Source organism: Aquimarina rhabdastrellae (assembly GCA_947387485.1).
Lineage (GTDB): Bacteria > Bacteroidota > Bacteroidia > Flavobacteriales > Flavobacteriaceae > Aquimarina.
The window spans coordinates 1-57,671 of sequence record CANDNT010000013.1 but is presented as its reverse complement, the minus strand read 5'-3'; the positions used below and the strand labels follow the sequence as shown (position 1 = coordinate 57,671).

Genomic DNA, 57,671 nt, shown 5'->3' with positions numbered 1-57,671 from the left:
GCGATAACAAAAGGAATATGTAATCCATAAATATCGACTACAATACCTACAAATAATGAACTAAGAAGCACTCCCAAGTTTTGGAAAAAATGGACTTTACTATAATCTATGGCATAATCATCAGGAGTGCTAAGTTCAAATAAGAGGACATCAAATCGAACTACTCCTTGAAAAATTGCCCAACCATAAATACAACGCCCTATGATAAGTATCCACGGAATGGCAATTCCTTGTAAAGCTAGACCTAATAACCCCATACATAATATAGGAACTAGACCTGCATAAGGAGAGTTTTGTGCTGTTTTATTTTTTGAATTTATCCATAAGGCAATTAAGGCGATAATACCTGGGATGGCATAAATACTTCCTGATATGATTTTACTCTGTAATCCCGAAATGGTTTCCCAAAACATGGAAAAAAACGGGCGTGTGATAAAATCACTGAAATATAAGATGCAGGTAACTAAACCGAGTTTTAAGATCAATTGATTAGAAATAAAACTTTTTTTCTTTGTAGTAATAGTATTGTTTTCTTGATGTTGCAGCGATATCTTTTTGTTTTTTAAGAGATATAAACTCATAAACATTTGTATGAAATCTCCTAAAGCCATGATCAAAAAAATATAATTGGCATTGATAATATCGACAACTAATCCACCAATTATAGCACCTAGAATACCACCTAAATGTACTACTACAGAAAGAATACCTATGGTATGTGTATGCTCTTCTTTTTTAACTATTCTTAAAATATAAGGATAGACTAATAAATAACTAGCTTTGAATAGAATCATTGTTAACGAGATGATCCAGAAATACAAATAGTTATCTGTATAAAAACAATACAAAGCTAATATACCTGCAACAAGTTGAGTATAAACGAGAATCTTAAGTTCTGCAATTTTTTTGGCAACAAAAGCCCAAAATGGAAATGAAATCATGACCATAAAACAGATAGCTGCAAAATAATAACCTACAGCTTTGGGATCTGTGATACCAAACCTAAGCTCAAAATATTGAGGATAGAAAGGATGTAATAAATAGTCACTTATTACAGCTATCAAAGTCATGAGAATAAGAAAAAATCTAAGATTCACTAGAGTGTTTTTATAAAATTAAACGAGTGTTGATGTGTGTTCAAGAACAACCTCTTCGTCTTTTGTTACTTCAAATTGTTGAAAAGCAATTCTCTTTTCGATAGGATAATATTCTTTACCCGTCATTTCTTTAATGATGTAAGAATTGCGATAACAAGCCATACCTAAATCTGGAGTTACAAAACCATGAGTATGTAATTCTACGTTTTGAACAAAAATTTCGTTGTGATTTTGATCAATACTATAATTGCGTTGTACGTCAAAACGACTTTGTTCATCCCATAGAATTCTGTTTGAAATACCTTCTATAAACTGTGGCATTTGATACCCATAACCAGTAGCTAATACTAATGCTTCTGTAGTATGTTTATATGATTTATCCTGTTCGTTTTGATGGAAGTATAAATCAAAAGTTGCTTGCTCGTCATTATAATCTGCTTTAAGCAATTCTGAGTTTGTACGTAAATTAGCCTTAATTTCGTTGGTGATATTTTTTGCATATAATAAATCAAAAATGTCACCAATAAGATCTTGATTGATTCCTTTATAAAGGTGTTTTTGATTTTTAATTAAATGATCTCTCTTTCGAGAAGGTAGATTATAGAAATAATCAACATATTCTGGAGAAGTCATCTCTAATGTGAGTTTACTATATTCTAGAGGGAAGAAACGAGGAGAACGTGTTATCCAGTTAAGTTCATAACCTTTTGTTTCAATCTCTTGTAGTAAATCATAATAGATTTCGGCAGCACTTTGTCCACTACCAACAATAGTAATAGCCTTTTTTTGTTGTAATGCTTCTTTGTTATTTAGATAACTAGAAGAGTGAATAGCTTTTCCTTCAAGATGTTGACATTGTTTAGGTACATATGGAGAGGTTCCTGTTCCTAGAATAATCTTTTTAGCTTTATAAATAACAGTTTCGTTTGTAACGTGATTAGTTGTAGTGATGATATAACATTGTTCTTGATCACTATAATCAGTATGCGTTACCTCTGTGTTAAAGTGCAGATTATTTAATTGTTGAATAACCCATTGACAATATTGATTGTATTCATTTCTAAGTAACAAGAAGTTCTCTTTGATATAAAAAGAATACATACGACCTTGTTTTTTTATATAATTTAAAAAACTATAAGGACTAGTAGGATCAGCAAGAGTAACAAGATCTGCCATAAATGGGATTTGTAACGTAGTATCTTGTAAAAGCATACCAGGATGCCAATTAAAACCAGTGCTCTTGTCTAAGAAGATACCATCTAGATCTTCTATAGGAGCAGTTAAACAAGCTAAACCAAGATTGAAAGGACCAATTCCAACAGCTACAAAGTCATATATTTTTGTATTCATGATATGTGTTTTTTCTTAATTAATATTCTGGTAAGTCAAGCCTTTTTCTTTGATCCAACCAATGATATCCTGTAACTTATCTACGGTTATTGCAGGATTTAATAAAGTGAATTTGAGATAGACTTTACCATTGAGTTTGGTACTAGCAACAGAGGCTGTTCCAGAATTAAATAGGGAGTTTTTTATATATAAATTAATGGTATCATGTACCGATTCGTTGTCAATACCTAAAGCTTTAAATCTAAATACTATGGTACTCAAAGCGGGTTGATGTACAGTTTCAAAATAGATATCGTTTTTTAAAATATCATAAACATCAAGTGCTCTATAATGAACAGTTTCTAGATATTCGGCTAGTGTTTTTTCTCCAGCTACCTTTAATGTAAACCATAGTTTTAATGCATCAAATCTACGTGTAGTTTGTATAGATTTTACAATTAAATCGGGGAACTCATTATCCTTGTTTTCTATTGGATTTAGATAATCTGCATAATGCGAAACATATTTAAAATGATCATCATTTGCCAGTAAGAAAGCACTAGAACAAACAGGCTGGAATAAAGTTTTATGGAAATCTATAGTGATAGAATCTGCATATTGAGCATCTTTTAAAAGATGTTTATGAGTATCTGTAAGTACATAACATCCACCATAAGCACCATCAACATGTAACCAGATATCATATTCTTTTGCAATAGCATTAATTGTTTCTACAGGATCAAAACTACCATAATCAGTAGTTCCAGTAGTAGCTACAACAGCAATAGGAATATTGCCTTTTTGTTTTTCTTTTTCAATGGCTAGAACCAATGCTTCAGGCTCCATTTCAAAACGCTCATTTGTTGGAATAGGAATAACCGAATTGTATCCTAAACCTAATAAGGCGGCATTCTTTTTAATACTGAAATGTGATTTTTCTGAACAGAAAATTCTAAAACGTTTAACAATATCATTTAAGCCATTTTCTTTGATATTGATTCCGTAATGTTTGAAAGCATAATGATCTCTAGCAATCATCAATGCCATAAAATTGGATTGAGTTCCACCACTGGTAAATACACCATCTGCAGTTTTAGGTAAACCAAAAGCAGTAGTAATCCAGTTGATAACTTCTTGTTCGATTAATGTAGCAGAGGTACTTTGATCCCATGTTTCTACTGCGGTGTTAACCGAATTTGAAATTAATTCGGCTACTAAAGCAGGAATTAATACAGGGCAATTTAAATGAGCTACATAAGAAGTATTATGAAAAGAGATAGCATTGTCTAGATACAAATCTTTTATTTGAGCTAAGGCATGATCAAGAGATAGTGTTTGGTCATTTTGTACAGATAAAGCGTCAGTTTTCTGACGTAATTCATCAATAGAAATTCCGCTATAAAAAGAATCATTGTCTAAAAACGCTTTTACATATTCGATAGCTTTTTGAAGACTATCTTGATATAATTCCTTAGAATGACCATCAAATAATAGTGTTGTATCTACAACGGGGTCGAGTATAGTTGTGTGGGTTAACATTAAGTTTATTTTTACTTGGTCTAAATAAGATGTATGCAAAAATAGAAGCTACTCGATGAAGAAAATGACGTTTAAAGGATAAAAAAAGACGTGTTTAATGATTAACATGATTAAGAATGATTTAGATTTTTTATGATTACCTGAATGATTCTAAAATGCAAATGTTTTGGGTGACTTTAAATAAGAACAGGAGTAGGAGCATTAAAAAGAACGAATAAATCGCCTAAATCTTTTAGATCTTTATTATAGGGAATTAGTTTTATAGCACCTTCGCTAGAGGTTTCAGGTGGCGCCTGAAGACTTTTAAGCACAAAATAAGTGTTTCCATTAATTTCGGTAATACCATCTAGAAGTATACGATTAAGATCGTTCATAAAAACAGGACCTCTTACTGTTCTGGCTAGACCCGTAGTTTGCTGTTGCGCTTCTTGAAAAATGTGTAAAGCTTCAGCCAAAGGAATCCTAAAGCAATTCTCGCTATTGTGATTTGCTTCTATAAACATATAATAAGGAATCATACTTAATTGTATTTGTTTAGTCCATAACTGACTCCAGATAATAGGATCATCATTAATATCTTTAACTAGAGGTCCTTGACAACGGATAACAGTTCCCGTATTTTGTATGCGTTGTATGGCCTTTTTTACCTCTGGATGATCTAGTTCTCTAGGGTGTGTAAAATGTGCGCAAAAATTAAGGTGTTTGCCACTAGCAATAATATAATCAAAGAATGCTATAAGAGCATCAGCATCCTTATCTGTAGTAAAACGATAGGGCCACCAAGCTAAGGATTTTGAACTGATACGTATGACTTTTACGCTATCAATCGCTAAAATAGGATCGATATACTTTTTTAAGACCTCAGCTTTTAGTACCAGAGGATCAGCGCCTGTAAATAACACATCTGTGATCTGAGGGTTGTTTTTAAGGAAGGCTACTGGAGTTAGCGGATCTTTATAAGAGGCGTTGTGTTGTGCCTCAAAGTTATTAAATGCAACCCATCTAAAACAATAAGAACAATAAGAATGACAGGTTTTTACCATAGGATCTGGAAATAAACTCACTATGGTTTTAAAATTGCTATACAGGCCTTTAATTACTTGACCATTTTCTTTGGGTATACTAGTCGAATGATGTTTGACCTCTGGATGCATTTTTTGTTTTATATGCTGTACAAACGGAATAATGTCTTTTGATTTTAAGCCATTATGATATAAGGTTTTTAAATGGTTATAGTCTATAGGTGATAGCATTTCTTTTCTAGGAAAAACTAATTTATAGATAGGATCATTAGGAATCGTATCCCAATGGATTAAATGATCTAAAACATACGTATTCACTTTAAAATGAAAAATGCTTGTGAGTATATCAAAAACCTCTTTTTCGTTTGAAGGCAAACGATTGTAATAAGGCGTGTTTTTAAAAGAGAGTTGATTATAAGAAACAAATTTCATGATGATAGTGGATTAGATAAAAATACTTATAGGATTCAATTGTTCTTCGGTATACGGTTGTTGTAACCAACCTAATTTTACAGGAACGTCAAATAGCCTTCCTGGAGCTGTGCGCCTCCAGAAATGACGAAGGCCAGGTACAATGACTTTAACTACTGGCATACCAATATCTGGTTGAGTTAGATTAAATATCAATACATCTAGTCCTAGGTTTGCTAAATGTTTGATACTATAATTAATACTATCATAAATAGTAGTAGGAATGTCTTGTTTAACTGTAAAATCGATTATAGCTTCAGGTTGCAAAAATGAATGTTGTGTAATAATTTGAGTATCTAACCATTGTATAAATGTTTTATCTTTTGTTAAATAAGTTGAAGAAGAGGTAACTATAGGTAATAATTGATTAAGCTCAATAATAGCACGTTCAATAGCAATTGTAGGATCAATATGAGCCCCAAAAGCATATAGTATTTTCCGCTTGGTTTTTAAACAATAACTTATAGCTGCATAAACAGGTATTTGTGTATCAACGGTTAGTTCGAGAACATAAAGGCTACGATCCAGACTTTTATAATGAGCCTGCATTTGATCTATATACGAATTTTGAAGTGTATCAAGATTAATTGCTGGACGAGGAATACGATTATACCACCATATAGCAGCCGCATCTCGTTCTATTAATTCAAATAAGCCTTGTAGTATAGCTTCTTCTATGGTATTTCCGGCAGCAGCTCCATTTGAATCGGGATATGCATATATTTTTGATTTGGTAGCTGCTTCAGTTTGATATTGTGCATAACAAAAAGCTGTAGGTAAATAGTTAAAATGCTTTTTGGTAAGATTATAAACAGGAGACCAATCAAGAGCTTGGTCTTTTGATAAATAATCAGGAATTAAAGAATAAAATTTGGTGCTTGAAGCATTGATTTTTATACGATCATTATATTGTTGTTTACTAAAAAGCATACATGAATTAGGATGTATTGCACGATCGAGTGCACTAAAAGTATTAGATATAGTATATGTTGCACCAGGAAACATTAAACAATAGCGTTCAATAGCTTCGCATAAGGCACCTGTTTTTGCTTGAATATCAGTTTTTCCTTTACCACCGTTAGCGCTTCTTAAATGTAAATTAAGCCAAAACATAGAGGTACTTTGCATGGCAATATTTTTTCCAGAACCATAATTGAAAATAGGAATGTCTTTTGATTTGTGATATGGTTTTACATAGGGAACTAGTCCTGTAATAGAACTAATGTGATGTTTATAGTTATTATAAGTGGTTTCTGCATCATAAATGCGATAACCGCCATGATGAGTTGCTAAAGAAGTTTCTCGTTGTAAAGTAATAGGTTTTGGATGTTGTGTTAATATTTTGGGAGTACCACAATGAGAACATTGAGGACGTTTTATAACTTGATGTTTTGTGATTTCGCCTGTTTTTGTATTGATGGAGTGGATATGATTTTGTAAAACATGAGTATCATGAACTGTGTACAAAAATTCAACTAAAAGTAATAAAGCTCTTGAAATAACTATTTGTTGTGCTAATTGATGTGTAACTAAGGGTCTCTGAATATTTTTTAACGTTTTATGAAGTGTTTGATATAACGCATTTTCTCGATCGTGTAATAATAAACGATGTTGTAAACATGACCAACAAGGCATATTGGACACAGTGGGAGAAAACAAAGGACCGATATAAGGCGTAGCTCCGGTTAATTTTATGAGCAACCACTGTTGCTGTTTTTCTATAAAAGATTGATTAAGGGTTTCTAATTCTGGATGGATATAAGAATCGGTTAAAACAATATAAATGTCGGGTGTTTCAGAAAAAGATAATCCAGTTGTTTTACATAGAGAAGTGAATTCAGAAATATCAGTAGATCCTAAACTTATTATTTTTAACGTCTTTTGTTGAAATAGTTTGCTCAAACGTGATGTGTCATAACCTAACTCTTGCCAAAAGGCTTCTTGCTCTTTGGAGAATATCGAAGTTTTTTTTGTAATGATACCTTTTACTTCTAATTGTTTTAGTTGTAATAAGATTTCGTTAGTAGAAAAATCATCAAATATGGAGACCTCTTGATTAGCTGTAGTCAAATAATACAGGATTTTAATAGCGATAGGAGCAGTAATAATACGGCTATCGTGTTCTGCAACCAAAAGCGTATGCAATTCATTAATAGCATACCGAGTATATTTGGGTGCTAGCTGAAACTGATTGAGTATATCGTATAACATAAAGAATAGTAAAAGCCTACTTAAGTAGTATCGAGAATAATAAGTAGGCTAGTTTATGATTTAACAACAAGTTAAAATAATCTCAGATTGATCTTCAATCTCAACATTCATTAACATATCATTTGCAACCAAGAAAAAAGGAAAATCTAGATAAGCTTCAATATTATCATCCTTAAGTTTTTCTTGTATACGGATTTCTAGATCGGCATATTTTACAGTTTCATGCCTTAACCTTAAAGTGTAATCTTTCTTTTTAATTTCTTCATACACTTCTCTAGGGTTTTCTCTTATAACAGCAATGTTTTTATGATCTTTTTTATCCTTTAAATACAATATAGGCCATGCGATACGTGCATTTAGATTTACATAAGTATATTCAGGGATTTTTAATCCACATCCCATCCATACAATATCATCGTCTGTATAACCAGTGGTAAGAAATGCTACTTTATTTTCTAAAAATTTATTATAAAAGTCTAAAGAATATGTACAATTTAAGCAGAGATTAAAAAAGTTTGCATCAATTTGAGTGAGTAACTTTTTTCTTTCTTCAAGTGTAAGTTCTTGTGAAGCTGTGTGATGTTGTTCATAAGTGGTTTCCATAATGTAAAGTTTATTATTGTGATTTTTTAAGAATTGATAACATAGGGGTTAAAACTTTTTGATCATGTTGTAAGTTAAGTGTAGAAGAAAGCCATGTCATATCTTGTAGACATTGTTTTTTTAATTTGCGATCTGTAGTATGGAGGTAACAATCCACGAGGATTTTACTTAGATATAGAAGATTGATTCGATCTTTGGCATCATCAATAGCTTTTATAAAATACTCGTTTGCTATAGCGGACTTTCCTGTTTTGATGTAACACATAGCAAGAAGACGGTATAATTCTGGAAGTACAAAAAACTCTTGTTTCTCTAATGCATAAGCTATTTCTTTTTTGATTCGTTCTACAGCTAGTATATAATTGCCTAGGTCGTAATCTAATTGCGCAACAATTAAAGAATAATAAGTTAATGGTACATTACCTATAGTTAATAAAGCTTCTTGATGTGTTAACGCCATAGCTCTATTTTGAGTAAGATACCCTTCTAACAGGTCAAATAAATGTTGGAAAATTTCGAGAGAATGATCCTTAAAAAAAGATTGAGTTTCATCAATGATCTCTTGAATTTCTTGTGGTTGATTTTTATAATAACCTAACGAAATTCTAAGAACAAGTGTAAAAGCTTTAGTTAATGCACTATCTAAAGATGCTAAAGTATCCGAGGTTTTTTGTAAATATTGATTACTCTGATCAAAATTGCCAGTAAAAGCATATACGTTTGCCAAGGTAACATAACTATAAGCTTTAAAATCTAAACCAAACTTTTTTATGATTTGATTATCCGATATATAATTATAAGCTTCTATAGAAAGTAGTGCCTGCTGCTCTGCAGTGATAAAATCACCTGCTATCCAGTTTTTATATCCATTAAGACCATATAGCGCTGCCATAAAACTATAATCTTGTAAAGTATTAGCATCCTTGATCGCTTTTTTCCATAATTGATCAAATTTCTTAAAATCAGCAGACATTAAATGGTATTGAATGTGATTCCATAAAATTTGTAAAAGCCAGTCAGAACTATCCGGAAGCTGTAAACTCAATTCTTCTGATCGGTCGTTGGCTCGTTTTACTTCATAATGGCCAAAACCTTTTAAGGCAATCATCGCTTGAACCAAGTTTTGATTAATACGCAATTCACGTTCGATTTGTTGGAGTTGATGAGGTATTTTTTTACTCCACAAAATGGCTTGATTTGCTTGAGTTAAACAAGCTGCATAAGATGATTTTTTCAGGGAATCCTCTGTAGCCATTAAACCATAAAAAGACGCTTTGTCAAAAAGTTCGGCTTGAGCATAATGAAAAGAAAGGATATCGCTTTGTTGTTTATGAGTTAAATATTCTTGTTCTAATTGGTGAGCGATACGAGTATGCACTTCTTTTTGATAAGAAACAACCATACTGTCATAAGCAGCATCGCGTATTAGTGCATGTCGAAAAATATAACTGTTTTCATCTACTTTGCGCTGTTTGTAAATGATGTTAGAATTGATGAGCTGCTCCAGATCATTTTGAATTATAGCTTCATCTTTTAATGAAGAATGAACGAGTAAAGTATAATCAAATGCTCGTCCTATTGCAGCTGCAATTTGAGCTGTTTCTTTGGCAAATTCAAGTCGATCAAGTTTTGCTAGAAGTAATTCTTTTAGTGTTACCGGAATTTCTTTTTCGTCTAGTTCATCTATTAAATGATAGCAATTGTTTATTTGTGTTAAATATTTGTTTTCTAGTAACATCAATGTCAATTCCTCTATAAAAAGCGGAATACCATCTGTACGCTTAATTATATATTCAAGTGCATTAGGTTGTAATGGAATATTAGCTACAATATGATTGATAAATTGAGTACTATTATCTGTAGATAAGGTTTCTAAATTAAGGAGTTGATATTCTTTAAAAGGGATAGATGATAATGGTCTAGTTGTAGCAATACAATGAATAGTCGTTAAGGTATTTAAGAAATCGATACTTAAAGAATCAATCCAATGTATATCTTCTATTAATACTACTGTAGTAGTATGGTGTGATGTGAATAATACTGTTTTTAAAATATCAAAGATGATCTCTTTTTGCTGTTGAGCATTGAGATTATCTAAGGTATAGTCACTAGAAAAATCAATAGATAACCATGAACATAAAATAGGTATAGCTAAAGTACTATCAATAGTGTTGTAAGTTTTAAGATGTGTTTCAATTTGATTGAAAGCAACAGTAGTATTAAGTTCATCTTGAAGTTTGAATACTTTTTTTAATAAACGTATAAAAGGATATAATGCGTTGTTTTGATATTCTGGATTTCCAAAACACTCTATAAAATTTAAACTCTCGTTTGCATATCTTTTTTTATACTCATAAATGAGTTTTGATTTTCCAATTCCAGCTTGTCCTTGAATTAATAAAAGAGGAATCTTTTTTTGAGTAATAAAATTAGAAATTGTCTGAAGTTCTTTTTCACGTCCAATAATGGTTTGTGAAGAACTTCGTGAACGTAAAAATGAGAAAGCTTCAGAAGAGCGTTCACCTATTAGTTGAGCAACAATAATAGGTTCTGCAAGATTAGGAAGTGTAATAGTAGTTGCTTTTTCAAATTCTAAATACGAAATCAATAATTGCTGAGCTTCCTTACTTACAAGTATACTTTGTTTAGGAGTAACAGCAAGTAAATTTATAGCTGTATTAGGAACTATTCCTTCAGGAACATGATGTTCTGATGAGATGACTTTACCAGAATGTATACTAATTCTAATATCGAGTTCTATATGATGCTGTTTATATAATAAAGCGCTACGTTTTTGCACCTCATTAATGAGTTCTAATGCAGCTCTTCCTGCTCTTCGAGCATCAGTATCTTTAGTTTGTGGATAACCAAAATAGACCAAAATAGTATCGGCTAATTGCCCTCCTATATATCCACCATAACGTATAATGGTGTCTTTACATAGATTCAGTTGATCTTTTTGTATAGTATCTTGAGTCTCTAAATCTAATAAAGATTGTTTATGTAGTAAAAGATTAAGTTTAATACATAAAGCGGTGACTTGCCTTTTTTCGCCTTGAGCGGTATTCCAAACTAAATGATTAACTTGAGTGGTTTCGAGTACGTTTTGAGGAGCAAAACTTGAAGTAACTGGAGTATTAATAAGTGTATTGATATTGACCTCGTTTAATTCGTCATAAATGAATTGCGGATTAGCAATCCGATTCATAACTTTTTTTTGAAGTACACGAGATAAAATGGTAGCAAGAGGATGACCAGCTATAGCCGAAGGAATGGGGATATTACCACCATTTAACTGTTGCTGAAATATTGAAGCAAGAGTGTCTCCTTGAAATACAGGACAACCCGTTATGCATTCAATAAAAATAAGACCCCAAGCAAAAATATCTGATTTTACAGTAGCAGGTTCACCTCTTAATTGTTCTGGAGCACTATACATAGGAGTGCCTATAATTTCTTGAGTAAGCGTGATATTTACAGATTGCGGAGTATTATAATTATTAGTAAATGCTGCAATGCCAAAATCCAAAACTTTGGCGTAAGCTTTTGTACTAAAATTTGCAATCATAATATTTTGAGGTTTCAAATCGCGATGGATAATTCCCTTTTTATGAGCATAGATTAAAGCTTCGAGTACCTGACTCATCAGTGCTACAGTTTCTTGAATGGTTAAGCTACCGTGTTGTAAAATGTATTCTTTTAAAGTAATACCATCTACAAACTCAAAAGCAGCAAAAGGTTCTCGGTTTTGAGTAAAACCTTTGTCTATTAGTTTTACAATGTGAGGATGGTTTATTTGCGAACAAAGTCGCGTTTCACGTTCGAATCGAGCTACTTTTTTATCATAAACGGTATCTGAATTAGCTGATGTTTTTAAAATTTTAATAGCTACGATTTGTCCAGTACTTAATTGCTTTGCTTTATAAATAATACCATAACTACCTTCACCAATTTTTTCTAGTAAAGCATAATTAGGGTGTACTGGAGTAGCAACAATGGTTGTAGAATCTATCATCTGAATTATAAAAAAATCTAAGGGTAGCGTTTGTTGTTTTATAATTTTACGGGCAATTCGCCTATAACTTGAGTTTCTTTAATGATTTTAAAATACGGGTGAGCAAATCGTATAAATCCGTTTTTACGTTCAATAATGTTTATAAATAGATACCCATAAGGTTCTATTGCCGATAAGTTTTTTCTAATGCGATAAATTTGCAAATTGATATAATATGCATCAATATCTTTTACAAATTCTTTACTTAAATCCGAAATCAAATCTTCAATTGCAATCCATCCTTGATCTATGATGGAGTAGGAGGCATTAGCATCTAATAAACGTTTTCTGGCTAGAGTTAATAAAAGATAGTTATATACTCTTGATCCTAAGTCTAACATAAGTTTATTAGAAATGATCTTTAAATCTATATGTTCTTCATCTTGACTTAAAGTAAATTGATAGTATGCTTGTTTTAAAATCTGACCATGATCAATAGTCTCTTCAAAATTTTTATTTTCTATAAAAATCCAGGTATCATTATTGAAAGCTATAGTAGTACCATGGATCAGTGCTATGGTATTGTTTTTTATTTTGGCATTCCATCGTTGATCTACAGATTTATAAATATGAACATCTTGATATAGTGTATGTAACATATCTAAAGAAAAAGGAAGCGCATAAATTTTATGTTTGTGAGTTAATGATTGTAAATACGAAGAAGGGGCATTATTTTCGATTAATTGCCATTTTGTTGAGGTTGCTTGGCCAAATTGTATGGTGTCTTTATTTTGTAATTTATGAGTAGATTGACTTATAAATTTTCCGTTAACAAGAGTTCCATTTCTACTATGATCTTTAAGATACCAACAATCACATTTCCAAAAAATAGTAGCATGCGATTGAGAAATATCAGATTCAGAAATATGCGTGTTACTTAATTGCTGATTTCTACCAAAGAGATGCTGCGAATGCAAAACTATGATTTCGTCAGTGGAGGTGTTTTTAACAATCGCCATAAAACCTAATTTTTAAGTTTAACAATTTATATTGATAAACATGTTTAATTTAATCATAGATAAACTATACTATTAAAAAATAATTAAAGCTTTTAATAGATTACTATTCGATAATCAAATGATTATAAGGTGTTTTGAAGAGGAAAAGAAATATGCCTTAATTATGAGATGATACCGAACTTGATTAAAATTAGAAAATTATACGGAGTTTACAGTATTCTAAAAAAGCATACTTTTTGCGGTAAAAACATAGTGATATATGATAGAAAAAAAGTATATAATATATAAAAAATACAATCTTTTTTTGAGAAAAAAAAGGCTTGTTTTTATTTAAAAACAAGCCTTTAATAAAAAGATAAATAGATTAAAAAAACTCCTAATAAAAATCTATCGATCTTAACAACAACAAAATTTTATAACATAGATGTATTACTAAATAGTTTATGGTTTTTAATTATAAAATTTTGTTCTGATTATGAATAGTAAAAAAAATAGAACGCTATAGAATAAGATTAGAAATTGAGATCTCCTACATTAGGATTATACGTATAATTAAATGTATACTCTCTAGAATTTGAACCATCTGGTTGTGCAGGAGCATCTCTATAATAACTTAAGATTTCGACTTTTGCATAATTTCCACTAGAAGTCTTAAATACTAAGATTTTTCCAGGAATAGGTAAGATAAGATGACTTGGTGGCCCTGTATATGTATACCATCCATTACCACTTCCTGTAGTTATAGCAAAACCATTAGCCCCATCTTGATCATATCCAGAAGCTGGTGCAGTAGTTACACTAGCAAAAGTACCATCAACTATTTGTACACCTACATCACCACTACGATTAGGTTCGTCTGTAGTTCCAGTTGCATCACCACCATTAATAGCTATAGTTGTTCCTCTAAAAGCGATATCCCAATCATTACTATCTTCTGCTACTACAGTACCAGTTTCAAAACTAAACTTTGTAAATGGACCTCCAGCAGGTTGTCCGCCACCACCTGTTTGTGGAGCTGGAATATTTTCTGCTCTTGTAGATACTAGAGGTTGTGATATATCTCCTGCATCATCATCATCATTACTACACGATATTAATCCTAAAATTGCTATAAAGGCAACTAATGCATTACGGTAAATTACTTTTTTCATTTTTATTATATATAAGGGTTACTGTGTTTTTTAATAGTTTATTTTTAAGGTTCCGTAAATAAGGCTACCAGCGATATTGCTGATATTTTCGGTATCGGTAAAATCAAATACGTTATCGATACCAGCACCTATTTCAAAATGTTTGTATAGTTTTTTATTGATAGCAAAATCAATGATTGTATAGCCATCTACAAAGGAGTCAAACTTGTCTAGATAATCGTTTCCGTTTGAATCAAAGATTCCATATTTACTTCGGTATGTGGTTCTAATATTAGCATCTAATCCCCATTGTGGAATAGCATAATATATTTTTAGATTAGCCATATGACGAGAACGATTGTAAAGCCCGAAATAATCTTCTTTTTCAAGTTCGATAGTCTCTTGTGTATTAGGATCACGAGCAAAATTGTTGACGTTGTTTTCTAGGTTGTCAATAACATCTTTATCTTTTGCAAGTAAGTATTGATACCCTCCACTTATGCTAAGTGTATTGATAGGTTTCCAATTGGCATTAAATTCGATACCTTGAGTGAAAACTTTATTTACATTGTAATAACTAAAAACATTTTGACCGTTAGTTTTTCTAGCAATTACTCTTGTATCTATTAAGTTCTTTATGTCATTTCTAAAGAGATTAACTTCTAATTGTAAACGATTTAAAGGTTTGTATTGAAAACCTAAATTGTATCCTACAGAACTCTCTGGTTTTAATTCTGAATCAAAAGTTGAAAGCGGAACTGTTACTGCGGTAATTTGATTTAAATTATCTAATTCAGCGAGCCTTCTTGGTACTTCATTGTATCCTAGAACAGTATAGCCTACTGTAGAGTTTGTAAAATCAAAATATAATTGTCTGAAATCGGGTGCTTTAAATCCGTATCCTATAGATCCTTTTACCGCTACCTGATCATTGATTTTGTAACGTAAGGCTAATTTAGGACTGAATTGAGATTCGTATTCACTATGATTATCAAAGCGAGCTCCTAGAATAACATTTAGCTTATCAAAGTAATGACCATCGTATTGTAGGTATACATATTGAGAATTAAACTCAGGATTTGTAGAAAATGATGTACGTTCTAAACTCTCGTTAGTCCAACCTATACCACCTATAAAAGAATGATTTTCATTAGCTTCGTAAGTCGTTCTTAATTCAGGTCTTAATAAAAATTGATTAAAATAAGATTCGTCAAAAAGAGCTCCACTGTTAAGTTCAAATAAATCACTTTCAGCTTTGTAACGTGTAGCATAAAACTCTAGATAACTTTTCCATTTTGAATTAAATTGATGGTCTAATTTAAAATGAGTATTCCATTCTCTAAGCTTTGCATCACCACTTAAAATATTTCCTCCAGAAATAGCCACATTATCTTGATCTTGTAAATAATGGCGATATGATAACACAGCCGAAGTATTGTCATTAAAATCGTATTTGATCTTAGGGTTAAATGTATAGTTAACAAAAGGTTCTACAGTTTTAGGTTGGCTACTAAAAAGATTAGGAGTATTGATATTTTCTGAATCATCAATAAGATCATATCCATCGCTACTATATCTATTAACATGAGCACTAATGGCAAGCTTTTTTTTGCTATAAGAGGCATCAAGATTAACATCATGAGTATTAAAAGAACCAAATCTATAATCTAGATTCCCATTGAATCCTAATTCAGGTGTTTCTGTAATGATATTGATCACGCCACCAATAGCTTCAGATCCATAAAGACTAGAAGAAGGACCTTTTACAACTTCAATTTGTTTTATGTTCCCTACAGTAATTCTACTTAAGTCCAAAGTCCCAGCAGAACGACCTATAATAGGAACACCATCAATTAAAACTAAAGTATATTGAGAATCTAGTCCTTGTAATTGAACTCCTTCTCCACCACCAAAATCGCTCACAGTGATGATGCCTGTTTGCTCGTTTAAAATATCACTTAGGCGTAAAGAATTAGAACTTTTAAGTTCTTTTTTATTAATGATCTGTGCGGGTAGGGGTAAAGAAGATAATTGTCTTTTTGTACGAGTAGCACTAATAATAACTTCTTCTAAGATATTTGTTTGTGTAGAGTCATTGGCTACTTTGGATTCTTGTGCCCATAAAATTACATTAGATAGTAACAAGAAGGGGAATATAATATGTATTTTGTTTAGAATCATTCTTAATAAAAAGTATTGTGATGCAAATATATTATTTATTATTATTTAGACTTAATAAAAACAACATTTTTTTAATTTGATAATCAGATTTATATAGAGGTAAGATTTAAGAACTATATCCTATAAGTGGGATATAGGATATACATTAGTTTGACTAATGTAGTAGAGGATCGTTATGAGGTTAATCCCCTTAGTATAGTATATCAACTTAAACTAAGGGGATAACTAATTATATAATGAGAACGTTAATCTTCGTGTTCTTTTTTGCGCTTAATAACTCCCCAAGTGATTGCTCCACCTAGTAATAAAATGAGTAGAATAAGCGTAGAAAGGTTTTCTTTTATTAATTGAGTGATATTATCCAAGGTAATTTGTTCTTTTTCAAGTACCATACCTTCTTCAGTTTCTTGATTTTGAGCATCACCCTCTCTTACAGTAGCGATTTCTCTGGTATATATTTCTTGTAAACTTGAGCCAGCAAGTAACTCGGTAATCATTTCTTTTAATTTAGTATTATCACAAACAAACCCGCTACAACCAGCTTTATGATCCTTGATTAAAGAAGCATGCATTTGAGCGATGTCTTTAACTACAGTTTCATTAGGTTTCCAATATCCTTTTCTAATTGTTTCTAGCATTACAGCTGTCATTTCTTGTAAGGCATAAGGATTAGTGTTTTTAAAGAATTCTATGGTACCTAATTCCTGTTTATCCTTAACATAAATGTCATAATATCCTTCCCAGATTTCTTTATCAATCGCATCGGGTTTCATCACATTCCAACCATAAGTATCTCTAAAGTTTTCTGCAAAACCTTCAGCAGCACTTTCGCCTTCTTGCATTTGTGCTTTTATATATTTAGGATTAAAAAGATTGGTTCTGGTTTCTGTCCATATTGCTTCTTTTAATCCTTGTACTTTTGGATTGTATCGATTTCTATAGTCGTTAAAATATCCATCAGGATCTTTCCCAGTAGCCACTCGAATACTAGCTGTTAATCCACCCATAAACTCATATACGTGATCTAGAGAAATAGGTCCCGTCTCGTTTGATGAGCGAGGATGCATTACAATTTCGGTATTGGTCATCATGGTTTCAAATAAACCTTCTTTATACGAAGCCCAATTTCCATCTGCATACATAGCCCCCATGTTTTTGGTATAAGTAGCAGCGATTTCTTCTTCGGTTTCCCATTTATCACCTTGCTCTACTAATCCCATGATTGCTGTTCCATAGTTTCCGTTAAGCCCTCCGAAGACTCTGATTTTAGAGAATTTTTGAGCTTCTTCTGGAGAGAATCCTTTTTCTTTCATTTGACGTTCGGCAAGCGCAGATCCTTCTTTGACATAATTTTCGTAAGCACCATTATCCTCTGCATCTGCAGCAATTTGAATAGCTTTATGGATTAAGTTAATACGAGAAGCAGCTAAATCTCTAAACTGTCCAGAAGTTTGCACTAAAACATCTATACGCGGACGTTTAAGTTCTTCTATCGGAATTAATTTAACATCGTGTACACGTCCATAAGAATTGCGTACCGGTTCAACTCCAAGCATATAGAATATTTGTCCGATGTTTAATCCTTGATTACGAATAAACTCACCACCCCATAAAGAATAGGCTATTTTTTTAGGATATTGTCCATGTTTAGCAATATGTTTTTGTAAAACTTGTTGTGCTAGAATCTGTCCAGCTTCAAAAGCTTCTTTGGTAGGAGTTACTTGTTCGTTAATCGAATATAAATTCTTTCCAGTAGGTACAGCCAATGGATTAGAAACAGGATCACCACCAGATGAAGGAGCTATATAACCACCATTCATACCATTAACAAAAGCATCTAATTCTAGTGATGGAGAACTATTAATTCCTTCACGATAATTAGGAATATCTAGTAAATTCTCTCTTAGCTGTAATAAAGCTGCAAGTATTTGTTTTTCTTTAGTTTGAATACGAACCCATTGTTTTGCGATTAGCTGTTTTTTACGTTGAAGAATTTCGGTTCCTTTAGTACTTTTTAGTATAGCTTGAACAGCGAATAAGTCATTTTGACCTTCTAGTGTAGTTTCAGTAATAGCGTCGATGTTTTCTAAATAAAAATCTAATGTTTTTTGTTGTGCTAAAACAGTTGCTTTTTCATCTAATTTAAGTTGTTTAGATAAGGCTTCTTCTGAGATTTTATAAAGGTTAAGGAAACTTTGTAGACGATCATTTTCGTTAGCCTTTTTTATAATCCCTTGATCAATTTTTGAATGATAAGATTCAATTCTTTTTTGGATAGCGTTATCATTAGCTAGTGCTAAAACGGTAACTTTTTGTGTGCTATCTTGTATGAATTCTAATAATTGTTTAAAATATTTATCTTTTAAAACCTGTACTTTCCATGCTACGTCTTTGTTAAAGTTAGCAGTAGTCTCAAATTGTTTGAAGCTTTTATTATCAAGTAAACCAGAGAGTTCATTAAAACCTTCGGGAGACATAAGGTGATTAATTCCTTTGGCTGTTTTGCGATTAGCCGAAAGGTGAACAAATAAACCTTCAGCTTTTTTAAGTGTCATTTCTTCTTTTTGCAAACTAGATTTCGGAACCATTTTATGCGTTTTAATATCATAAACCAGTTCTTCTTTTGAATCCTTAGCTTTTTTCTTTTTTTCTTTCTTCTTTCTAGCATAACTCCCACCATAATATGCGGAAATAGGACTTTCTTCTAGAGATCCATATGTTTTTTCTAGTTCTTGTAATAGTTGCTCTCTTTCTTGACCAAAGAAATGCAACGGCTCTTCATTTTCTAATAGAATTTTTTTAATCATAAAACTAGCTTGAGCTTCATAATCATCTGAGGCGATTTCGTCTAGCGAATGATATGTTTTTTCATGTACTTTATGTTTATGATCATGACTGTGCTTATGATGATGCTTTTTCTTTTTGGGCTTGATTACTTTATGTTGTAAAGTAGCTAATTCTTCTAGACTAGAAGCAATAGGATCAATGGCCATCATTCTTACCGTTTCATTACGCTCTTCTGGAGTTTGAGAAACACCATAGGTATGTAATCCCATGATAATTTTTTCACGTTCTACCTCATGCAGGTAATGATGAATATCGGCTATGGTTTCTTTATCCAAAGCAGTTATTTGCTCTTTACTTAGTTCTAAATCTTTGTCTAGAGATAAAGAGTCTATAACGGTAAGAATTTGTTTTTTGAGTTGCGCTTTAATTGCTGGATTTTGAACTTCGCCATACTTATGTAATACTTCAGAAATGTTTTTTAAATCTCCATAAAGCTGTGCATCAGAATAAGGAGGCGTAAGATGAGATAACATTGTAGCATAAGTTCTACGTTTTGCCATCATAGCTTCACCTATGTTGTCAATAGAATAAACATACAAATGAGGAACAGGAGCGATTAATGCTTCTGGCCAATCTTTTAGCGAAAGCAATAACTGCTTCCAAGGGGTAAACTCGACACTACCGTGCGCTCCAAAATGTGCAACAACATCTGCATTAAATCCTTTGCGAGCCCATAAATAAGATGCGATATAGGCATGAGGAGGTGCTTTAGGAACACCGTGAGCTAGTTTAAATTCATTTTCGCCTAGAGCGGCAGCAAGAACAGGCATTAATACCACATTACCAAATTGAACTCGAGGAATAACAAGATGGGGAGTATTGTTTTTTTGAGTGACCATATAGGTACCTGGAGCTTTACCATAACTATCTACCACTTGTTTATAACTATCAGGATGCAACTCTGAAGATAACCAAGACTCATATGTTGCAGTAGGGATTAACTCTGGAGATCCAGTTTTAACAAAATTGTTTAGAGTTCCCAATGCATAATCCCCAAGTAGAGGACCTTCTGTATGGATACGATTCATGAAATGATCAAAATCATCTGACAAATCTCCCAAATTATACCCTTCTTTTTTAAGATGATGTAATACGCTAAAAATAGAATTACCAACTTCAAGTCCACCAGCAACAAGTGCATTTTTACCATTTCCTTTGTAGTAATAAATGACTAATTTTTTATCGGCATTTTGCTTTGCTCTTAAATTTAACCAACGTTCTGCTGTTTCGCAAAAACGTTCTATTCTACCAGGAATAGGTTGATAAGAGTGATAACCACTTTCGTTAATATACTCGGCAGCTACAGCAAAAGGATGAATTGCTCCATCAAGTTCTGGAACAACAATATTTTGTCCCATGATTCCGCCCGAAATACCCTGTTGGTCATTTTTCCAAGCTTCTTCTTTTTGATAAACTAATTGAGGGGTTAGATATAGGATATTTTCTTGTTTTAACCAATCAACGGCTTCTTCTCCAAAAGAAATTCTTCCGTGAGGGAAGTTAATGACCATATCTGGTTGTAACTTTTTTAAGTTAGCAAGTTTCTTTTTAAATCCTTCGAGAGCTACTACGTTAAACCCACGTTGTTCAAGATTGAGAATCATCTTGTCCATATATGAGCGGAATTGAGATTGTGATCCGCTATTTGCACTCATGATAACAATCTTAGGTTTACCTTCTTTATAAAGACCTTGTTTTTTGTAATAATCCCAATATGCTTCGGGAGTTTCAAAGTAATCTGCAGTACCTATTCTAAAAAATAGATCTTTAGGAAAAACTTTTGGAGGTGTTATATCTTCTACAAATAAAGAACGATTATCAAAAACTTTACGAGAGTAATTTAAAAAGCGTTTAATATTAGCTACACCTTCGTTGTCAAAACAATCTTTGATATATTTTAAATCATCTCCAGTAATATTACTAAAGTCATTCTCTTTACTGGTAGCTAATAATACATGAACTTTACTACCATTATCCATTGCTTTTTTTAGATTGTTTCGCTGTTCTTCTGTTAGAATGCTAATGTGAAACAAATAGATTACAGGATAAGAGGTGAGCTCAGAAAAGTCGTTAGTTTTAGGATCAATTTGTACAGTTTTGATAAAGCGATTGTTGTTTGCTTTAACAATTTCTGCCATTTGAGAATCCCTAAAATTGATTAATCCTATGGTTGTAATTTGTGATTGATACCAGAAATATCCTCCTAGAACAATAAGGAGTAGTGCTAGTATTATTTTTATGAAGGTATTTTTTTTCATGAGAACTATATTTAATTGAGCAAAGGATTATTCTTCTGGGATATAGATGATTTCACCATTTTCAAGTTGATAAGCAGTACCTACTTTTTTACCTTTACCTTTAGAAGATTTTCCTTGAGTTCCTTTATATTTTTCAATAGTTTTTCCTTTTTTCTTAATGATTTCCATATTGGCTTTACCTGGATTTTTTACTACCGTAAAATCCTCATCGGCTATCATTTCGGTCATCTGGAAACGAGTAACTAATGCTACCATTAGTGCAACGGCAAAAACCATAGCTAGGTCAAACAAATTGGCCATTCCAGACATGGGATCATCATCGTGATCTGACTTTAAAAAATGACCTCTACGCATGTTGTTGTTTTTTGTGTTGAATACACTTAGCAATGAATTCAAGTTTATTAAGATCGGCAATGTACCAGCGTTGTTTAACCAGTTGAGTAACATATCCAATAGCCCCAGCAAATAATCCTACTACTGTAGTAGAAAAGGCAACTTGCATGTTTTGAGCCATAGAAGCGATATCACCTTGAGCTAAACCTACCAGAGCAGGTCCCATAGGAATTAGCGTTCCCATTAATCCGATCATAGGTCCTAGTTTTGCCAAAGATTTAGAATTACTTAAGTCTTTTTCTGAAGCCAATTCAAAGTCGGATAAGATATGATCTATAATATGATCTTCTTTTGTAACCAAAAGACGTTTCACATGCGTGTTAAAAAGTTTATTACCTTTTAATTGTTGATGTACATCCGTAACGATATCTGTATGCTCTATTTGAGCAATGAATTCTTGTTGTTTGTTTTCGTATTTTAAACGATTGATATACATTCCAAAAAAACCTCCTAGAAGCATTAATGATCGTATAAAACCGAATAACAAAAGGGCAATTACAGGAATGAGTAAACCTGTAGAAATCCAGTATAAAATATTAGTTACACTATTCATAAAATCGAATTGTTTTTACGTTTATATATTAGATAACCTATACCAGCCAAAGCAGAAATCACTATGACTGTAAATAGGATGGGGGTTAATTCTATTGTAATTTGAGTAAAAGTTACTTTGTGCCCTTTGGCAATAAGCGGAAGAAACATAGCCGCTAGGAGTTGAAAAACTGCAATTAAAGCTTTGATTTCTGCTCTAATTCCCCAGTCTTTAAACAGTTTTTTGATAAAAAAACTAGATAAAAAGAGGAGTATACCTATACCAATAGCTAATGAAAAAGCTAATATGATATAGTTGATATTATCTATAGCTAAGAATAAATAAGTTTGTAAAAAGAAAATTCCTATTAAGAATATACCTGAAGGAATATTTGCTATCCATGTAGTCCAAACTTTTGGTTTTGTGGTATAATGCGCTTTTAATTGAATCACAGTAAAGAAAAGCATTAAAAAACTTTCAAATACTTGAAGCATAGCAATGCCTGAAACTAAATTAGGCTGATTGCTAATCCATTCTAATGTTTGATTAGTTTGTTGAGCCGAAAGTTGATATAGACTGAAAGGAATTAATAATGTTATGGCTAAAGCAATACCATATACTTTTTTTGAGGTAACCAAAGAAAGATTAAGAACAGTATAGCAAAACGTTATGCTAAAGAAAAATAATACAAATATCCACATGATGTTTTGTTTATGTAGACTAAATCTAAATAAAGTGCAAATATAGAAGTGAAGAAGGATAAAACAAATTTTATTTAGATTAATTTTAAATAAAAGAAATGTAGAAAAAAGAAAATTGATTTATGGGATTTTGTAATTAGTATAGAATGAGGTGGTTATATAAAAAATAAGAGATCGTTTAATTACTAAACGATCTCTTTATTAAATGACTCAGGATTTTATAACACTTATTTCTGATGAGCACATATAGGATCTACTCAATTGTCATTTAACTAAAATATAGATAATGCAGACCAATATTTCATTAGATCGTAATGATAAAATGGACTCACTTGTATTTTATTAATAAGAATTTAAGATAATAACGGGATATTCAAGTAAAAGTTGCAATAGCTATGTAAAAATAGAAAGAAGGAATACTATTTGGTAAGCTATTTCGAGTTTTGAATTATGACTTTTAAATATTAAAAAAGAGCTATTTATCTAATAGCTCTTTTCTGTATTATTTCGTTTCTAAAATTTTTTCTAATTTGGATAGTCTCTCAACTAAGGATTTTAATTGTAAATTCTCGGTTTTTATTTTATCGATTTCTTTTTGTTGCTGAATAGTATATAAAGTTAATTCTTCTATTTTTTGTAATAACTTAGCATCCATTTGGCCTAGATAAATACCATTTTTTTCAACTTCTTTAGCTTTAGGAATACCTTTTAGGTGACCATTTAATTTAATGTGATTTTCTACTTCTTTAAGAGTGGAAAGCTTATAATCTTTATTAAAAACGTAATCGGGCCAATTTGATTGTAGTGCAACTTTTATTTCTTCAACAACAGCTTTACCAGCTACTGCTAGTTTATATCCTTGAGTATTATTAACTCCTATACCTATTCCAATGTTATTAATAGTTACTCTAGTTGTGTAATCGGGGCCAAATCTAAAACGAATAGCGCCATGATCTTTTTTATTAATGAAGGAATCACCATTTGAAGGGGTTGAAAAATTTAAAGAATTGCTATCAAAAAAAGTATTATACTCATTATTAGTTGTTGGATTTTTTCCATAGATATGCAATCTAGTTATAGGATTTTCTGTACCTATTCCAACAAAACCTGTTCGATTAACTGTTAATAATTTTTTATCTGTTTCTAAATGGAAGTCACCTTGGTTAGAGAGTTTCCAATTTCCACTAGAAGTAGCTAGTTTTATAGAAGCAGAGTGTGTAGTACTTTCATTATCTTGTATTAATACTTCTGGATCATTATCTGAAATAGCTAATTTATGATTTAGAGATTTAGTTCCAATACCTACATTATTTTTGAAATAAGCATCTTCACTAAAAGGAGGAAGTGTACTACAAACAATCCACCATTCAGTTCCAGTATTTTTATGTAAATCAAAAGATTCTTGGCTTACTAATACAGAGCTATATTTGGTGAAATCTGCTCCATCAAAAGCTTGACTAAAGTAATTACCTTTAATTACTGCTTGAGCATGCCAATTAACATTAATTTGAGTTTGAGCGTTCTCTTCTAAGGAATTAACACCATCCCATTTAATCATATAGATAGAAAAATTTACATTGGGATTTTTTGCAGCTACAATAGCATATCCTGTAGCTCTTGCATTTTGCATTTGTTTTTCTGATAATGATTGAGCAATGCTAGTAAAGCTAAGCATGAAAATGCCTAGAGAAAAAAGTATATTCTTCATTTTTTGATTGAATTTATATTATTAAGCAAAGATAATAGAATGCTTTTAGATTTAAATAATAGAATGACATTTATAAATTAAAGTTTTTCGATTTTCTCTTTAAGAAATGCTTTTTCAATTTTTGATTGTGTTAAGCTTAATGCTTTTTGATAAGCCGTTGAAGCTTTGGCTTGTTGTTGTAATCGATGGTAGATTTCACCTAGAATAGCATGATATAGATAATAAGCTTTTATTTGCTTTGAAGAAGATAATTTTTGTACGGTTTTTAACGCTATTAAAGGACCTTGCAATTCTAAAATAACCAAACAGCGATTTAAAAAAATAATAGGATCCTGTTGTTGCTGATACAATAAATCATAATATGTAAGAATCATAGCCCAATTAGTTTCTTGATAAGATTTTGCTATACAATGTTGATAAGCGATGGCTGCTTCAAGATGATATGAGCTTAGGTGACTCCCAAAAGCAGCTTTATTGAGATAATAATTAGCTGTAGCGATTAATTCTTGATCCCATTTTTCTCGTTGTTGATCTTTGAGTAAAATAAGATTACCATGAATAGAAATTCTGCTTTCTAATCTAGCAGTATGAAAACACATGAGTGCCATTAAAGCATAAACTTGAGGTAATTGTGTTTGTTTGTGTTGTACCAAACAATGACATAAATATAATGCTTGATCGACAACGTCTTTTCTAATTAATTCGTCTGTATGAGTGGCGTTATATCCTTCATTAAACAATAAATAAATGGTATATAAAATTGTGTCAAGGTGAGATTGTAGTTGATGCTTTTCGGGTATTTTAGGTTTAATTTTTTGAGTTCTAAAAAACTCTTTGGTACGGTAAATTCTCTTAGAAATGGTATCTTGAGAAGTCAGAAAAGCACGCGCAATTTCTTTGGTACTAAAACCGCATAAAGTTTTAAGAATAAAAGTAATTTGATGTTCTTGATTGATTTTAGGATGACAACAAGCAAACATCATAGCCAAAAAATCGTCATTGATGTGTTGATCTTCCCAATAGGTATCCATAGTAGTAGTCAAGGTATATTCAGATGTTAATAAAACGCGATTACTATTAGTATCAGAAAAATCAATGTGTTGAGTGTGTTTATTTTTTCTAATGATATCTATAGCTTTATTACGAGCTACGCGATAAAGCCAAGCTTTGGGATTATCAGGAATCCCTTTAAACTTCCATGTTTCAAGAGCACTTATTAAAGTATCTTGAAGTACATCTTCTGCTATGGTAATATGTGCTGTTCCAAAAATTTTAATCAAAACAGCAATCATCTTTCCAGATTCTTGTCTGAAAAGATGATTTAAAGTATCCTGTATAAGATGATGATTATTCAATGATATTAATCCATTAATCTAATTTCACGTACTTCTATAGTACAATCATGTTCAAAACCAGGACAACCTTTGGCTAAAGCTGTAGCTTCATCAAGAGAATTAGCTTTTACAATGATATAACCACCTACTAATTCTTTTCCTTCGGCTAGAGGTCTATCAGTGATATGTTGTCCTTTTTGAGTAAGTGACCTAGCTTCATTCATTAAAGGTTCACCACCAATTAATTGATCTTTTTGAGCCAAATCACCCATCCATTCTTGCCACTTTTCCATGTGTTCTTGCATTTCTTCAGGAGAGGCATTGTTTTCCATTTCTTCACCACCTCTAATAATATACATATATTGTTTCATGAGTTAAAAGGTATTATTGTTATTAAAGTTATTTATAATTTTTACTTCCATAAGGCGCACCTAAATCATATTGGCAGTGTTGACGTAAACTTTCCATATAACGACCCCATGAAAAATTACAAATAGCATAAAAATCATCTTGAGTATCCCAACCTTCGTGAGTGAAACGCAAGCGTATTTTATCATCATTTTCATCAAGTAAAAAAGTAAGTTTATGTCCTACCCAACCATGAGCACTTTCAATACATTCCCAAGTAACTTTTTGATCAGGAATGAGTTCTACTATTTTCATAGTAGGCCCCTGTATAGTCCCAAAATTGAAAGAAACTGTATTATCAACAAGAGAAGGATTACCGTTTGTCTCTACAGTCCACCAACTAGATAAGCCCTCAAGAGTAGTGAGTGCTTTATAAACATACGTTTTTGAGGTATCTATATGAAAAAGGTGTTTTATGGTATAAGTCATAATATCGTTTTTATAATGATATGACGTTTGTGTTTGAGAAATTTGGACAAACAACTATAACTTTTTTTAAAAATACTAAATATTGGATGTTTAAAATTGAATATAAAAGAATGACTGAAGCATAAAAAAAGCTTAAAACAATAAAGAATGAATAGTAAATTGAGATTAAAAATTATATTTGACACCTTATAAAATCAAGTGAGAATTATTGATGTTAGAGATTATAGTTTCCTTATTGTATTTCACTAATAAAATTTTTCTAAGTATAGAAAAACGTACAGGATGGATTATTGGGGCATTAGCTTCGGCTACTGCTATGCTTTATTTTATCTCCATTAAAGTATATTTATTATTAATACTAGAAGCAGGTTTTTTTGCATTGATGTTATATGGATTAAAAAACCATAAAGCATCTCAAAAGAATAATATTTTTATTTATGCAATAATGATTCTTACCATGTTAGGAATGCTGTTTACTATGGATGAGGTTCACATATTAGAATTTATAGTGTCTATTGGTTTTATATTAGCAATTCATTCGCTTGCAGTGCATCGATGGAAATTAGGATGGATTATAATGGGAATATCACATGCATTTATGGCTGTATTTGCATATCAAAAAGAACAACACTTTTTTATGACGATGCAGCTTATTTCTATTATTGTAGCTATATATGCTTTGTTAAAGAAAAGAACATCAATACCAATGACTACATAAAACGTTATCAAATTGTTAAATGATACTAAAAAGGTCATTTTACTCCAAAAATGTCAATAAACTACTTAAGGTTAATGTAAAAACGATTATATTTGCGTGCAATTAAATCACTAATTGCAATGACAGCACACGACGCAAAAATCGTTGGAGAGGGACTTACCTACGACGATGTACTTTTAGTACCAGCCTATTCAGAAGTACTTCCTAGAGAAGTAAATATTCAAACTCAATTTACTAGAAACATTAAACTCAATGTACCTGTGATATCTGCAGCTATGGATACAGTTACAGAGAGTAGAATGGCTATAGCAATGGCACAAGAAGGAGGAATAGGAGTGCTGCACAAGAATATGACAATAGAAGAGCAAGCGCTTAAAGTACGTAAAGTAAAACGTGCAGAAAGCGGAATGATTATCGATCCAGTTACGTTGCCTTTAAATTCTACAGTTAGAGATGCTAAGAATAATATGAAAGAATACAGCATAGGTGGTATTCCTATTGTTGATGATGAAGGTAAATTATTAGGTATAGTAACAAACCGTGATTTGCGTTTTGAGAAAAATGATGATCGTCCTATTGCAGAAGTAATGACGAGCGAAAAGCTGGTTACTGTAAGCGAAGGAACCTCATTGGCAGATGCCGAAGAGATTTTACAAGAAAACAAGATAGAAAAATTACCTGTAGTAAATGAAGCTTATGTCTTGGTAGGATTAATCACGTTTAGAGACATTACTAAATTAACTTTAAAACCTATAGCAAACAAAGATGAGTATGGTAGACTACGTGTAGCAGCAGCTGTAGGAGTAACAGGAGATGCTGTAGATCGTGCTGCCGCATTAGTAAATGCAGGTGTTGATGCAATAATTATTGATACAGCTCATGGTCATACTCAAGGAGTGGTAAAAGTATTAAAAGAAGTGAAATCACAATTTCCACAATTAGATGTTGTGGTAGGAAATATAGCAACAGCCGAAGCCGCTAAATATCTTGTCGAAGCTGGAGCAGATGCGGTTAAAGTAGGAATTGGGCCAGGTTCTATCTGTACGACTAGAGTAGTCGCAGGAGTAGGATTCCCTCAATTCTCTGCAGTATTAGAAGTTGCAGCAGCAATAAAAGGAAGCGGAGTACCAGTAATTGCAGATGGAGGTATACGATATACAGGTGATATTCCTAAAGCTATTGCTGCTGGAGCAGATTCTGTAATGTTAGGATCATTACTGGCAGGTACAAAAGAATCTCCAGGAGAAACTATTATTTACGAAGGAAGAAAGTTTAAATCATATAGAGGAATGGGATCTGTAGAAGCTATGAAAAAAGGTTCTAAAGATCGTTATTTCCAAGATGTAGAAGATGACATTAAAAAATTAGTACCAGAAGGTATTGTAGGTCGTGTAGCCTATAAAGGAGAGTTGTATGAAAGTATTCATCAATTTGTAGGGGGATTAAGAGCAGGTATGGGGTACTGTGGAGCTAAGGATATAACTACATTAAAAGAAACTGGGCGTTTTGTTAAAATAACAGCAAGTGGAATAAATGAAAGTCATCCACATGATGTTACAATTACAAAAGAAGCACCTAATTATTCGAGATAAAAAGAAGATTAATAAGTTATAAATAAAGGATGTTGTAGCTTTCAACATCCTTTATTTTTTTATGAATAGCATTGAATTATGAGTAAAGAGAAAATGAAAGCACTGATGTTCTCTGAGTTTGGTAACTCAGATGTTTTAGTATATGGAGATTTACCTAAACCTGATATAAAAGAAGGTGAGGTATTATTAAAAATGGAAGCAATAGGATTAAACTATGCCGATATTTACAGACGTAAAGGGAATTATCATTTAAAAGGAGAACCACCATTTATAGCCGGTTACGAAGGTTCTGGTGTAGTGGTTGAATCTAAAACTAAGAATATTCAAATAGGAGAAAGGATAGCATTTGCAGACGTACCTTATGCTAATGCTGCATATGTTGTTGTACCAGAAACACATGCAATACCTATTCCTGAGCATACAGATTTTACATTAGGAGCTTCGGTTTTATTACAAGGATTGACAGCACAATATTTGGCAGAAGATAGTCATAAGGTCAAAGCAGGAGAAGTGGTTTTAATTCATGCAGCATCTGGTGGAGTAGGACAAATCTTAACCCAAATATGTAAAGCAAAAGGAGCAATAGTTATAGGATTAACAAGAAATAACTCCAAATTAGAAACAATAAAAGGTTGTAAAGCAGATTATGCTGTTTTATTAGATGATAATTGGAAAGAAAAAGTTCTAGAGATAACACAACAAAGAGGTGTAGATATTGTATATGACAGTGTAGGTAGTACTTTGATGGATAGTTTTGAAGTAACCAAAGAAAGAGGTCATGTAGTATTTTATGGAATGAGCGGAGGAGATCCTGTTCATGTAGATCCTAGAATGTTAATGGATACAAGTAAAACATTAACTGGAGGAGATTTATGGAGTTATCTAACTTCGAAAGAAGAAAGAAGGACAAGAGCACAACGACTTTTTGATTGGATAGCAGAAGGAAAAGTGAAAATAAAAACACCAGTTCAATTTAAATTAGAAGAAGGTAAAAAAGCACACGATTTCTTAGAGAGCGGTAAAAGTTCGAGTAAAGTATTATTAATTCCGTAATGGTGATAATATCAAAAAGAGAGCAGTTCTTGTATTAAATAGAAAGATATAGTAGCTACAGCCATTTTTTTGAGCTTTTTCATCCTTTTTTAAAAACCTATTTTCAAAGAACCTTCTTCCTTCTAAATCTACATATTTGGCACATTTTGACTTAGAAGGTTTTTAAGTTTATTTTCAGGTTTACTTCAATTTCTTATGCACTCCTCTGTTTTTCGTATCTTTGTTTATGTAATTCGCAAATACTATGGGAACATTAGACTTGAGAAATAAACTAATTGACATCATTAACTCCTCTGACGAACGTTTTTTACGTATGGTTAATGCGCTACATAAAAGTTACTACGAGAAGCAAGAAGGTGATTTTTTTACAGAATCTCCTTCTGAAATTCAAGAAATACTTTTGGAGAGCAGAGCTCAAGCTCAAATGGGAAATGTTCGTTCTCACAAAGAAGTTATGGCAGAGTTTAGGCAAAAGTATAATATATCTAATCCTACTTAATGAAAGTAGTTTGGACACCTAACGCTGAATTATCTTACGCAAAAGAACTCGAAAACATTAACGAAAATTGGTCTATTAATGAAGTTATAGAGTTTATGGATTTAGTTGATGATTTTGTTAAAAATCTCGAAAATGGACTTATCCAAGGAAACATATCAACAAAAAATAACATGAGATCTTTTGTTATCTCTAGACAAACTACTTTATATTTTGATGTTCATGAAGATCTTAAAATTATAGAACTTTTACTTTTCTGGAATAACAAGGAAAATCCTAAGAAATTAAAGAAGTTTTTAAAGATCTAAATAAGACATTAAAATAAAAAAGAAATCCTTCAGAAGGTTTCTTTATAAGGCAGTATCTCATAAACTGTGTAAGTTTTAAATAAAATTCAACCCCGTCTCCACCATGACTATCATCAATCGATGTTAATTGACCTTTTGATGAATATTCTTCAAAAACTAACTGATAACATAACTCCTCAAAACTTTTATTTTGATTACTCATGTATGGTTTTAGCTTCTCTCAGTTAATTAAACTTTCCATTTTTAAATTTTAACATAAAAAAGCCCGAAAATGTTAACATTGTAAAAGCATTTTTAATTCTTTTACCCAATCAGATGCAAATTTTCTATCATGTAATGGAGGGTTTCTAGGTTTTCATGTAGGTATCGTTCTGTTGAGGAGATATAGCGATGTCCTATCATATACATCACTTCTCGGATGTTGTAGTACGAGAGCAAAGAATATTAATTTTTTTTTACCTTTTTGTTTTGCCTCGTTTTGAGATAAAATAATATGTTTTTGATTAAGAAAATACCACTTGTAAGAAAGATTTCAAATTATTGAATTATATTAGAACATAATCATAAAAGAAATCAAAATAAAATATGTATCGACACATAGAAGAATCACAAACTTTATTAATCAATACACAATCACAAGTTTTAGAAGCTCAAAAAAAAGAAATCATCAAGTTTGGATTTGGGCAATCCCCTTTTTTACCACCAGAATTTGTTATAGATAGTTTAACTAAAGCTACATATCATAAAGAATATTCATCTGTACAAGGTGATGCACAATTAAGAGAAAACATTTCAAAGTTTCATGAGAAACATAATGGATTAGTAATTAAACCAGAGAATATATTAATAGCTCCAGGATCTAAAATATTACTTTTTTCGATTTTAATGGCTTTTGAAAAAGCAGATGTTTTGATACCAGCTCCAGCCTGGGTTTCTTATGAACCTCAAACAAAATTAGCAGGACATAACAGTATACATTTAGCAACAAAATATGAAGAAAGATGGAGAGTAACATCAGCTACTATAAGAGAAGCTACTAAGAGAAAAGAACATAAAACTACCATAATGATTCTCAATTACCCAGGGAATCCAGATGGACTTACATATACAGAACAAGAGTTAATAGAGATCGCTAAGGTTGCAAGAGAAATGGATATTTTAGTCATATCAGACGAGATATATGGTTTATTAACCTATAGCGGTGATCATCATTCTTTTGCAAAATATTATCCAGAAAAAACAATCACAACAACAGGGCTTTCAAAATGGTGTGGAGCAGGTGGTTGGCGTTTAGGAGTGGCCATGCTGTATGATACAGTAGCTCCTGAGTTTAAAAAAGCATTGATAGGGATTGCTTCAGAGACGTATTCATGTGCACCAACTCCGGTTCAAATAGCAGCAAGAACGGCATATAAAGATTTTGAATTGATAAAATCGTATTTAACATATCAAAACGAGATATTATATAAGATAGGGATATTTTGTACAGAAAAATTAAATGCTTCTAATATAAAAGTACATGAACCACAGGGAGGATTTTACATTTTTCCTGATTTCTCTACACATAAAGAAGCCTTAGCTAAAAAAGGAATACTAACATCTATACAGTTGTGTGAGCAACTATTAAAAGATACAGGTGTTGCTATATTACCAGCCACTGCATTTGGTTTTGAAGAAAAATATCTTGCAGCTAGATTAGCTTTTGTAGATTTTGAAACTCCAGGAATAGGAAAAGAATTTGACCTAAATAGAGATTGTCCAAAAGTTGTATCAGGAATACAGAAAATATGTGACTGGATTACAGCGATGTGATGAATTTCACTTTTAGTATATTAGAAAAATGAAACCAGAAGAAAATTATTTATCAATTAATAAAGCCTCGTGGAATAATAAAGTCGATGCACATTTAACATCTACATTTTATGATGTAGAAGGTTTTTTAAAAGGAAAAACATCTCTTAATAGTATTGAACTTGAGTTATTGGGTGATATAAAAGATAAAAAAATACTGCATTTGCAATGTCATTTTGGTCAAGATACTATTTCGCTAGCACGAATGGGAGCAGAAGTGACAGGAGTAGATTTATCTGATAAAGCTATTGCTACCGCAAAAGAATTAGTACAAAAAACTAAAACCGAAGCAAAATTTATATGTTGTGATATCTATGATTTGCCGCAATATCTAGAAGAAAGTTTTGATATTGTTTATACCAGTTACGGTACGATAGGATGGTTACCCAATCTAGATAAATGGGCACAAATAATAAGTGAATATTTAAAGCCTAACGGGAAATTTGTTTTTGTAGAATTCCATCCTGTGGTGTGGATGTTTGATGATGATTTTAAATCTATTGCATATAATTATTTTAATGTAGAAGCTATAGTAGAAACAGAACAAGGAACCTATGCAGATAAAGAAGCAGCTATAACGCAAGAATATGTAATGTGGAATCATGGCTTGAGCGAAGTTATAAATGCGTTAATTGAAAATGGTTTACAAATAAAACTTATGAATGAATATGATTATTCACCATATGACTGTTTTGATAATACAGTTGAGTTTGAAACTGGTAAATATAGAATAGCGCATTTAGGAAATAAAATTCCGATGGTATATGCTATTGAGGCTTTAAAAAATGGAATATAAATTTAGTATCAAAATAACATTATTGTGAAAATCTACTATATAAGTTTCTTCTTAGGATTATTACTCTTGATAAGGTGTCAAGGTTCGTATAAAGAGCTTAACCAAGAAGAGCTTGAAGGAGCATGGTTAATTGCTGGAGTAGAAATGGATATAGATTTTTATAAACCTTCTGCTCTAATTTTAAGATTTAAGAAAGACAGCGTTTATTATGAAAGTATGAAAGGAGATATTTTAAAAAAAAGTAGACTTCTTTTCCAAAAAGATGCTGTAGTAATTGATTCTTTTAAGTATGATAAACGTAAAGTGAAACTTAATGAAAATCAGCTAGACTTTATACAGTTTAAAGCACATCGTATAGTAGAAACAAAACCACTAGATACAATTAAACTTAGAGAGGTTTTACTTAACAATGATTGGAAAGATAATGAAGGTGTTTTTCAATTTACTACTGATAATAAATTTAAATTGTATAATGAAGTAAACGAAAGCTATAAACAATATTGTTATGAGTTTAAATCATATCACCAAGCATATTTTTTAATAAAAAAAGGAAATCAGTTAGCGTGTAATAGAGATTATCAATTTGCAGAACAAATACTTTCGTTTACTGGAGATACTCTGAAAGTATTTAGATTTGAAAACGGAAAATTTACAACACATAGTTATACAGCAAAACCCAAAGAAAGACATATTGCAAAGCGAGAAACATTTCAATTGTGTAATAAGTATATCAATAAAAATAATAGATACGATCGATATTATTATAAAGGAACGAGATTTAAAGGAGGATTATATCATATAAGAAAAATAGTCAAAGAACATTATATCGCTCCAGAGCAAAGCACAGCAACAGGGATTTTTCAAGTACGATTTGTGGTTAATTGTGAAGGAAAAGCAGGAATGTTTGAAACACAGGCATTTGATTATGATTATAACTTAATTGATTTTGATGCAGAGATAAGCAAGCAATTGCTTACAATTGTAAAAGGATTACAAGATTGGATTCCTGGGAAAAATCAACAAACACAATTACCTATTGATACCTATATCTATATAAATTTTAGAATAAAAGATGGAAAGATTATACGTATATCTCCTTAATGTATTTGTAATAAGTATCTTGATTTCGTGTAAAGAACAACCTAAAGATTTTAGTAAGCTTACTGCTAAAGAAAAAGAGAAGTTAACAAATCATTATGCGATAGAAAGAGGAATGTCTTTACAAGGATCACTTAAAGAGCAAAAATATGCAGATTCTTTAATTCTGTTACATCCAGAAGTAGCAAAATATTATCATGGAAAATCAATAGGATTAAGTAAAATAGGAGATTATCACAAAGCATTTCCGTTATTAGAAAAAGCCTTAGCGTTAAATCCAGATGAGACCTTATATTATCTATCATGGCTAATGACCGATTTATATAAGGATTATGATCGAGCCTTAAAATACTTAGAACAATATGATACGATGACCCCTGATAAAGCAGATTATGCTTGGGGAAATAATGTCAACTTTTTAAAAGGAGAAATATTACAAGCAACAGAAAAGCATCATGAAGCTATAGTAGAATTTAGCAAAGCTATAACAGAAGAAGGAATTGCTTATGTAGATGTATATGCAATTGTGTATAGAGGTATTAGTTATGCTGCTATAGGAGAATATAAAAAGGCTATAGCAGATTATGACCAATCATTAAAACTATATGATAAAGGTTCGATGGCATATTATTACAAAGGATTATCGCTATGGGGATTAGGAGAAAAAGAAAAAGCTATAGTATGTATAGAAGAAGCTAGAAAACTTATTTTGCAAGGATATAAAAAGAAAGATCCTTATAAAGAAGCTTATAATGAGATTTATTTAATGCAAGTAGAAGATAAGTTAGAAGAATTAAAAGAGATCAATCCTAAAAGTTGAGTGCGAATTATATTTATTGATATCGAATAATGATTGTTGATTTTTGTACTCAAAAACTAACAAACTAAAACCTCTTAACGTTTTTCATTTTGGATTATGATGTCGTTAAAAACAACAATTATTAAATATATAGAAAATACATAATAACTATAGTATACGTAGCGGTAAGCATAAAAAAAAAGCTGTTTTGATATCAAAACAGCTTTTTTAATTAAATCGATAAAGATTTATTTTTTTTCTAATTTGATACCTAATTTAGTAAGTACTGCTTCTGTAAGATCAAACTTAGGGTCAATATATGCTAGGTTATTTCCGATAGTAAATACTTGAGAATACCCTTGAGCTTTGGCAATTTCATTTAAAGCCGCACCAATTTTTTGATATAAAGGGCGTAATAATTCTTCTTGTTTTAATTGTACAAGACCAGCACCGTTTTGTCTAAACTTAGCAATATCGCTCTCTGCTGTTAAAATTTCTTGTTGTTTTGTTTTTTTATCAGCATCATTTAGCGTAGCTTCTTTAGCTTGGTACTCTTTTATTAGCGCTTGATATGCATCAACTTTAGCTTTAAGATCGGCCTCAAGTGTAGTGTTATATGCTTTTAAATCTTCTTGAACTTTTGCTAACTCAGGCATTTTTGATAATACAAAGTCAGTATCAAATGTTCCTGTTTTAGTTTGAGCAAAAGAAAGAATACTAATGCATACAAACGCGATAGATAATACAATTTTTTTCATGAATGTAAAATTAAATGGAAGGTACGTTTTATAAAACTACCTTAGTGATTCGTATTTTATGTTTGTATAACGAAAATAAATTTCGAACGTTGCAAATATAGAATATCCATTACAATATCTATACCATAGCTTTAAAAGTTATTCTTGGTAGAGTTGTCCGCGATGCGGTTTCAAAGCATCTCTTATAGGTTTCATAGTTTCTTCGGTAACTACCATATACGCAATGCTATGCATGTCATTAAGTACTTGATGACCGGTAATGTCTAAGGTTATTTTTTCTGCAACTATAAACTCTTTAAGGTGAATGACATGATGTATGGCAGTTTTTTCTGCAGCAGGACCTCTAAAATCCCAAATCAACTTAATCTTTCTTCCCATAATGATTATTTAAAAGAGTTTCAAAACTATAAAAAGAAATTAAAGTGAAAACAATACTAATAAAGAAGATTCAAAAAAATGTATAAGATTTAGCAAGATGCATTAGTGTCTTGAACACTAATACCATCTTCTATATAAGTTTTAAAAGCGCTCATATAAGCATAGGATTGTTTTTTAAAAGCATTGGGAAATAAGAATCCAATAATTTTCATAAAACCACCAAATTTGAATTCATTTTTAGCAATCCATTTGGTATGACCATTAGGGAGTACTTTAAAGAAGTTCTGCTGTATATTATAAACATTTTTTGTGTCGAAAGTAAAGTGAATTTCGTCTGGCAAATTTTCGTGAGTAATCGTCTCAACCATATCCACAACACGTTTACCCATTTTGTATTGTAAAGTACTAACAGCACCAGTTTTTCCTTTATTGCCAGAGATATGAGTGATACTAATGAAACCTTTCTGCCAATGTTTCATTGTGTTTTCGTCTTCAAATTTTTGTAAAACTTGATCTCTAGAAAGTTCAAGTTCGATTGCATGAGTATATTTCATGAGATAAATTATTTGAATACAATAAGCCCTTAAATGATACTATTAAAGATACTAAATAAAATGCAGGGGAAGAAAAAAGTATATAAAGAAATGGTTTTATATACGAACTATAGTCCAAGTTTCGTTGATATAAGCACTTGCGAAAAGTGTTAATATTATTATTTTTGTCCAAATACACAGATATCATCAACATAACTATGGGTAAGAGATTTTTTATAGCAATTTTAATGTGCACTGTAATGCTTCAGGCACAACAAAAAGATAAAGTATTACTAACAATAGCTGATAGACCAGTATACACATCAGAATTTAAGCGTGTATATTTAAAAAATATAGATTTAGTCAAAGATGACACCCAAAAAGACATAGATGAATACCTAGACTTGTTTATCAATTATAAATTAAAATTGCAAGAAGCGATAGCAGTAGGTTTGGATCAAAAAGAAAGCCATAAAAATGAATTAGCTGGATATAAAAAGCAATTGGCAGCAAATTATTTAACAGATACTCAAGCTACAGAAGCTTTGATTAAAGAGGCTTATGATCGTTCTCAAGCACGAGTAAATGCAAGTCATATATTAATAAAAGTAAATAAAAATGCTGCTCCAGAGGATACCTTAAAAGCGTATCAAAAAATCATAGATCTTAGAACCAAGATTATTAATGGAGCAAATTTTAAAACAATAGCAAAGCAATTTAGCGAAGACCCATCAGCAAAGAGAAATAACGGAGATTTGGGTTGGTTTTCGGCTTTTAGAATGGTATACCCATTTGAAGATGCAGCGTTTAAAACTGCTGTAGGTGAAGTGACAATGCCATTTAGAACTCAGTTTGGATATCATATTTTAAAAGTTAATGCCAAAGAAAAACTTGAAGGAGAAGTAACTGTAGCTCATATCATGGTATCAAAAAATGATAAGAGAACCTTTAAGGAAGCAGAAGATAAGATTAAAGAAATAGAAACACAGTTAGCTCAAGGAGCATCTTTTGAAGCTCTAGCAAAACAATTTAGTGATGATCGTAATACTGCTGTAAATGGAGGAAAAATTAATCGATTTGGAAAAGGAGCTTTAAACTCGGTTGATTTTGAGAAAGCAGCTTTTTCGCTTAAAGCGAAAGGAGAAGTATCAAAGCCAATAAGAACTACCTATGGATGGCATATCATAAAACTATTAGAAAAACATCCATTACCATCTTTTGAAAGTCAGAAAAGCGAATTGGCAAAAAAAGTAAAAAGAGATAGTAGATCACAATTAGTAACAACATCGTTTATTAATGGTTTAAAAAAGAAATACCAGATAGTATCTAATACTGAGGCAATCAAAGAGTTTAAAGAAAAAACACCAGAAACATTGTTGTCAGGTAAAAAAGAAATGTCAAAAGAATTACTAGTTGAAAAGGAATTTTTAAGAATTGATAAAAAACAATATACCTATAAAGATTTTGCAACATTCCTTCAGGACAGAAGTCTTAGAAGAAACAGGTTTAAAGATATTAATACTTTAGTAGCAGAAACATTTAAAATATTTGAAAGAAATAAAATACTTGAGTATTATGAAGCGCATCTAGAAGATGATAACGAAGAATTTGCTCAAGTTTACAATGAATATAGAGATGGGTTATTGCTGTTTGATTTAATGGAAACTCAGATATGGAATAAAGCAAAAGAAGACTCTTTAGGATTAAAACAATATTTTGAATCTCATAAAACCAATTATAAAGAAAAAGAGAGTTATGAGATCATCAAAGTTTCATCTACAGATAGAGTGGCTATTCAAGAAGTAAAAACATTACTGAGTGAAGGGAAAAATATAGAAGAAATAAAAACAGCTATTAATAAAGAAAACGCTAATAAAATAATAGTAACCTCAGAGAAGATTAGTAAAGATAATGCAATCTTACCAGAGGGTTTTAAAGGAGAAAAGGGAATAGTTGAATTAATAGAAGATAACAGTTATTATACACTGATTAAAATAGAAGAAGTATATAAATCGAGAAACAAAACACTTGATGAGGTTAAAGGAAAAGTTTTAAATGATTATCAAGTGAAGATAGAAGAGAACTGGTTAAAAGGATTACATAAAAAATATCCAGTGACCATTCATAAGCGAGTGTTAAAAAAGATAAAGAAAGAGTTACAAGGCTAAATGCACAAAAGATTCATTATATATATAGTAGTAATATGTTTGGGGATTTGGGGATGTAATACATTTTCAGAAAAGGAATCACGAGAAGTGGTGGCCAGAGTAAATACATCGTATTTATATAAGGATGAAATAGTAAAAAAAATACCTAAAAACGTCACTAAAGAAGACAGTATTACGCTAGTACAAAATTATATTAATAGGTGGGCAACAAAGCAGTTATTTCTAGATAGAGCAAAATTGAATTTGAGTCAGGACGAGATGGATCAATACGATAATTTAGTCAAAGACTATAAAAACACCTTATATACCAATGGATATAAAAATGCAGTAATCTCAAAGGCAATAAGTAAAAAGGTTTCGCCAGAAGAGTTGCTAGCATACTATATTGCACAACGAGAGAATTTTAAACTTAAAGATACTATAGTACAGTTAAGATATGTACAATTACCCACAGATCATGTAAATGTGGATAGTGTAAAAGAGCAATTAGAGCGATTTAATGAAGAAGATAAAATGCAATTGTCAGAAAATAAGTTGCAATACATTAGCCACACATTAGCAGATTCGTTATGGGTAAAATGGGATCAAATGGTAACTAAGATTCCTAAACTAAAAACCTTTAAGAAACGAGAAATATTAAAAAAACAAAAAACAATACAAATAGATGACACCTTAGGTGTATATTTGGTCAAAATTAATAAAGTTCTTTATCGTAACGATATAGCGCCTTTAGAGTACATAAAACCTACTATAGAGGAGATTATAATCAATAAACGAAAGCAAGAATTAGTAAGAAAATTAGAAAAGGATATAACAAAAGATGCAATTAAAAACAAACAATTTGAAATCTATAACTAAATATAAAATATGTAGTTTGATCGTATTATTGTGTTCAATAATACCAATGACAGCACAAGAATCACCAGCTATAGAAGATGTAAATGAAAAAGCAGTTGCAACTCAAGATTCCATTACACCACAAGAACCAGTAGTTCAAGAAGTAAAACCTTTTGAGCGAAAAAAAATAGACGGAGTAGCGGCAGTAATAGGAGAACACGTTTTGTTAGACAGTGATATAGATATCGCTTATGAGCAATTAAAGAGCGAAGGAGTTTCTGTAGAAAGTGTATCAAGATGTCAATTAGCAGGAAGTCTTTTTGAAAATAAATTATATGCGCACCATGCCGTTCAAGATAGTATCATTATAGCAGATGCCGAAATTGATGCAAGAGTAGATCAGCAAATCTCTGTAATGACACAACAATTAGGAACAACAGAAAAAGTTTTAAAATTCTACAAAAAAGATAATATGGTAGAATTTAGAAGAGAACTTTTTGATATCAATAAATCAAATGTATTATCTGATAGAATGCGTTCTAAAATTGTAGAAAGTGTAGAAATTACACCAGAAGAAGTACGTCAATATTTTGATAATATTCCTAAAGATTCATTACCACAATTCGGAACAGAATTAGAGTTAGCTCAAATTGTAATAGAACCAGAAGTTCCAGAAGAAAATGTACAAGAAGTATTAGATAGATTGAATCAATACAGAACAGATGTACTAGAAAACGGAAGTAGTTTTGCTACAAAGGCAGTATTGTATACTCAAGATTATGGATCAAGACCTAATGGAGGGAAATATACTTTAAAACGTACAGATCCCTTTGTAAAAGAATTTAAAGATGCAGCATTTAGTCTACAAGAAGGAGAAATAAGTGAGCCTTTTAAAACTACTTTTGGATATCACATCTTAATGGTAGAAAAGATTAGAGGACAAGAAGTAGATGTAAGACATATCTTATTAAAGCCAGAACCTACAACAAAAAGTATAGGAGAAGCAAAGAAAATGATTGACTCGATTAGAGCAAGAATAGTTGCAAACGAATTAGATTTTAAAGAAGCAGCTAGAGAGTTTAGTGACGAAAAAGAAACTAAAGAAGATGGAGGTCAATTAATTAACCCTACAACAGGAGATACACGTTTTGAACTTACCAAAATAGACCCTATATTGTATGATCAAGTATCAAAGTTGAAAAAAGGTGAAGTGTCATTAGTGATCACTGATGAAGATCGTCAAGGACAGCAAAAGTTTAAAATCATTACTGTTTTAGATCGTCATGATGAGCATATAGCAGATTACGTTAAAGATTATACTAAGATTCAAGAATTAGCATTGCGTAAGAAGCAGATTGATGCCATAACAAAATGGCAAGAAGAAAAAATTAATGAAACATATATCAAAGTCAACGGAGAATACAGAAATTGCGATTACAATGGAAATTGGTTAAAAAAAGAAAAATAAAAATATGTCAGACGTTGCAGCAGTAGAAAATCTGGTAAGTAAACATCAAAAACTTAAAAAAGAAATAGCAAAAATCATTATTGGTCAAGAAGCAGTTGTAGATCAAATTTTATTATCTATATTTTCTGGAGGACATGCCTTATTAGTAGGAGTTCCTGGATTAGCCAAGACCTTAATGGTAAATACAATTTCTAAAGCATTAGGTTTAAACTTTAAAAGAATTCAATTTACACCAGACTTAATGCCTAGTGATATATTAGGAAGTGAAATACTGGATGAAACGAGACATTTTAAATTTATAAAAGGGCCTGTATTTTCAAATATCATTTTGGCAGATGAGATTAACCGTACACCACCTAAAACTCAAGCGGCTTTGCTTGAAGCAATGCAAGAACGTTCGGTTACTGTAGCAGGGAATCACTATAAATTAGATTTACCATATTTTGTATTAGCAACACAAAACCCTATTGAGCAAGAAGGAACGTATCCTTTACCAGAAGCACAATTAGACCGTTTTATGTTCTCTATAGAGTTAAAATACCCTACTTTTAAAGAAGAAGTAGAAGTAGTAAAAAGCACAACAGGAGATAAAACAGAAGAGGTTAATCCATTATTTACAGGAGAAGAAATTATAGCATTTCAGCAATTGATAAGAAGAATCCCTGTAGCAGATAATGTGATTGAATATGCTGTAGGTTTAGTAGGAAAAACAAGACCAAAAGAAGATACAGCAGGAGAACAAGTAAAGAAATATATAGATTGGGGAGCTGGGCCTAGAGCTTCGCAAAATTTAATTTTAGCAGCCAAAGCACATGCAGCAATTAAAGGCAAATTTTCTCCAGATATAGAAGATGTTCAAGCGGTAAGTATAGGAATATTAAGACATAGAATGATTAAAAACTATAAAGCCGAAGCAGAAGGAATAAGTATAGAAGATATAATAAAAAGCTTATTCTAGATAAAAGAAATACAAGAAATAAAAAAAGCTCCAACTTAATTAAGTTGGAGCTTTTTTTATTTCTTAATTAGATTATGACCTTTAAAAATATACTTTTTTTAAAAACAGATTAAACCTTTTTAAAAAAGAATAGTCTTAGAAAAGAACGTTCATAATAACAAGACAAGATAAAAACAGAAAAAAATATAATATGAAGAATACAATGAAAAAAATAATAGTGATGGTTGTAATGGTCTTAATAAGTACAACCTATGCAACAGCGCAAAAAGGAAAAGCATATCACAAACGCAAAGTACATAAAGAATTTTATCAAAGTTTAAACGAAGATCAGCAAGCAGTACTTAAAGAGAATAGAGAATTTAGAAAAGAGCATAGAAAAGCATTTAAAGCAACTTTGAGTGTTGAGCAAAAAGCAATCATGAAGAATGAAGACCTTTCAAGAACAGGAAAGAAAAAAGCATTAAAAGCTTCGTATACTTCAGAGCAGAAGGCTATGGTTGATGCGCATAAAAAAGAAATGAAAGCTAGATCAGAAAAATTCGAAAGTACATTAACAGAAGAACAATTAAAACAGTATAAGAAGATTAAAGAGCATAAACAATACTCAAAAAGAAAGCATAAGAAAAATAAAGAATAATAGTGTGTTGGGGAATCATTATTGAAGGTGGAATCAAGCGATTGGTTCCACTTTTTTTATAAAAAATGTTAAAATTTGAATGGATTTTTAGGAAAATGATAATGAAGAAGGTAAAGAGAGACGAATGAATTTTATCAAAATGATATTTTAGGATAGGTTAAAATGCATTATTCAAAAAATAAGGAGGGTGTTTTTTTCAATGAAATAAAAAAATGTAGACTCATTACAAACTAGCTACACATTTAATATAATAGTCAAAAATTCGTATTTTCGCAAAACTTTCAATACTAAAAAAAATAGTTTATGGCATTTGATATCGATATGATAAAAAAGGTCTATAGTCAGATGAAAGAACGTGTTGATGTAGCACGTGAAATCACTGGAAGACCTTTAACATTAGCAGAAAAGATTTTATACGCTCATTTGTGGGAAGGTAAAGCCGACAAAGCATTCAAAAGAGGAAAAGATTATGTAGATTTTGCACCAGACCGTATCGCATGTCAGGACGCCACAGCACAAATGGCTTTATTGCAATTTATGCAAGCTGGAAAAAATAAAGTAGCAGTACCAACAACAGTACACTGTGATCACTTAATTCAAGCAAAAGTAGGTGCAGATAAAGATTTACAATCAGCATTAAATACAAGTAACGAAGTATTTAATTTCTTAGAATCTGTATCTAATAAATACGGAATCGGATTCTGGAAACCAGGAGCAGGAATTATTCACCAGGTTGTATTAGAAAACTATGCTTTCCCAGGAGGGATGATGATTGGTACTGATTCTCATACAGTAAATGCAGGAGGATTAGGAATGGTAGCTGTAGGAGTAGGTGGAGCAGATGCTGTTGATGTAATGGCTGGAATGCCGTGGGAGCTTAAATTCCCTAAATTAATAGGAGTTAAGCTTACAGGAAAATTATCTGGATGGACAGCACCTAAAGATGTTATTCTTAAAGTAGCTGGAATCGTTTCTGCAAAAGGAGGAACAGGAGCTATCGTAGAATATTTTGGACCAGGAGCTACTTCTATGTCATGTACAGGTAAAGGAACTATCTGTAACATGGGAGCAGAAATAGGAGCAACAACATCTACTTTTGGATATGATGAGTCTATGGAACGTTATTTACGTGCTACAGGACGTGATGGAGTAGCTGATGCAGCAAACGAAATCAAAGAATACTTAACAGGAGATGATGAAGTATATGCTAATCCAGAGCAATATTTTGATCAAGTAATCGAAATTAACTTATCAGAATTATTACCACACTTAAACGGACCATTTACACCAGATTTAGCTACTCCTGTAGGAACAATGACAGAAAAAGCTAAAGCAAACGATTGGCCATTAAAAGTAGAGTGGGGATTAATTGGATCTTGTACAAACTCTTCTTATGAAGATTTATCTCGTGCAGCTTCAATTGCTCAACAAGCGATAGACAAAGGATTGAAAACAAAAGCAGAATTTGGAATCAACCCTGGGTCTGAGCAAGTACGCTATACAGCAGAAAGAGATGGAATCTTAAATATCTTCGAAAAATTAGATGCAAAAATCTTTACAAATGCTTGTGGACCATGTATTGGTCAATGGGCTAGAGAAGGAGCAGATAAAGAAGAGAAGAACTCTATCATTCACTCATTCAACCGTAACTTTGCTAAGCGTGCAGATGGTAACCCTAATACGCATGCCTTTGTAGCTTCTCCAGAAATGGTAGCAGCTGTAGCAATCTCAGGACGTTTAGACTTTAACCCGTTAACAGATAAGTTAATTAACGAAAACGGAGAAGAAGTAATGCTTGATGAGCCTACAGGATGGGAATTACCATCAAAAGGTTTTGCGGTAGAAGATGCTGGATATATTGCACCAGAAGAAGACGGTTCTGGAGTAGAGGTAAAAGTAGCGTCAGATTCAGAACGTTTAGAATTATTAACTCCGTTTGAGCCATGGAATGGTGAGAACATTACTGGAGCAAAATTATTAATAAAAGCTCATGGAAAATGTACTACCGATCATATCTCTATGGCTGGACCTTGGTTACGTTACCGTGGACATTTAGATAATATTTCTAATAACTGTTTAATTGGTGCTGTAAATGCATATAACATGAAGACTAACTTCGTGAAAAATCAATTAACAGGGGATTATGATGGAGTACCTACAGTACAAAGACAGTACAAAGCAGAGGGAATTCCTACTGTAGTAGTTGGAGATCATAACTATGGAGAAGGATCTTCTCGTGAGCATGCTGCAATGGAGCCTCGTCACTTAGGGGTAAGAGCTGTAATCGTTAAATCTTTTGCACGTATCCATGAAACTAACCTTAAGAAACAAGGGATGTTAGGATTAACATTTGCAAACGAAAATGATTATGACTTAATCCAAGAAGATGATACATTTAACTTTGTAGATCTTAACGAGTTTGCACCAGAAAAGCAATTAACACTAGAAATAGTTCATGCTGATGGTGCTACAGATACAATCAAATTAAACCATACGTATAATGCACCGCAAATCGAATGGTTTAAAGAAGGATCTGCATTAAACTTAATAAAGAAGCAAAATGCTTAATCATAACAATTTGAGATAATACTTATTATTTTAAATAAAAAAATAAAACCTCTTTTGGCTATGCTAAAAGAGGTTTTTGTTATGCAATATAATAGACTAAGAAATAGAGAAACAATTCATTCTATTTTTTAATTTTGCAATAATGATACAACAACAAATTAAAGTTGCGGTAGACGCAGTAGTTTTTGGATATAAAGACAAACAATTGAATGTGTTACTGATTAAAAGAAAAGTAGCACCATTTAAGAATTCATGGGCATTACCAGGAGGATTAGTCTTAGAGCATGAAAGCCTAGAAGAAGCTGTAGTACGAGAATTGCATGAAGAGACTAATGTAAAAGTTAATTATCTAGAGCAGTTATATTCGTTTGGTAAACCAGATAGAGATCCCCGTAATAGAGTAGTCAGTATTACTTATTTTGCTCTGGTTAAACCAGAAAATTACGAGATAAAAGCAGATACTGATGCAGAAGATGTAGCCTGGTTTACTATAGATAGATTACCAGAATTAGCTTTTGACCATTTACATATATTAGAAATTGCCAAAAAGAGATTAAAAAATAAATTAACATATGAGCCTATAGGTTTTGATTTGTTGGCAGATAAATTTTTATTCTCAGATTTAGAAAAACTATATACGACTATATTAGAAAAAAGTATAGATCGACGTAACTTTAGAAAGAAAATATTAAGTTTCAATATACTAAAAGAATTAGAAGAAAAAGTATCAGAAGGAAGAGGTAGACCAGCTAATTTGTTTCAATTTAAAAAGAAAGAGTATTTTAAATTAAAAGAAGAAGGATTTCTTTTTGATATTAAATAAAAATACGTCAATTATAAAACATAAGAGCTATACATAATTTGTATAGCTTTTTTTATGGTTTTAATAATTAATGTAAAAAAGACGCAAAATATTTTGTAGATAGAAATAATCATTATAGTTTTGCGTATAAATAACACAATTATGCAATACCTACATTTAGATTCAGATTTTACGCCATTTAAAACTTCAATAAATTTTGAACATTTTGTTTTTAATGGAGGAGAACCGCATATCAAAATTTTAGAAGAAGTATTAAGTGATCATATATGTATTACACATAGAATACAATCATTTAATGATGTAGGATTAATTTTAATAGCTACAGATGCTTTGCAAAGAATGGGAGTAAAGAAAATTGAGTTATTCATTCCATATTTTCCAGCAGCTAGACAAGATAGGATAATGACTAAAGGAGAAGCATTAAGTGTTAAAGTATATGCAGATATAATAAATGCACAAGGATATGATTGTGTAACGATTTTTGATCCGCATAGCGAAGTAACTCCTGCTTTATTAAATAATGTAAAAGTTATAGACAATCATGAGTTTGTAAAACAAGCAATAAAGCAACTTGATGGAAACCGAGTTTTGATTTCACCAGATGGTGGAGCTTTAAAAAAGATATACAAAGTAGCTCAGAGTATCGGCGAAATAGAAGTAATAGAATGCTCTAAACAAAGAGATGTAAAAACAGGTGAATTGTCAGGGTTTAAAGTATATGAAGATAGCCTAGAAGGAAAACATTGTGTAATTGTAGATGATATCTGTGATGGAGGAGGAACTTTTTTGGGATTAGCAAAAGAATTAAAAAAGAAAGGAGCAAAAGAGATTAGTTTAATTGTTAGTCACGGAATTTTTAGTAGAGGATATGAAGCATTGAGTGAACATTTTGGCCATATCATCACAACAAATTCCTTTAGGGATATAGAAGACCAAAAAATACAACAAATCAAATTATAAAAACGAACAGTTATGTTAGAAAAAGTAAAAAGTGGAATTTTAGGCTTGATTGTAGGAGATGCATTAGGTGTACCTGTTGAGTTTAAGTATAGAACCGAATTAGATAAAAATCCGATTACTGATATGATTGGATTTGGAACACATAATCAACCTCCAGGAACATGGTCAGATGATAGTTCGATGACTTTATGTACAATGGATAGTTTATGTAAAGGATTTAATTTACTAGATATAGCTGAAAAATTTAAGGATTGGTATGATAAAGGACTATGGACACCAAGAGGACATGTTTTTGATATAGGAATAACCACAAGAAAATCTATTGAGTTACTAAAACAAGGAGAAAGCCCAGAGGTCACGGGTGGTTTTGATGAATATTCTAATGGAAATGGATCACTAATGAGAATTTTACCATTAGCATATTATTTATACAAAGAAGATGATATTGATAAAAGATATACGATAATAAAAGAAGTATCAACTATAACTCATGCACATTTTAGAGCTGTTTTTGCTTGTTTTATATATGTTGAATATGCTAGACTTTTGATTACTGGTTTTGATAAGTTTGAGGTATTAGATAAAATTAAAATGCTGATGATAGAGTATGCTTATAATCAAGGTTTTAATCCTGAAGAAATTACATTATTTAGTAAAGTTTTAAAAAGTAATATTCAGGGTTTTAAAAGAGAAGATATAAAAAGTAGTGGTTATGTACTTGATACTTTAGAAGCTTCATTATGGTGTTTTTTAACATCAAACAGTTATGAAGAAACAGTGTTAAAAGCAGCTAATTTAGGAGATGATACTGATACTATAGCTGCAATTGCCGGAGGATTAGCTGGATTATATTATGGAAATGATCAGATTCCAGAAAAATGGAAATCTCAATTGTTGAGAAATGAAGATATAGAACAGTTGATAGAGCGGTTTTCAAAAAGTTTAGAACATAAAAAATGAAATATACTTTAGATAAGATACAAAATCAATTTCAAGAAGATAAAAAATTAAAATACCTCTTTTTTTGGGGACATACTCCCAAAGTAAAAGGAATAATAGATAAAAGTTGTTTTAGTCAATGGTATCCAGCAAAATTTGAAATCAAAGGTGTAATTTATAAAACAGCAGAACATTATATGATGGCAAAGAAAGCAGAATTATTCAATGACCTTAAGATTACTAAGGAAGTCATTAATAGTGAACATCCCAATGAAGCTAAAAAATTAGGACGAAAGGTTAAAAACTTTGATACTGCAATTTGGGATAAACATAAATATGAGATTGTAAAAGAAGCCAATAAATACAAGTTTTCCCAAAATACAGCATTGAAAATATTTTTAAAGCAAACAAAAGATAGAATTTTAGTAGAGGCAAGTCCTATGGATGCTATATGGGGAATAGGAATAGCGCAAGATCATAAAGATGCAATCAATCCATTACAATGGAGAGGAGAGAATTTATTAGGATTTGCATTAATGGAAGTGAGAGATGAGATAACATAAAAAATAATGAAGATTCAATTAAAAAACTACAAAGAACAGGAAAAAGTATGGCCATCAAGTGGACATCATATTATGGCGCAATATGATGAAGAAAAAATTATAGTATATCAATCTTATAGAAAAGAAATAGGGGGTTTTGCAGTAATAAATCAATATTTTGGAGGAGCATTTAGTTTAGATCGAATGACATGGGTCAAACCTAATTTTTTATGGATGATGTATCGAAATAGTTGGGGAACCAAACATGGACAAGAAGTGGTTTTAGCTATTCATTTAAATAAAAAAGCTTTTTTAAAATACTTAAAACATGCGGTATATTCATCATATAAGGCATCTCTATATGATAGTAGAGAAAATTGGCAGAAAGCAATAAAAGAATCAGATGTAAGATTACAATGGGATCCAGATCATAATCCATATGGAGATAAATTAGAGAGAAGAGCGATTCAAATAGGATTACGAAATGAATTTATTAAAAGTTATGCAAAGAAGGATATTATAGAAATAGAAGATATATCTGCCTATGTAGAAGAACAGAGGAAATTTGTGATGAATAATGAGTTGGATAAACTAACATTACCTCACGAAAAACCTTTTTTAATAGAAGATCAAGAACTAAAAACATTTCTACAGATAACATGAAAATAGAACTATTAAAAGGAGATATAACAAAAGTTGCTGTAGATGCTATTGTTAATGCAGCAAATTCTTCATTATTAGGAGGTGGAGGAGTAGATGGTGCAATTCATAGAAGAGGAGGAAAAGCAATATTAGAAGCTTGTCAAAAAATTAGAAATACACAAGGAAAATGTAAAATAGGAGAAGCTGTAATTACTACAGCAGGAAACTTAGATGCGAATTATGTAATTCATACTGTAGGACCTATTTATAATGGAGGAGAGAAAGAACGTAAAGAAAAAGATTTACTAGCTAATTGCTATACAAACGCGTTACATTTAGCTGTTAAACATAGTGTTAAAACCATAGCGTTTCCTAATATAAGTACGGGGACATATAGATTTCCTAAGGATAAAGCAGCAAAGATAGCTATAGCTACTGTACAAAATTTTGAAAATATAAACGAGATCGAAAAAGTACTATTTGTATGCTTTGACGAAGAAAATTATAATTTATATAAAGAGATTTTAAAAAGTTAAAAAAGTATCAATCAAAAAATGAACAGTATTATATAGACCTGTAGGACTATTTGAATTAGAATTAATACATCAATCCAATTATACAGAATTTCCACCTCGATTAGATTGGCAACCTATTTTTTATCCTGTATTAAACGAAGCTTATGCTATAGAGATAGCTACTAAATGGAATTTAGATGATGCTGGATCAGGTTATTCGGGGTTTGTTACACAGTTTAATATAAATAAAACGTTTATAAAAAAATATAAAGTAGAAAATGTAGGAGGGAAAATTCATGATGAACTATGGATTCCTTCGGAGGAACTTCAGGAATTCAATAATAATATAATTGGAGAGATAAAAATTACCAAAGCATATTTTGGAGAACAATTTAAATATCCAGAAAACAATAGATTAAAACAGTTAATCAATCAAAAACGAAATGAAACACAATCACATTAAAATCAGTAAATTTTTAAGCCTAATACTTAGGCACAAACCACAAACAATAGGAATCCAATTGGATAAAGAAGGATGGACATCAATAGATATATTACTTCAAAAAGCAAATAAACGTTTTCCTGGATTGAATAGAGAAATTTTATATCAAGTTGTAGCACAAAATGATAAAAAAAGATTTAGTTTAAACGAAGATAAAACCTTGATTAGAGCAAGTCAAGGACATTCGGTCAAAGTAGATTTAGGATACCAAGAGCAAAAACCACCTGCGATTTTATATCACGGAACTATAGCAAAATTTCTTCCAGTGATACAAGAACAAGGGTTATTGAAAATGCAAAGGCATCATGTGCATTTAAGCGAAGATATAGAAACAGCTACCAAGGTAGGATCAAGAAGAGGGAAGCCTGTAATATTAACTATAGATGCAAAAAAAATGCATGAATCTGATATTAAATTTTATCGTTCTCAAAATGGTGTTTGGCTTACAGATCATGTACCATCACTGTATATTAAAATTTAATATAGGTTTAAATCATAAAACTCCGAGTAAAAATAAATTGGAATTATTTTAGGAGAAAGAATAAAAGAATGAGAACATTAGTTATAGGCGATATTCATGGGGGATATAAAGCTTTGGATCAGATAATAACACGAGTTCAATTAAACCCTACAGATACTTTAATTTTTTTGGGAGATTATGTTGATGGATGGAGTGAAGCTGCAGAAACTATAACGTATTTAATCGAATTAAACGAAGAGTACAATTGCATTTTTATTAAGGGAAATCATGATGTATGGTGTGGTTCATGGCTAGAGGAAGGAAAGACTAATCCTATTTGGTTAGCTCACGGAGGAGAAGCTACAATAGAAAGCTATATTAAATCAGGCTTAATAACTGCACCAAGTCATAAGCAATTTTTTAAGCAGTTAAAAAATTACTACATAGATCAACAAAATAGATTATTTATACATGCGGGTTTTACTTCTATGCATGGCGTATTACAAGAAGAATATGAATCTAATTATTATTGGGATAGAAGATTATGGGAAACCGCTTTATTAGCTCATAAAGTCGAAGATAATAAACTTGAAGATGACCAAATAAAACCACAACGTTTTAGCCATTATCATGAGATTTTTATTGGTCATACCGCTACAACAAATTATAATACAACAACACCAATTCAAGCCTATAAGCTATGGAATATAGATACAGGTGCAGGTTTTACAGGTAGGCTTACCATTCTTGATGTTGATACAAAAGAGTATTGGCAAAGTGATATTGTAAGAGAGCTTTATCCTCGCGAAAAAGGAAGGAATTAATACTAATCCTAATGTTAAAATTTGATAATAATAAGTGATAATTCTAAAAATAAATTATATTTGCGTATAAATAACGCAAAATAAAATAACATGAATCCATTACTTTTGACAGACGGTTATAAATTAGGACATAAAGAACAATATCCTCAAGGAACAACCAAAGTATATTCAAATTGGACACCGAGAAAAAGTAGAATAAAAGGTATAAATGAAGTGGTATTTTTTGGATTACAATACTTTATAAAAGAATATTTAATAAAACAATTTGATACTGCGTTTTTTCAACAACCTAAAGCTTTAGTAACAACAGAATATAAGCGTTATGTAGATCAATATCTAGGAGTAGATTATGATGTAAAACATATAGAAGATTTACATGATTTAGGATATTTGCCTATTGAGATAAAAGCATTACCAGAAGGTAGTATTGTACCGATTAGAGTTCCTATGTTTACTATAGTAAATACCAAACCAGAGTTTTTTTGGTTGACAAATTATATAGAAACATTGATATCAAATATCATATGGCAATCCTGTACGTCGGCAACAATAGCTTTAGAGTACTTAAAGATATTAAAACAATTTGCTTTAGAAACAGATAAAGACAATATCGATTTTGTACAATGGCAAGGACATGATTTTTCGATGAGAGGAATGTCGGGAACAGAATCAGCTATCCTTAGCGGAATGGGACATGCATTGGCTTTTTCTGGTAGTGATACTTTGATGGTAAGTAAAACACTAGAAGAATATTATAATGCAGATATCTTTAAAGAAGTTGTTATAGGTAGTGTTAATGCTACAGAACATAGCGTTATGTGCGCTGGTAGTAAAGACGATGAAATAGAAACGTTTAAAAGGTTATTAAAAACATATCCTAACGGAATTTTGTCAGTGGTGTCAGATACTTGGGATTTATGGAAAGTACTTACTCAATATTTACCAGAGCTTAAAGAAGAAATTTTAAACAGAGATGGGAAATTGGTAATTCGACCTGATTCTGGTGATCCTGTAGCAATTTTATGTGGGTGTGATCATGAAAATGCTATAATAGCCAAAGGCGTTATAGAACTCCTATGGGATGAGTTTGGAGGATATGTTAATGAACAAGGATATAAAGTATTGAACCCTAAAATAGGAGCAATTTATGGAGATAGTATTACCTTAGAAAGAGCACAACAGATCTGTGAACAATTAAAACAAAAGGGTTTTGCAACGACCAATGTAGTTTTGGGTATAGGTAGTTTTACATATCAATATAATACAAGAGATACTTTTGGATTTGCCATGAAAGCTACATACGTAGAAATTAATGGAGAAGGAAGAGCTATATTTAAAGATCCAATTACTGATGATGGAACAAAAAAATCTGCAAAAGGATTAATACAACTTAAAAGGGAGAATAATAAGATTGTACTTAAAGATGAATGCTCAATAGCAGAAGAAAAAGAGGGGATATTAAAAACTGTCTTCAAGAACGGAAAACTGATAAGAGAAACATCCTTAAAAGAAGTAAGAAATAATATACAAAAAGAAACAACTATATAAGGAGTAAGAATGATTTCAAGTATCTGACAAAAACAATATAAAACCTTTATTTTTCGTTTATATAATAAACACGTAAGGTGAAAAAGGGAAAACACTCGTGTAAACAAATGTAGTAAAGCTGCATAACTACCTCATATATGATTACTACATGATTTTATCTATACTTAGATAGAAAATGCTTATGAGATACTATAGCTCATGATTTTATAAGTTGACTATAAAATTAAAAATGAGTATATTTTCTCAAACTAATAGATTTGAAGCTTATTTAAAAAGAGGAAAAAACAGGATATATGATAAGAATGAATATATATATCGTGAGAATGAAGCTTCAAGAAGGATGTATTTTATTTTGCAAGGAAAAATAAGAATAGGAAACTATGCAGAAAAAGGAGATGAAATTTTAAAATATATTATCGAAAAAGGACATTTTTTTGGCGAAAAATCAATACTTAGAATTTCGACAAGAACAGAATTTGCCAAAGCAGATAGTACTGTAGAATTAATAAGTTTTTCGACTAACGAAATTGTAGAAATAATGAAAAACGAACAAGTGATAAAACAAGAAGTTAATCACATTATATATAATCGTTTTTCACGATTAGAAAAAAGATTACATATATTGAGATATAATGATATAAGAACTAGGCTGTGGTTAATTTTTGAAGAATTACAGAAACATCATCTCTCTTATTGTGATATCGAAACTAAAGCATTAATAATAGAACATCCGTATAAACAAAATGATTTGGCTAACCTGATAAGAACATCCAGAACAAGATTAAATACAGCTATGAAATCATTAAAAGAATTAGAATTAATACAGTATAAAAACTATAAAATAGAGATACAGAGTACGCAATAAATAATCATAAAAAAAATGTAAGGATATGTTAAAAAAAACGACATAATAGTACTAACAAGTTAACACATTGATTATGAATTCGATTTGGTTCTTTGAGGATTCTAATCTTTTTAAGCTCTTGTGCCCCCATAAATTTAGAGCATATCAAGAAAATCATGAATTTGAAGCCTACAGGAAAAGCGATTACATTTATTTTGAAGAAGATTCCTCTAATAAGATTTATTTAATAGAAAAAGGGAAGGTGAAAATCGGATATTATTCCGAAGAAGGAGATGAAATAATAAAAGCTATTTTAACCAAAGGAGAAATCTTTGGAGAAAAAGCTATACTAGGAGAACATAAGCGAACAGAGTTTGCTCAATCCATAGATAACACAACTTCAATTTGTCCGATAGGTGTAGATACCATGCACGAATTGATGAGAGATAATGAATCGTTTAGTTTACGTATTTACAAATTTATTGGTATGCGATTTAAACGATTAGAACGTAGACTACATTTGTTATTATTTAAAGATACAAAGACTAGATTACTTGAATTTTTGGATGAATTAAAAGAAGATTATGGTCGATCCTGCGAAAACACAGGAGATGTCATTATAAGGCATCCATATACACAAAAAGATATAGCTACGCTTATAGGTACCTCAAGACCTACGCTTAATATTATCATGAATGAATTAAAAGAACAGAATCAAATAGACTTTAATAGAAGAGAGCTTAGAATGCTAAAAACAGCTAATGTTAGCTAGCTAACATTTTAATTAAATCCTGTACAGTAATTTTATCCTGCATAATCAAAATAAAAAAGCAATGATAAAAAAAGGAATTTTAGCAGGATGTTTGTCACTTGGATTAATAGTGGCATCATGTAGTAGTGATGATGATGCAGGAAATGTAATTAACAACTCAAATCTTACATTAAACTTATCAGGATTAGAAGATTTAGGAAGTGATTATACTTATGAAGGATGGGTGATTGTCAATGGAGCACCTGTTTCTACAGGAACATTTAATGTAAATGCTTCAGGAACTTTATCACAAACATCTTTTGAGGTTTTAAGTTCAAACTTAGAAGCAGCAACAGCTTTTGTCTTAACTATAGAACCAGTACCAGATCCAGACCCAGCACCAGCAGCAACAAAATATTTAAGAGCACCTTTTGAAGCTGGAAATAACACAGCAACTGTAGATCTTATGCCAGTAGCGGCAGATGGATTTACTGGTTCTACAGGAACATTTTTCTTAAGAACTCCTACAGATGAAGCTCCAGGTACACCTAATAACGGTAACGATCAATATGGAGTATGGTTTGGAACTCCAGGAATGCCACCCGCTGCAAGTTTAATGTTACCTACATTAAGCGAAGGATGGAAATATGAAGGATGGGTAGTAACTCAAGATGGACCATTATCAACAGGAACTTTTACGGCATTTGATACAAGTGATGATAATGCAGGAGCACAAGATGGATTTAGTGAAACAGCTTCAATGGGACCACAATTACCAGGAGAAGACTTTTTCAGAAATGCACCTAATGGATTTACATTTCCATTAGATATTAGAAACAGAACAGTAGTAATTACTGTAGAACCGTTTCCAGACAACTCACCAGCGCCATTTACTCTGAAACCATTAGCAGGAACAGCCGCTAATAGTTTGCCAGATACAAATACATTAGAACTAAATATAGACTCATTTCCATCAGGAAGTGTCTCAAGATAGTTCATTGTTGTTTTTTTGTTAGTTTTGAAGCGTGATCCTTGATCGCGCTTCGTTTTTTTTATAAAACCTAATTTTTAATATACCTAAATGAAACTTGATAAAAACAAAATCTCAAATATTGTATTTGCAATCTTTATAGTATTATTCCTTATACCTAATACAAGAGGTTTAATGCAAATTTTTTTAACAAGAATATTTTCTTTTAGTCCAAGTGTAGTAGCAGTAGAAGATAGAACCAAAATTGAAGGATATCATTGGAAACTGCATGGTGTTAATACCCCATCTATAAATTTTAAAGAGACAGAAGGAAAAGTAATATTAATCAATTATTGGGCAACATGGTGTCCTCCTTGTATTGCTGAGATGCCATCACTTCAAAAGGTATATAATGATTATAAAGATGAGGTTGTGTTTTTATTTGTAACTACAGATGATGATCCAGAGCTGAATAAATTTATGAATGATAAGAAATATGATTTTCCTATATACAGAGCTTTAACCAGTGCACCAAAACCTCTAAACGGAAAATCATTGCCAACAACTTATGTTATAGATAAAGAAGGGACTATTATTGTAGACAAGATTGGTGCAGCTGATTGGAATAGTAGTAGTACGCGAGAACTATTAGATAAACTAATAAAAGAATAGTAAGAAAATAAAAACAGCTATTAAATAAACCAAAAAGATAAAAATGAAAAGGTATGACAATTAGTTATACCTTTTTTATTACCGTATTAGCGCATATAAGCAACTATTTAATGATAAAGTATATGTGTAGTGGTTTTTATATAGAAAAGCTCAAATCAATACCTTAAAATTAATTATTAAATACTATAAATAAGAATATAATCTTATTAATGATAAAAAATGATTGAAATGTAATTTGAAAAAAGAAATTTAAATGTGCCCAGAGTGGGAGTCGAACCCACACGCCCTAATGGACACATGGCCCTCAACCATGCCTGTCTACCAATTCCAGCATCTGGGCTAATAGTGACCGTATATAGAAGTAAAATCACTAATAGAATAAGTGACCGAGCTGGGGCTCGAACCCAGGACCCTCTCCTTAAAAGGGAGATGCTCTACCAACTGAGCTACTCGGTCT

General features: G+C 31.4%; 50 protein-coding genes and 2 tRNA genes (1 of these 52 running past the window's edge). 28 read left to right on the top strand and 24 right to left on the bottom strand.

The window, feature by feature from the left end; genetic code table 11:
• The 18 genes from ACYEKI_RS16615 to ACYEKI_RS16530 form a co-directional block, all read right to left on the bottom strand.
• A protein-coding gene (locus ACYEKI_RS16615) for an MFS transporter (protein ID WP_459212329.1) crosses the window boundary here: on the bottom strand, positions 1-1,097 show its 5' portion. It extends 88 nt beyond the left edge of the window; 1,097 of the gene's 1,185 nt are visible here — the first part of the coding sequence; the start codon lies at positions 1,095-1,097; the stop codon falls past the left edge of the window.
• An 18-nt stretch (positions 1,098-1,115) separates the two neighbouring features.
• Positions 1,116-2,447, bottom strand: coding sequence for a lysine N(6)-hydroxylase/L-ornithine N(5)-oxygenase family protein (locus ACYEKI_RS16610; protein WP_459212328.1), 1,332 nt, complete (start codon positions 2,445-2,447; stop codon positions 1,116-1,118).
• Between the two features lie 15 nt (positions 2,448-2,462).
• The gene (locus ACYEKI_RS16605) at positions 2,463-3,965 is read right to left on the bottom strand and encodes a pyridoxal phosphate-dependent decarboxylase family protein (protein WP_459212327.1); all 1,503 of its coding nucleotides are present in this window, start codon (positions 3,963-3,965) and stop codon (positions 2,463-2,465) included.
• 176 nt (positions 3,966-4,141) lie between these two features.
• On the bottom strand, positions 4,142-5,419 hold the full coding sequence (locus ACYEKI_RS16600) for a KamA family radical SAM protein (RefSeq protein WP_459212326.1): 1,278 nt from the start codon (positions 5,417-5,419) through the stop codon (positions 4,142-4,144).
• Between the two features lie 12 nt (positions 5,420-5,431).
• Positions 5,432-7,669 (bottom strand): TOMM precursor leader peptide-binding protein, encoded by a 2,238-nt coding sequence (locus ACYEKI_RS16595; protein ID WP_459212325.1) that lies wholly within the window; start codon positions 7,667-7,669, stop codon positions 5,432-5,434.
• A gap of 60 nt (positions 7,670-7,729) precedes the next feature.
• The gene (locus ACYEKI_RS16590) at positions 7,730-8,272 is read right to left on the bottom strand and encodes a hypothetical protein (RefSeq protein WP_459212324.1); all 543 of its coding nucleotides are present in this window, start codon (positions 8,270-8,272) and stop codon (positions 7,730-7,732) included.
• A 13-nt stretch (positions 8,273-8,285) separates the two neighbouring features.
• Positions 8,286-12,287, bottom strand: a complete 4,002-nt coding sequence (locus ACYEKI_RS16585; protein ID WP_459212323.1) for a TOMM system kinase/cyclase fusion protein — start codon at positions 12,285-12,287, stop codon at positions 8,286-8,288.
• A gap of 38 nt (positions 12,288-12,325) precedes the next feature.
• Complete coding sequence (locus ACYEKI_RS16580; RefSeq protein ID WP_459212322.1) at positions 12,326-13,285, bottom strand: FHA domain-containing protein; 960 nt, start codon at positions 13,283-13,285, stop codon at positions 12,326-12,328.
• A 512-nt stretch (positions 13,286-13,797) separates the two neighbouring features.
• Positions 13,798-14,436: an HmuY family protein gene (locus tag ACYEKI_RS16575; protein ID WP_459212321.1), complete on the bottom strand. Its 639-nt coding sequence runs from the start codon at positions 14,434-14,436 to the stop codon at positions 13,798-13,800.
• Between the two features lie 30 nt (positions 14,437-14,466).
• Positions 14,467-16,560: a TonB-dependent receptor plug domain-containing protein gene (locus ACYEKI_RS16570; RefSeq protein WP_459212320.1), complete on the bottom strand. Its 2,094-nt coding sequence runs from the start codon at positions 16,558-16,560 to the stop codon at positions 14,467-14,469.
• Positions 16,561-16,841: 281 nt separating this feature from the next.
• Positions 16,842-21,701: a cobaltochelatase subunit CobN gene (locus ACYEKI_RS16565; protein ID WP_459212319.1), complete on the bottom strand. Its 4,860-nt coding sequence runs from the start codon at positions 21,699-21,701 to the stop codon at positions 16,842-16,844.
• A 27-nt stretch (positions 21,702-21,728) separates the two neighbouring features.
• Positions 21,729-22,055: a DUF2149 domain-containing protein gene (locus ACYEKI_RS16560; RefSeq protein ID WP_459212318.1), complete on the bottom strand. Its 327-nt coding sequence runs from the start codon at positions 22,053-22,055 to the stop codon at positions 21,729-21,731.
• Positions 22,048-22,647, bottom strand: a complete 600-nt coding sequence (locus tag ACYEKI_RS16555; protein WP_459212317.1) for a MotA/TolQ/ExbB proton channel family protein — start codon at positions 22,645-22,647, stop codon at positions 22,048-22,050. The genes ACYEKI_RS16560 and ACYEKI_RS16555 overlap by 8 nt, the downstream gene beginning before the upstream one ends.
• Entirely contained in the window at positions 22,644-23,327 is a 684-nt protein-coding gene (locus ACYEKI_RS16550) for a hypothetical protein (protein WP_459212316.1), read from the bottom strand. The genes ACYEKI_RS16555 and ACYEKI_RS16550 overlap by 4 nt, the downstream gene beginning before the upstream one ends.
• 502 nt (positions 23,328-23,829) lie before the next feature.
• On the bottom strand, positions 23,830-25,035 hold the full coding sequence (locus ACYEKI_RS16545) for a hypothetical protein (protein ID WP_459212315.1): 1,206 nt from the start codon (positions 25,033-25,035) through the stop codon (positions 23,830-23,832).
• 77 nt (positions 25,036-25,112) lie between these two features.
• Positions 25,113-26,390 (bottom strand): RNA polymerase sigma factor, encoded by a 1,278-nt coding sequence (locus ACYEKI_RS16540; RefSeq protein ID WP_459212314.1) that lies wholly within the window; start codon positions 26,388-26,390, stop codon positions 25,113-25,115.
• 5 nt (positions 26,391-26,395) lie between these two features.
• The gene (locus ACYEKI_RS16535) at positions 26,396-26,740 is read right to left on the bottom strand and encodes a YciI family protein (protein ID WP_459212313.1); all 345 of its coding nucleotides are present in this window, start codon (positions 26,738-26,740) and stop codon (positions 26,396-26,398) included.
• Positions 26,741-26,768: 28 nt separating this feature from the next.
• On the bottom strand, positions 26,769-27,206 hold the full coding sequence (locus ACYEKI_RS16530) for an SRPBCC family protein (protein WP_459212312.1): 438 nt from the start codon (positions 27,204-27,206) through the stop codon (positions 26,769-26,771).
• Positions 27,207-27,417: 211 nt separating this feature from the next.
• On the opposite strand from ACYEKI_RS16530, the gene ACYEKI_RS16525 reads away from it, so the two are divergent.
• From ACYEKI_RS16525 to ACYEKI_RS16505, 5 genes are all read left to right on the top strand, one after another.
• Complete coding sequence (locus ACYEKI_RS16525) at positions 27,418-27,924, top strand: nicotinamide mononucleotide transporter (protein ID WP_459212311.1); 507 nt, start codon at positions 27,418-27,420, stop codon at positions 27,922-27,924.
• Between the two features lie 119 nt (positions 27,925-28,043).
• On the top strand, positions 28,044-29,516 hold the full coding sequence (guaB, locus tag ACYEKI_RS16520) for an IMP dehydrogenase (protein ID WP_459212310.1): 1,473 nt from the start codon (positions 28,044-28,046) through the stop codon (positions 29,514-29,516).
• A 78-nt stretch (positions 29,517-29,594) separates the two neighbouring features.
• On the top strand, positions 29,595-30,569 hold the full coding sequence (locus tag ACYEKI_RS16515) for a quinone oxidoreductase family protein (RefSeq protein WP_459212309.1): 975 nt from the start codon (positions 29,595-29,597) through the stop codon (positions 30,567-30,569).
• 244 nt (positions 30,570-30,813) lie between these two features.
• A complete protein-coding gene (locus tag ACYEKI_RS16510; RefSeq protein WP_459212308.1) occupies positions 30,814-31,068 on the top strand; it encodes a hypothetical protein in 255 nt (84 codons plus the stop codon).
• The gene (locus tag ACYEKI_RS16505; RefSeq protein ID WP_459212307.1) at positions 31,068-31,373 is read left to right on the top strand and encodes a hypothetical protein; all 306 of its coding nucleotides are present in this window, start codon (positions 31,068-31,070) and stop codon (positions 31,371-31,373) included. The genes ACYEKI_RS16510 and ACYEKI_RS16505 overlap by 1 nt, the downstream gene beginning before the upstream one ends.
• On the opposite strand, the gene ACYEKI_RS16500 is transcribed toward ACYEKI_RS16505, so the two are convergent.
• Positions 31,342-31,575, bottom strand: a complete 234-nt coding sequence (locus ACYEKI_RS16500; protein WP_459212306.1) for a hypothetical protein — start codon at positions 31,573-31,575, stop codon at positions 31,342-31,344. The two genes, ACYEKI_RS16505 and ACYEKI_RS16500, sit on opposite strands and share 32 nt — an antisense overlap.
• A gap of 383 nt (positions 31,576-31,958) precedes the next feature.
• Between ACYEKI_RS16500 and ACYEKI_RS16495 the strand changes: the two genes are divergently transcribed.
• Genes ACYEKI_RS16495 through ACYEKI_RS16480 form a run of 4 tightly spaced genes read left to right on the top strand, consistent with a single transcriptional unit; the run spans position 31,959 to position 35,938 of the window.
• Entirely contained in the window at positions 31,959-33,185 is a 1,227-nt protein-coding gene (locus ACYEKI_RS16495) for a pyridoxal phosphate-dependent aminotransferase (RefSeq protein ID WP_459212305.1), read from the top strand.
• Between the two features lie 28 nt (positions 33,186-33,213).
• Positions 33,214-34,020, top strand: a complete 807-nt coding sequence (locus ACYEKI_RS16490) for a class I SAM-dependent methyltransferase (protein ID WP_459212304.1) — start codon at positions 33,214-33,216, stop codon at positions 34,018-34,020.
• A 24-nt stretch (positions 34,021-34,044) separates the two neighbouring features.
• Positions 34,045-35,121: a hypothetical protein gene (locus ACYEKI_RS16485; RefSeq protein ID WP_459212303.1), complete on the top strand. Its 1,077-nt coding sequence runs from the start codon at positions 34,045-34,047 to the stop codon at positions 35,119-35,121.
• Positions 35,093-35,938, top strand: coding sequence for a tetratricopeptide repeat protein (locus tag ACYEKI_RS16480; protein WP_459212302.1), 846 nt, complete (start codon positions 35,093-35,095; stop codon positions 35,936-35,938). Before ACYEKI_RS16485 ends, ACYEKI_RS16480 begins: the two co-directional genes overlap by 29 nt.
• 227 nt (positions 35,939-36,165) lie before the next feature.
• On the opposite strand, the gene ACYEKI_RS16475 is transcribed toward ACYEKI_RS16480, so the two are convergent.
• The 3 genes from ACYEKI_RS16475 to ACYEKI_RS16465 all read right to left on the bottom strand — a co-directional run bounded on the left by ACYEKI_RS16475 (position 36,166) and on the right by ACYEKI_RS16465 (position 37,607).
• Positions 36,166-36,675 (bottom strand): OmpH/Skp family outer membrane protein, encoded by a 510-nt coding sequence (locus ACYEKI_RS16475; RefSeq protein ID WP_459212301.1) that lies wholly within the window; start codon positions 36,673-36,675, stop codon positions 36,166-36,168.
• A 138-nt stretch (positions 36,676-36,813) separates the two neighbouring features.
• Entirely contained in the window at positions 36,814-37,053 is a 240-nt protein-coding gene (locus ACYEKI_RS16470; RefSeq protein WP_459212300.1) for a hypothetical protein, read from the bottom strand.
• Between the two features lie 89 nt (positions 37,054-37,142).
• Positions 37,143-37,607 carry an SRPBCC family protein gene (locus tag ACYEKI_RS16465; RefSeq protein ID WP_459212299.1) on the bottom strand — a complete coding sequence of 155 codons (465 nt, stop codon included), beginning with the start codon at positions 37,605-37,607 and terminating at the stop codon, positions 37,143-37,145.
• Between the two features lie 197 nt (positions 37,608-37,804).
• Here ACYEKI_RS16465 and ACYEKI_RS16460 point away from each other — a divergent pair, with 197 nt between their 5' ends.
• The 19 genes from ACYEKI_RS16460 to ACYEKI_RS16370 all read left to right on the top strand — a co-directional run bounded on the left by ACYEKI_RS16460 (position 37,805) and on the right by ACYEKI_RS16370 (position 57,214).
• Positions 37,805-39,754 carry a peptidylprolyl isomerase gene (locus tag ACYEKI_RS16460; RefSeq protein WP_459212298.1) on the top strand — a complete coding sequence of 650 codons (1,950 nt, stop codon included), beginning with the start codon at positions 37,805-37,807 and terminating at the stop codon, positions 39,752-39,754.
• Positions 39,755-40,612, top strand: coding sequence for a peptidyl-prolyl cis-trans isomerase (locus tag ACYEKI_RS16455; protein ID WP_459212297.1), 858 nt, complete (start codon positions 39,755-39,757; stop codon positions 40,610-40,612).
• A 46-nt stretch (positions 40,613-40,658) separates the two neighbouring features.
• The gene (locus tag ACYEKI_RS16450; protein ID WP_459212296.1) at positions 40,659-42,059 is read left to right on the top strand and encodes a peptidylprolyl isomerase; all 1,401 of its coding nucleotides are present in this window, start codon (positions 40,659-40,661) and stop codon (positions 42,057-42,059) included.
• 4 nt (positions 42,060-42,063) lie between these two features.
• A complete protein-coding gene (locus tag ACYEKI_RS16445) occupies positions 42,064-43,017 on the top strand; it encodes an AAA family ATPase (protein ID WP_459212295.1) in 954 nt (317 codons plus the stop codon).
• Positions 43,018-43,219: 202 nt separating this feature from the next.
• The gene (locus ACYEKI_RS16440) at positions 43,220-43,654 is read left to right on the top strand and encodes a hypothetical protein (RefSeq protein ID WP_459212294.1); all 435 of its coding nucleotides are present in this window, start codon (positions 43,220-43,222) and stop codon (positions 43,652-43,654) included.
• Positions 43,655-43,957: 303 nt separating this feature from the next.
• Complete coding sequence (locus ACYEKI_RS16435) at positions 43,958-46,222, top strand: aconitate hydratase (protein ID WP_459212293.1); 2,265 nt, start codon at positions 43,958-43,960, stop codon at positions 46,220-46,222.
• Between the two features lie 142 nt (positions 46,223-46,364).
• Positions 46,365-47,045, top strand: a complete 681-nt coding sequence (locus tag ACYEKI_RS16430) for an NUDIX hydrolase (protein WP_459212292.1) — start codon at positions 46,365-46,367, stop codon at positions 47,043-47,045.
• A gap of 141 nt (positions 47,046-47,186) precedes the next feature.
• Entirely contained in the window at positions 47,187-48,005 is an 819-nt protein-coding gene (gene prs / locus ACYEKI_RS16425) for a ribose-phosphate diphosphokinase (protein ID WP_459212291.1), read from the top strand.
• Between the two features lie 12 nt (positions 48,006-48,017).
• Positions 48,018-48,965 carry an ADP-ribosylglycohydrolase family protein gene (locus tag ACYEKI_RS16420; protein ID WP_459212290.1) on the top strand — a complete coding sequence of 316 codons (948 nt, stop codon included), beginning with the start codon at positions 48,018-48,020 and terminating at the stop codon, positions 48,963-48,965.
• A complete protein-coding gene (locus tag ACYEKI_RS16415) occupies positions 48,962-49,507 on the top strand; it encodes an NADAR family protein (RefSeq protein WP_459212289.1) in 546 nt (181 codons plus the stop codon). The genes ACYEKI_RS16420 and ACYEKI_RS16415 overlap by 4 nt, the downstream gene beginning before the upstream one ends.
• Before the next feature lie 6 nt (positions 49,508-49,513).
• Positions 49,514-50,149: a DUF4291 domain-containing protein gene (locus tag ACYEKI_RS16410; RefSeq protein WP_459212288.1), complete on the top strand. Its 636-nt coding sequence runs from the start codon at positions 49,514-49,516 to the stop codon at positions 50,147-50,149.
• The gene (locus ACYEKI_RS16405) at positions 50,146-50,664 is read left to right on the top strand and encodes an O-acetyl-ADP-ribose deacetylase (protein WP_459212287.1); all 519 of its coding nucleotides are present in this window, start codon (positions 50,146-50,148) and stop codon (positions 50,662-50,664) included. The genes ACYEKI_RS16410 and ACYEKI_RS16405 overlap by 4 nt, the downstream gene beginning before the upstream one ends.
• Positions 50,665-51,086: 422 nt before the next feature.
• Positions 51,087-51,626, top strand: coding sequence for an RNA 2'-phosphotransferase (locus ACYEKI_RS16400; protein WP_459212286.1), 540 nt, complete (start codon positions 51,087-51,089; stop codon positions 51,624-51,626).
• A 68-nt stretch (positions 51,627-51,694) separates the two neighbouring features.
• Positions 51,695-52,429 (top strand): metallophosphoesterase family protein, encoded by a 735-nt coding sequence (locus ACYEKI_RS16395; protein WP_459212285.1) that lies wholly within the window; start codon positions 51,695-51,697, stop codon positions 52,427-52,429.
• Positions 52,430-52,519: 90 nt separating this feature from the next.
• Positions 52,520-53,977 (top strand): nicotinate phosphoribosyltransferase, encoded by a 1,458-nt coding sequence (locus tag ACYEKI_RS16390; RefSeq protein WP_459212284.1) that lies wholly within the window; start codon positions 52,520-52,522, stop codon positions 53,975-53,977.
• A 229-nt stretch (positions 53,978-54,206) separates the two neighbouring features.
• Positions 54,207-54,842 (top strand): Crp/Fnr family transcriptional regulator, encoded by a 636-nt coding sequence (locus ACYEKI_RS16385; protein WP_459212283.1) that lies wholly within the window; start codon positions 54,207-54,209, stop codon positions 54,840-54,842.
• 73 nt (positions 54,843-54,915) lie between these two features.
• Positions 54,916-55,593: a Crp/Fnr family transcriptional regulator gene (locus ACYEKI_RS16380; protein WP_459212282.1), complete on the top strand. Its 678-nt coding sequence runs from the start codon at positions 54,916-54,918 to the stop codon at positions 55,591-55,593.
• 61 nt (positions 55,594-55,654) lie between these two features.
• Positions 55,655-56,566: an anti-sigma factor domain-containing protein gene (locus tag ACYEKI_RS16375; protein WP_459212281.1), complete on the top strand. Its 912-nt coding sequence runs from the start codon at positions 55,655-55,657 to the stop codon at positions 56,564-56,566.
• Positions 56,567-56,653: 87 nt separating this feature from the next.
• Positions 56,654-57,214, top strand: coding sequence for a TlpA family protein disulfide reductase (locus ACYEKI_RS16370; RefSeq protein WP_459212280.1), 561 nt, complete (start codon positions 56,654-56,656; stop codon positions 57,212-57,214).
• Positions 57,215-57,470: 256 nt separating this feature from the next.
• Here the strand turns inward: ACYEKI_RS16370 and ACYEKI_RS16365 are convergent.
• Positions 57,471-57,554, bottom strand: a tRNA-Leu gene (locus tag ACYEKI_RS16365).
• Between the two features lie 43 nt (positions 57,555-57,597).
• A tRNA-Lys gene (locus tag ACYEKI_RS16360) sits at positions 57,598-57,670 on the bottom strand.
• Position 57,671 lies beyond the last annotated feature (1 nt).

Bases quoted from the DNA above. Each gene is read 5' to 3' on its own strand.
- ACYEKI_RS16610 (WP_459212328.1), bottom strand. From the start codon at position 2,447: ATGAATACAAAAATATATGACTTTGTAGCTGTTGGAATTGGTCCTTTC.
- ACYEKI_RS16605 (WP_459212327.1), bottom strand. From the start codon at position 3,965: ATGTTAACCCACACAACTATACTCGACCCCGTTGTAGATACAACACTA.
- ACYEKI_RS16600 (WP_459212326.1), bottom strand. From the start codon at position 5,419: ATGAAATTTGTTTCTTATAATCAACTCTCTTTTAAAAACACGCCTTAT.
- ACYEKI_RS16595 (WP_459212325.1), bottom strand. From the start codon at position 7,669: ATGTTATACGATATACTCAATCAGTTTCAGCTAGCACCCAAATATACT.
- ACYEKI_RS16590 (WP_459212324.1), bottom strand. From the start codon at position 8,272: ATGGAAACCACTTATGAACAACATCACACAGCTTCACAAGAACTTACA.
- ACYEKI_RS16585 (WP_459212323.1), bottom strand. From the start codon at position 12,287: ATGATAGATTCTACAACCATTGTTGCTACTCCAGTACACCCTAATTAT.
- ACYEKI_RS16580 (WP_459212322.1), bottom strand. From the start codon at position 13,285: ATGGCGATTGTTAAAAACACCTCCACTGACGAAATCATAGTTTTGCAT.
- ACYEKI_RS16575 (WP_459212321.1), bottom strand. From the start codon at position 14,436: ATGAAAAAAGTAATTTACCGTAATGCATTAGTTGCCTTTATAGCAATT.
- ACYEKI_RS16565 (WP_459212319.1), bottom strand. From the start codon at position 21,701: ATGAAAAAAAATACCTTCATAAAAATAATACTAGCACTACTCCTTATT.
- ACYEKI_RS16560 (WP_459212318.1), bottom strand. From the start codon at position 22,055: ATGCGTAGAGGTCATTTTTTAAAGTCAGATCACGATGATGATCCCATG.
- ACYEKI_RS16555 (WP_459212317.1), bottom strand. From the start codon at position 22,647: ATGAATAGTGTAACTAATATTTTATACTGGATTTCTACAGGTTTACTC.
- ACYEKI_RS16550 (WP_459212316.1), bottom strand. From the start codon at position 23,327: ATGTGGATATTTGTATTATTTTTCTTTAGCATAACGTTTTGCTATACT.
- ACYEKI_RS16545 (WP_459212315.1), bottom strand. From the start codon at position 25,035: ATGAAGAATATACTTTTTTCTCTAGGCATTTTCATGCTTAGCTTTACT.
- ACYEKI_RS16535 (WP_459212313.1), bottom strand. From the start codon at position 26,740: ATGAAACAATATATGTATATTATTAGAGGTGGTGAAGAAATGGAAAAC.
- ACYEKI_RS16530 (WP_459212312.1), bottom strand. From the start codon at position 27,206: ATGACTTATACCATAAAACACCTTTTTCATATAGATACCTCAAAAACG.
- ACYEKI_RS16525 (WP_459212311.1), top strand. From the start codon at position 27,418: ATGTTAGAGATTATAGTTTCCTTATTGTATTTCACTAATAAAATTTTT.
- guaB (WP_459212310.1), top strand. From the start codon at position 28,044: ATGACAGCACACGACGCAAAAATCGTTGGAGAGGGACTTACCTACGAC.
- ACYEKI_RS16515 (WP_459212309.1), top strand. From the start codon at position 29,595: ATGAGTAAAGAGAAAATGAAAGCACTGATGTTCTCTGAGTTTGGTAAC.
- ACYEKI_RS16510 (WP_459212308.1), top strand. From the start codon at position 30,814: ATGGGAACATTAGACTTGAGAAATAAACTAATTGACATCATTAACTCC.
- ACYEKI_RS16505 (WP_459212307.1), top strand. From the start codon at position 31,068: ATGAAAGTAGTTTGGACACCTAACGCTGAATTATCTTACGCAAAAGAA.
- ACYEKI_RS16500 (WP_459212306.1), bottom strand. From the start codon at position 31,575: ATGAGTAATCAAAATAAAAGTTTTGAGGAGTTATGTTATCAGTTAGTT.
- ACYEKI_RS16495 (WP_459212305.1), top strand. From the start codon at position 31,959: ATGTATCGACACATAGAAGAATCACAAACTTTATTAATCAATACACAA.
- ACYEKI_RS16490 (WP_459212304.1), top strand. From the start codon at position 33,214: ATGAAACCAGAAGAAAATTATTTATCAATTAATAAAGCCTCGTGGAAT.
- ACYEKI_RS16480 (WP_459212302.1), top strand. From the start codon at position 35,093: ATGGAAAGATTATACGTATATCTCCTTAATGTATTTGTAATAAGTATC.
- ACYEKI_RS16475 (WP_459212301.1), bottom strand. From the start codon at position 36,675: ATGAAAAAAATTGTATTATCTATCGCGTTTGTATGCATTAGTATTCTT.
- ACYEKI_RS16470 (WP_459212300.1), bottom strand. From the start codon at position 37,053: ATGGGAAGAAAGATTAAGTTGATTTGGGATTTTAGAGGTCCTGCTGCA.
- ACYEKI_RS16465 (WP_459212299.1), bottom strand. From the start codon at position 37,607: ATGAAATATACTCATGCAATCGAACTTGAACTTTCTAGAGATCAAGTT.
- ACYEKI_RS16460 (WP_459212298.1), top strand. From the start codon at position 37,805: ATGGGTAAGAGATTTTTTATAGCAATTTTAATGTGCACTGTAATGCTT.
- ACYEKI_RS16455 (WP_459212297.1), top strand. From the start codon at position 39,755: ATGCACAAAAGATTCATTATATATATAGTAGTAATATGTTTGGGGATT.
- ACYEKI_RS16450 (WP_459212296.1), top strand. From the start codon at position 40,659: ATGACAGCACAAGAATCACCAGCTATAGAAGATGTAAATGAAAAAGCA.
- ACYEKI_RS16445 (WP_459212295.1), top strand. From the start codon at position 42,064: ATGTCAGACGTTGCAGCAGTAGAAAATCTGGTAAGTAAACATCAAAAA.
- ACYEKI_RS16440 (WP_459212294.1), top strand. From the start codon at position 43,220: ATGAAAAAAATAATAGTGATGGTTGTAATGGTCTTAATAAGTACAACC.
- ACYEKI_RS16435 (WP_459212293.1), top strand. From the start codon at position 43,958: ATGGCATTTGATATCGATATGATAAAAAAGGTCTATAGTCAGATGAAA.
- ACYEKI_RS16430 (WP_459212292.1), top strand. From the start codon at position 46,365: ATGATACAACAACAAATTAAAGTTGCGGTAGACGCAGTAGTTTTTGGA.
- prs (WP_459212291.1), top strand. From the start codon at position 47,187: ATGCAATACCTACATTTAGATTCAGATTTTACGCCATTTAAAACTTCA.
- ACYEKI_RS16420 (WP_459212290.1), top strand. From the start codon at position 48,018: ATGTTAGAAAAAGTAAAAAGTGGAATTTTAGGCTTGATTGTAGGAGAT.
- ACYEKI_RS16415 (WP_459212289.1), top strand. From the start codon at position 48,962: ATGAAATATACTTTAGATAAGATACAAAATCAATTTCAAGAAGATAAA.
- ACYEKI_RS16410 (WP_459212288.1), top strand. From the start codon at position 49,514: ATGAAGATTCAATTAAAAAACTACAAAGAACAGGAAAAAGTATGGCCA.
- ACYEKI_RS16405 (WP_459212287.1), top strand. From the start codon at position 50,146: ATGAAAATAGAACTATTAAAAGGAGATATAACAAAAGTTGCTGTAGAT.
- ACYEKI_RS16400 (WP_459212286.1), top strand. From the start codon at position 51,087: ATGAAACACAATCACATTAAAATCAGTAAATTTTTAAGCCTAATACTT.
- ACYEKI_RS16395 (WP_459212285.1), top strand. From the start codon at position 51,695: ATGAGAACATTAGTTATAGGCGATATTCATGGGGGATATAAAGCTTTG.
- ACYEKI_RS16390 (WP_459212284.1), top strand. From the start codon at position 52,520: ATGAATCCATTACTTTTGACAGACGGTTATAAATTAGGACATAAAGAA.
- ACYEKI_RS16385 (WP_459212283.1), top strand. From the start codon at position 54,207: ATGAGTATATTTTCTCAAACTAATAGATTTGAAGCTTATTTAAAAAGA.
- ACYEKI_RS16380 (WP_459212282.1), top strand. From the start codon at position 54,916: ATGAATTCGATTTGGTTCTTTGAGGATTCTAATCTTTTTAAGCTCTTG.
- ACYEKI_RS16375 (WP_459212281.1), top strand. From the start codon at position 55,655: ATGATAAAAAAAGGAATTTTAGCAGGATGTTTGTCACTTGGATTAATA.
- ACYEKI_RS16370 (WP_459212280.1), top strand. From the start codon at position 56,654: ATGAAACTTGATAAAAACAAAATCTCAAATATTGTATTTGCAATCTTT.